This is a genomic window from Microcoleus sp. CAWBG27 (assembly GCF_020883145.1).
GTDB lineage: Bacteria > Cyanobacteriota > Cyanobacteriia > Cyanobacteriales > Microcoleaceae > Microcoleus.
Map to the genome: position 1 here is coordinate 1 of NZ_JAHREU010000029.1, position 57671 is coordinate 57671.

Genomic DNA, 57671 nt, shown 5'->3' on the forward strand with positions numbered 1-57671 from the left:
TATCTATTTTTCGGAGGAGTTTCACGAATAGCAGTATATTAGTCAACTGTATTGCTTTATATCTAAGAAAGAGCGCTTAAGCGCAACTACGTACCTTTATTGCAGTATCTATTTTTCGGAGGAGTTGTTTTTAAATTCGATAGCTGCATCATTATTTTTTTTGTTATTCAAACGCCTTGGTGCTTTTAATTTTGCTTTCATGCGATAGTGTAATTGCTTGTGTAATGTTTGATATTTGACTGATATTTGATAGTTATCTTCTACCCAAGCCGCAATTTCTTTGTAAGTTGTGAATTCACAGGATTCCTCACTTAACTTTTCGGCAATTCCTGCTATTACTGCTGAGGGAATTATTCTGGGTCTACCTGTTGCTTGCCGTATTTTTAACAGTTCTTGCAGACCGCCAGCACTATATTGTTTTAACCATCTATGCACAGTAATTCTATGTACACCTAAACGTTCAGCTACATCTGTAAGGCTTTGGCTATATCCAGCCTTTAACCAATAAAGTGCCTGGATTTTTGAGCGATTAGTCAAGGTTCGTTGCTGCGACAGAAGTTGTTTTAATGCGTCGGCTGTTACATCAATTCTTTCTTGGTAGTTTACTTTCATAGAACATTCCTCAAAGCCTAAGCGTCATTGTAGCATATTTTTGGGTAAATTCTCTAAGCTTTAGCAGTTTTGATTAGCGCACAAATGACCCGATTCCTTTACGAAATCGGGTCATGCGTGTTATGTTTTTTAGCGGTTATGGTTAGCGGCAAGTGCGATATTTGACGTGATAAACTAAACCGCGATGAGCTAAGTCGAAGGAGTCAACGGTGGCTGTGCCGGCACCGCGGGCTGTCATCGAAGCATTTACTCGCATATTTACACTGTCGCCACAGCGAGACCAAACATCTGCTACAGTGGCTAAGCTATCTCGAACGTTGTAGTTGGTTTCGCCGTTGAAAGTGCGAGAAAAAACGGGGCCTTTGGTTCCAGCAAAAAAGTATTCTGCTCTGAGGTTTCCGGTGGTTTTAGGAGCAACGTAACCGCGATAATCGGCATCGTAAATCGAAATTTGGAAGCCTTGGGGTACTTTGATGGGAATGCTCAAATTGCAGCTTTTTCGGGTCTCTGCTGAGACGTTTCCTTGGGCTACAAACTTATCAAATAGGATGCTGAGTTCTTGACCGTCGGGGCTGACGCTGACGCTCGCGGATCTGTCTGGGCAACCGCTACCGCCGTAGCTTGCACCTAATATTTGAACTGATGGGTTAGCAGCCAAGGCTGGACTGATAGCAGCAGTGGTTAATACTGTGGCTAGCAATAGTTTTACAAATTTCATGGATGTTCTCCTTAATGTTTTTTGTTAGGACAAACCTGAATTATTCAAGGAAGATTGAGGCGATGCCCTTCCAATTAGGAGATGGCAAGCCTTTACTGAAAAGGCAGTCAGACTCTGACTGGGAGCTAGATCGCTGTACCTGGCTCGGAGCTTGGTCAAGTAGCATTAGTTGATGGACTAATACTTGTTTTGTCCTGATACTTTCTAAGATTCATGGCATTTATAGATTGTTCCGGAGAATTCGATGATAAAATATCGATTTTTTTTACAGGCGTTTGCGGGAACAAAGCTCTGTTTTTTTTTGTCTGCTGGTGCGCGGAAAAATGTTTTTTCAGTAGCAAATTTTTCCCGGTGGCTATTTGTTGAGAAAAAATGCTTGAATTCTGGAATCATAGGCTTCGTAGATGTAGTAAAATGATCTGTCTGGTAGCGGGTAACGGTAAAAAAGAGGAGAGATGTATTCTCAGGCAGATCTAGGTAGGGAGAGATGATAGTAAGGTAGATTAACTCTTCACAAAAAAATGAGTTAGTGTTATCGACCATCTTTTGATACAGCACAAGTTAACTCTCGTGCTGCAAGCTCAAGCGCACACGGGAAAATTTCGTTAACTGCTGAAAGAAATTGGGATGCTGCTAGCCTGTGAGGTGACGCGAGATTTGCTGCTGAAATACGAAGAAATGGAAATGCCGATCGCTAAAGTGAGATGTTTTGATTGTCGATCGCATTCTGGTTGCTGCTAACTCAGCAGTGGCGGCAGTCGATCGCCCTAAAGAAGTGAATCCGAAGTCTATTAAGTTTTTGTCCTTGCTGGCTGCGTCAGAGTGCGATCGATACTCCAACACTCGGACTTAAGGGTAGAGGTCGCTCTCAAACTGTCAACTGTCAACTGTCAACTGTCAACTGTCAACTGTTTAAGGCCCTCTGTAAATTTAATCAAATACATTTTTGCTGTATATGCGAATACATTCATTTAACAAAACTTTGTTAACATGAATCTTGGTTTGATATTGCCATAATTTATAAATAGTTACATCTTTATGTCATGAAAAACCTATATATAGCAAGGATTACAGGACTCTTAAGATTTTATTCATAGATTGCATTATCAAGATGTATTTACTGCATCTTATCGTTAAATTCTATGTATTTAGTATAACTAATGGCAGCAATTAGTACATAAAATAGAGGTATGATGCTCACTGCTTACGATCGACTAATAACTTTTTTTGAACGAGGAAAAAAACAATGGAGACTACAGCGCAGAAGCAAGCCCCACATCAGACTGCTGAGGAAGTGAAAATTAACGATATCAACAGCTTGGAGTTTGAGCTTTGGGCTAAAGCGGTCAAACGACAGATGATTGCAGCACTCTCTAAAAAGGCCGCGATCTAACATCTCTGGGTTTTTGTGTGCAAGTGGTGTAAATTAACTTAACAAAATTGTTGTCTGCATTGTTGTCCGATCTCTATAGGGGGAGATCGAGAGAAGAGAAGGAGAGGAGAGGAGAGGAGAGGAGAGGAGAGGAGAGGAGAGGAGAGGAAAACTTTTTCCTGGTTTTGGACGCACGGGTGGCGGGAAACCGTTTTTTTGCGGAAATACTTCTGTTGCGACGGGCAGAAATGGTAAAAAAACTGGTTTCTTTGTACCAAGACTGCGTCCGTGACTTTTCCCTCTGCCGAAGGTTTTTTGCCGGATTACGATCGCTTGTCAACCGCCGCTAGCAATCGCAGATTTCCGTCTTGAATCTGCACCGCTTTTACGGTTCCCACAGCGACTCTTTGTTGACCGTTAGCCATCGCTACTTCTATCTTAATCTTGGGGTCAGCCTGCAAGCCCAGGCGCCCCCACAACCATTTGATTTGAGTAGTAGGAAAAGAGCGGACTTGTACATCTGCAAAGGGCGGATTAACCCAGCGGGTTCCGTCGTAAAAACTGGCTACTTGTACCTGATACCAAACTTGTTCTGGGGTCAATTTTAACTCGTTTTTGGCTTCTGGTTCCAGCCACTCAGCGGGATTGATACTACTAATTAAAGTAGCAGAACCCATAATTTGACTTTTGTGGTCTTCTAAACTTTCAGCTTGAGAAATTGCTTCCTCAAGTTTATTGACCAAATTGCGAATTCTAGTTCGAGTTTCGCTGTCAGTATCTGGTTGCTGGTCGAGCCAATTCATCGCCTCGCGAGTTCCGTCTTGAGAGGCTACAATCAGGGTACCCCAAGCTTTGACATCGGCGTCAGCCGCATTGACTCTCAAGGCGGCGTCTACGCGGTTCATGATCCGCCCGCCTTCATTTTTGAGGGTGGTGGCAATTTCGTGGGTGTTGCTGGGATCGGCTTCAAATACTTGCAAAGCTTGACTCCAGCGGCCGTCTATCAATTCTGCGAGAACTTGTTGGCTGGGACTGGCCCAAGATGCGATCGCCTGAGCGCGGGTAATTTTAGCGTGAAATTCGATCGTCTCTAGTTGAGCTTGGGCGACTGCGGGCCAATTCTGACCGGCTTTGGCTTTCGCCGAACGCATGACATTTAATCCGGGAGACCAAAGTCCGCTTTTTGCCAGTCGCAGCCCATTTTTATAAGTCTGGTCATTGAAGGCAAATTCTTCTAAGGAAATCGCGGTTAATTGAACTGGGTTCGGGATAAATTTGCGCGAACCAATTTGATAAATGGTAAATTGCGGTTCTAAACCAATTGTTTGGTCGATCGCCAACTGGGGGTTTTGCCCCTTCACAATTTGCTGCCAATTCGGCGCTTGTCCGGCTACACTCGCCCAATCCAACAGCGAGATTAAATGATTTTGGCTGGGGTTGTAGCGCACGACTTGTCCGTAGGGAATTTTCTTGTCGCCCCGCACGAGTTTACCGCTGACATTAAACCAAATGCCCAATTCGGGGGGCTTGCCGTCAAAGCGGCGCAGTTCTGTCAGCGGTAGCGACTGATTTGAGGCTTGATTGTTGGATCCAGATTCATCCAAAGAAGCAATGACAAAAGATTCCGCCGGGCCTTCTATATTCACAGAACTTGCTAGCTGAAAATACTGTACGGTATCGGAATCGCGATCGGGAAGTTGCACCCGCTTGTACACCCGAAGTTCGACAATTTGACGGCAAGGATTTTTGCAAACTGTAGAAGCATTAACAGTCCTTTCCACCATCACCGGCAACAGCAAATCGGAAATAGAATTATCTGTGGATTTCTCAACAGGAAGTGGCAGGGGTTCGCCGGTGATGAATCCCAATTTGCGGATGCTGGCTTTGATTTGATCGAGAGTTTGGATGGTATCTCTGCTACCTGTAGGCAGGCGCGACCATCCGGGTACAAACTGAGAGATCAATCTGTTGCCGTTGGGATCGACAATTAGCTGGTAACTCAGCCAAGCGCCACCTCCCATCAAAGCTGCACAGCCGCACAAGACGCTGAGGGCTGTCAAATTAGCTACCAGTCTTTTCCAGGGATATCTGGCGGGAGTTGGGGAACCAGGTATGGGAAGTTGGGACTCTTCAAGTTTTTTGGCGCGTCGGTTTTGGCGGCGGCGTCTTGTCGGAGGAGGAGCAACTTTGCTATTTTCTGGGGGTTTGGCTCGATTTTTTGAGGAGTTTATTTTGTGTTCCATCGTCGAAATTTTAGAATTTAGATTTTAGAATTTAGAGTTTAAAATTGGAATAGTCGATCGTACTGCCGACCTATGATATCCCAGGTATATTGGCTTTCAACGAGCGATCGCGCGTTCAGAGAGAGTTCCTGTCTTAGCTGATAATTTTCAAACAAACTGGTAATCGCCTCAACATACTCCTGAACTTCATTTGCCCGCAAGGCCCTTGTCGGTTCTAGCCCGCCACCAACGGTTAAACCCTCCAAACCTCGATCGCTAGCAACTACAGGCGTTCCAGCAGCCATCGCCTCCAAAGTTTTATTTTTAATTCCAAAACCAATCCGCATGGGCACCACACAAACAGCAGCCTGATGCAAATATTCTGCCACCCTTTGCACCCTGCCTACTACTTGAATTCCCGGAAGTTTCCCCAAGGCAAGGACTTCGGGGACTGGCGAGGTGCCGACTAAGGTGAGGGTAGCATCGGCATACCGCTGCTGCAACTTTGGGAGTACCTGCAAACTGAGAAACCTGGCCGCGTCTATATTGGGCAAATTGTTCATGGCACCTGCAAAGATTAAGGTGTGTCCTCCTGGATCGATCGACCGATAGGGAAATTCTGCCAAATCCACGCCGTTAGGAATCACATCAATGGGAGGGACAAAAAAATCTGCTTTCCCTCCGAGGCTAGGAGAGGACAGCAATTCTAGCAGTTGTTGCTTGTCTGTGGATGTGGTGGCGACAATACGGGAGAATTTGGTACAGTAACGTTTTTCGTAGCGGGCGAGTAGCGGTAAATTTAGTCGATCGCGCAGGGGTTTTTGGGAAGTCCCGGTGGCTAACATTTCCCTGCAAGTTCCCCAAACGGAACTGTGAATGTTTGCAACTGTTAGCAGTTTTTGCCGCCATTCTGGACGCACATAAATCTCGTTAACGCTGTGTTCGCAGGTAACAGCATCACATTTGCCTGCTGCGACTAAATTGTCTGCCCAATTTTGCATTGCTTGAGAATAGCTGGAGATTACGTTCGGAGGCGTCCCGGATAGTAAAAATTGACCAAAACGCCGGATTTTTCCATCAATACCAGTTGAAACTGTCCTATAAGTCTCGAAAACTGCCAATTCTTTAACTTGTTGCCGCAATGCGTCGATTTGTGAGTCAGTTACATCTGGCGATCGCAAAGTACCAAGAATTACATCATGCCGGCGGCTCAAGTATTGCAACAAATTGAATGTTCTTACCTGAGTTCCGCCGCGGCTTGGCGGATAGGGAAAAGTTGAGGAAAGCATCAAAATTCGCATGGGATGTTGAATAAATAAAGTTGCCGCTGTCACGATAAAATTGATTGATAAAACCTGTTTAACAATCCTCCGACCTATGGACGAATTATCTATTAAGGCGCTGCTCGAAGACTTGAAAAAGTCTGATGAAAGCGTGCGCGATCGGGCTACTACAGAACTCTGGCGCACTTGGTTTAACCAGAAGGGTGACTACGGGATGCAAGTTCTCAGGCGATCGCAAGTTTCCCTAGATGCAGGAGATGTTCGGCACGCTTTGGATTTGCTGACAAAACTGATTGCGGAAGCGCCGGATTTTGCTGAAGCTTGGAACCGGCGCGCCGTACTTCACTATACCCAAGGAAATTATAAAAGGTCGATCCAAGACTGCGAAACAGTCCTCCAACTAAATCCGGTGCATTTTGGGGCGTTGCACGGTCTGGGTTTGTGCTACGCTGCCCTGGGAGAATACAGAAGTGCTATTCGAGCTTTTCGTCGCGCTTTGGAAATTCAACCTTTTGCATTGGTGAATCAAAAGTTAATTCTGGAATGTACGGCTCGTTTAAACTAAAGTTGACAGTTGACAGTTGACAGTTGACAGTTGACAGAAGGAAGAGTTTAATTTTTAGAAATCTAAAATCTAAAATCTAAAATCTACAATGGTTTCAGTGTGTGCCGAAAATTAGTGTTTGCATTCCTACTTACAATCGAGTGCATTTGCTAGCTAGTGCGATCGCCAGCGTGCTAGATCAAACTTATACAGATTTTGAGTTAATTGTCTGCGATGACGGTTCGACGGACTGTACGGCGCTGTTGATGTCGGAATTTGTCGATAGCCCGATTCGCTACATTCGGCACCCGCACAATATCGGCAAAAGCAATAATATGCGATCGGGCTTTGCGGCGGCTAGGGGCGAATATTTTATCAAGTTTGACGATGACGATCGCCTGAGCGCGCAATTTCTAGAGCGGACATCTGCTATTTTAGATAAAGACCGCAGCATTGATTTTGTCAGTACCGACCACTGGGTCATTGATGTCAACAACAACATTGACGAAAACCAGACACAACTGAATTCACAGCGGTGGGGCCGCACCGAGTTGTCGGCGGGAATAATTGAAGATTTACTCCCTACAGTTTTTCTGAGACAAAGTTTGCAAATAGGCGCAACTTTGTTTCGGCGCCGCGCCCTGGAAACAGTCGGATTTCTGCGGCCCAATTGGCAAAATTGCGAAGATAACGATTTGTTTGTGAGACTTGCAATTGCAGGTAAAAAGTGCTATTACTTGCCCGAGCTGTTGATGGAGTATCGATTTCATTCAGGACAGCAAGGATGCGATCGGGCAATTCCCTATTTGAGCGATAAATTGCGCTATTTGACCAGCTACGAATTTGATGCAGAAAAGTTGGAAACAGTCAGGCTCAAGAGGATTGCAGAAACTCAATTAGCGCTTGGTTTGCGACTGATTGAGGTGGGTGAAACGGCAAAAGGGCGGCGGATGGTGCGAGCTGGAAAGTCGGTTTCTGAGGCTAAAATGTGGGCGGGTTTGGGATTGTCGCTGCTGCCGGTGGAGTTGCGGGGGAGGGCTTTTGCGTTGGTGCGAGAGGTGTTGAAACGCGAGTTGTGAAAGATGATTTCGAGACAATACCGGGCGGTTGAGACGGCGGTTGAAACCGCGTCTATACAGACAAAACCTGACGGGAGCAGGTTGAAGAGTGTACGGTTAAAATCACATTTATGGAGACAAAATCTACCTAAACGGCGGTTTTAATTCTTGATTTTATTGAGTCCGCATTTTCTTGAGTCCGCGGAGGCGGACATTGTTTGTGTAGACGCGGTTTCAACCGCCGAGTCTTCTTGAGGAGTATAAATTATCCCAATGATATAGCGGGTAGCCAGGGAATGTCTGTAACGCCTGGATCGTAGCCAAGTTGTGTTAACAGTGTGGTAAGTTGCCCTCGATGGTGAGTTTGATGGTTGAACATATGTGTCACCAAAACCCAAGTCGGTAGCACGCGACATTTACCGTCTACATTGCTTGTGTATTCAAACGGTTGACTCAGCCAGTCAGAACTAAGGTGGCTAGACCATTGTATAATTTGGCGATCGGTTGTCTCCCGTTCAGCTCTCAAAACATCAAAATCAGCATACAGTTCTTGACCCATAACTGTTACCGAAAATGGCTCAAGAGTGAAACGACCCATCCATGCTTTGTCACCATACAGTAAGTGATTCAAGGTGCCATGAATCGACTTGAAAAAGGCACCCATATCCTGTTTGCGCTGTTCATCAGGAATTGTAGAACACACCGAATATAGATTTTCGTTCATCCAACAATTGTACTCAGCCATTAGCTGATAGTAGCTACCGTCGTACATATTTAAAACTTAACAACCTAGTTTTAACAACTGACATTATAGGAATGCGTCTTTCACAATACTCCTGACTCTAATTGGTCTAAATAGATAAATTCAGGAGCTTTAACTCCCGCTTCCTCTCTAATTTTAACCAGTGCAGGCGATTCAAAGAACGCCCTGGCATCTGCTGTTGATGTCCACGCCGAGAAATGAACAATTTTGTTGGGTTCACTGTCATACTTTAAGACTTGATAGGAACGCTCACCAGCTTCTTTTCGGATATTTGCAGCATTGTCAAATACCTTTTTCCAAGCTGCATAATTTTCGACTTCATGAATAATTAATACATATTGTTGCATAGCAGTCAGATTTTCTGATGATTTCAAAACTTCAAGGGTTCGGCTTACTCCTCTTCTTCCTCAGCACTTTCCTCTTTAAATCCCAACCACAAAAGTATTACCTCTTCTACTTCAAGCATTTTCTCAGATGTCAGACTTCCCAATTTGCGTAGAAGCTTTGCATGAGGGATTGTAATCATATTTTGTACGTCAAATACTCCTTCTCGGAGGAACTTATTTTTGACTTTTACCTCAAATCTTGAACCGCGTAGACTTGTTGTATGTGGCACTAGAGTCGCTAAAGCCCGGTCTTGATTTAAAGCAGGAATACTCACGACCAAACATGGTCTGACTTTCGCAATATAACCTAGATCGACTAACCATATTTCACCACGATCTGGACTATTCATATACGGATTCTTCCTCATCTAACTCTAGGAAAATTCCCTCAGCATTCAGAACTAAATCGTCATCAGACAGGGGCGGAAAGTCTAAATCGACAGTCCGTTTCAAAATTTCCAATACCAAATCTAACCGTTCTGAGTCTGTTAATCGATCAAAGGTATTCAAAAGTTCTTCTACTAAAATAGTCATAGCTTTTTCCCTAGACTTGCTTATAGCATAGCACAGGTTTTAAGTAGACCAACCTAAAAAAACATAACAGCCAGCTACCCGCAGCACTTTAAGACTGCGGGGTTCTAACATCGATCGCGCTTTCCATTAAAGTAGTACACAGTGCCCAATCTAAGTTTTTCCTAAATATCGTGTCTATATTTGCTGAAATCCCGACTGTATGGTTGCAAATTTCCCTCGTGGGAGCCTGGTTGGGCGTAATTTTGCTGGTGGCTGAAGGGTTGAATCGCTTTACTGCTGTCGGTGCGGAGGTATCGCGCAAGGTGGTTCACATCGGTACTGGAAACGTGATTTTGCTGGCTTGGTGGCTGCAAATACCCGACTGGGTGGGGATTTTGGCGGGTTTTTTGGCTGGTGCGATCGCCCTAATTTCCTACCAAGTTCCGATTTTGCCAAGTCTTAACACTATCCACCGCAAGAGTTTCGGGACTTTTTTCTATGCTGTGAGTATCAGCGTTCTCGTCGCTTGGTTTTGGCCGCTACAACATCAAGAATACGCTGCTTTGGGCATTTTAGTGATGACTTGGGGGGACGGATTGGCTGCTGTCATTGGGCAGAAATACGGCAAACATATTTATCGAGTTTGGGGAATGCAGAAGAGTTGGGAAGGTTCTGCAACTATGTATTTGGTGAGTTTTGCGGTTAGCAGTTTGATTTTGCTGGCGGTTCAAGGCAATATTTGGCAAACTTGGGCGGTGTCGGCTGTTGTAGCTTTGGTTGCTGCTACTTTGGAGTCGGTTTCTAAGTTGGGCATTGACAATTTGACTGTGCCAATTGGCAGCGGGGCGATCGCCTTTTTGCTCAATCAATTATGGCTAATTGGTTCGTAGTGAGGACTTCAGTCCTCATAAAACTCAAAACATCAACGTCATCACTATAGCAATCCTACAAATTAGGTACGTAGTTGCGCTTGAGCGCTCTTTATAAGATTAGGAAAAAGCGCTAAGATCGTAACTACTGACCTTAGCAATCCTACAAATTAGGTACGTAGTTGCGCTTGAGCGCTCTTTATAATATTAGGAAAGAGCGCTCAAGCGCAACTACGTACCTTAAAACCCCAGCTCAACAAAGTTTAGCTGGGGAAAATTAAAGATATTTCAAAGTAGTTGAAAAACTTACCGTTATTGGGTGAGGCGAATGTCTTTGCCTGCCTCACTAGAAATACTCCGATCGCCTTCTCACCTATTATCCCATTTAGAGCCTTTGGGTGGTGTACCTTCAAAAGGCTGAACGCCAGTAGCCGGATAATCGTCATCGCTCCGTCTAAAAATCCTCGATGCAGCTTCCGAAACGTAACGCATTGCATCTGCCAAAGATTTAGAAAGATTCATAACTTTTGCCTCTCTTGTCTTGGTTCTGATACTTCTTAGATTACTGTTCCTTTCGGTCTTTGGATTGCTTTAGCAATATTTGTTTGAATTACTTATTAGTCTGCAACATCGAAGCAAACTGAAGGTTTTAGCAATTCAGTGTTTTGGTCGATCGCCCCAGTCTCCTCATATATTTTTCTTTGCTCAACCCTCAAAAACCCGGTTTTTTAACTCGAATCGAGGGCTGCAACCCAATATTGTCCTCAAAAACCCGGAACGCTTCAGTTTTGGCGATCGATTTACTGAGATTGCTAAAGGCGAAATTTTTAGTGATTCTACCATAATTATTTTGTACGCACCTACACAAAAACCCCTAATACAGGGAATAAATCGCAAAATATTCCGACTCAATCTGAAATCTTAATCAAACCTTTACAAAAAGATATGGTATTTGTCACTATAATTAGAGAAACAAAGTTTGTCCGGGGTTTTTTTGATGAAAACTGCGACAGAAAGCCTGCACGTCACAGGTTTTGAGGAAATCTTAGAAGATCGGGAATTGACGGTTTCTCCAGCAGATTACAGCCTGTTGACCGATCTCTACCAGCTAACGATGGCGGCTTGTTACGTCGGGGAAGGCCTCGACGATCGCCCTGCGAGTTTTGAATTGTTCGCGCGGAGGCTGCCAGATGGTTTTGGTTATGCGATCGCCATGGGTTTGGCTCAAGTTATAGACTATCTAGAGAAATTGCGGTTTTCCCAGGCGCAAATTCAGGCTTTGCAGTCCACCGGAATTTTTGCCGGGGCCCCGGAGCGATTTTGGGATCTACTCGCTTCTGCCCGCTTTACTGGGGATGTGTGGGCGGTACCCGAGGGGACGGCGGTATTTGCCAATGAGCCTATCTTGCGGATCGAGGCTCCTCTGTGGCAGGCTCAGTTAGTCGAAACTTATTTGTTGAATGCAATCAATTATCAAACTTTAATTGCGACGCGGGCTGCGCGGCTGCGCGATGTGGCGGGCCCGGAGGCTAAGTTGCTGGAATTCGGCACGCGCAGGGCTTTTGGGCCTCAAGCTGCTGTCTGGGCTGCTAGGGCCGCTTTGGCTGCTGGGATCGATGGTACTTCTAATGTTTTGGCTGCTTTGAAGTTGGGCCGCAAACCTGTGGGTACTATGGCTCATGCTTTGGTAATGGCTGTGTCGGCTCTCGAAGGCAGCGAAGATGAGGCATTTTCAGCTTTTCACCGCTATTTTCCGGGGGCGCCACTATTGATCGATACTTACGATACTGTGGCGGCGGCGCGGACTTTAGCATCGCGAGTCAACAGCGGTGAAATGCCCTTGGAAGGCGTGCGGCTGGATTCGGGGGATTTGGTAAAATTGTCGCGGGAAGTGCGATCGATCCTTCCGGGGGTGCCAATTATTGCTAGCGGTGATTTGGACGAATACGAAATTGCTAGATTAAAAAGTGCCGGTGCTTGCATTGACGGTTACGGTTTGGGAACAAAGTTGGTCAGCGGTTCGCCTGTCAACGGTGTTTATAAGTTAGTTGAAATAGACGGAATGCCCGTGATGAAAGAGGCCAGCGGTAAGGTAACATATCCAGGAAGAAAGCAAATTTTTAGAACCATGAAAGATGGAGAAATTATCGGAGATTGTTTGGGACTGGCAGCGGACAATATTCACAATTCGGAGCATCATCTACCATTAATGCAATTGGTTGTCAAGGAGGGCAAACGATTACAGGAACCGGAAACTTTGGAGGATATTGCCAAACGAACTGCTGCTTCTGTCGCCAGTCTCCCGGCAGAAACTCGCCAATTAAATAACCCGATTTCGCCGCAGGTGGAAATTTCTACCGATTTGCAGACTCTCACTGAAAAAACGAAAAAGAGTCATTAGTCATTGGTGTCAATGCAAGACTAGAACTTATGAAATATCTCGCTCCTAGCATCGATCTGGTACGTTGTTGGGCTTTAGCCCTCTTTGTCTATATCTAGAAAGAGGGCTAAAGCCCAACAACGTACCTAAGTCTTTAGTTCAATCCCCGATTACCCATGTTCGGTTTGACCCACTTTTTTCTAATATTATAAAGAGGGCTAAAGCCCAACAACGTACCTAATTTCCAATTTCTTATGCAGAAAATTGCCTTGTTTGGAACCAGTGCCGATCCACCTACTGCCGGACACAAAACAATCTTGAGTTGGCTTGCTCAACATTTTGATTATGTGGCTGTTTGGGCGTCGGACAATCCTTTCAAGTCGCACCAAACATCCCTCGAACATCGATCGGCAATGCTGCTGTTAATGATTCAAGAAATTAATTCGCCCAGACACAACCTTTGCTTGCATCCAGAGCTCAGCAGTCCGAGGACGCTAGAAACCGTGGAACAAGCAAGATTGCAGTGGCCGGATGCAGAGTTGACGATGGTAATAGGCTCGGACTTGGTGGGACAACTGCCTCGCTGGTACAAATTTGAACAGTTGTTAAAAGAAGTAGAGTTACTGATAGTACCGCGACCTGGTTATCCGTCAGAACAGTTAGATTTGTGGCAGTTGAGGCGCATGGGTGCAGAAGTGGCGATCGCATCTTTGAACGCTCCCGATGTTTCTTCAACTTCCTATCGGGAAACTGGAGACACGGAAGCCCTGACTCCGACTATCGAAGATTACATTAATCGGGAGCATTTGTACGCATGGCACGAGGCGCAAAAAAGAGCGAGGGTTGCTCATTAGCTGACTTTAAAGTAGGAGTAGATAATGTAATTTTTTCCGTCGATACCGTGCAGAACCGCTTGTTGGTGCTGTTGGTAATGCGGCAAGACGAACCATTTATCGATTCTTGGAGTCTTCCCGGTACTTTGGTACGGCACGGAGAGTCTCTGGAAAATGCAGCTTACCGGATTTTGTCGGAAAAAATTCGAGTAGAAAATTTGTATCTGGAGCAACTGTATACTTTTGGAGAACCGGGACGCGATCCGAGAGAATTCACCAGGGGCGATCGCTATCTTTCGGTGAGTTACTTTGCTTTGGTGCGGTTTGAGGAAGCTGAATTGATTGCTGGAAGTGTAGTTGCAGGTGTCGGGCACCGCGTCGGCGGCATTGCTTGGTATCCCGTCCAACAAGTTCCGAAGCTAGCCTTCGATCACAATCAAATTCTCGAATACGGATACCGCCGACTCCGCAACAAACTTGAATACAGTCCCGTAGCTTTTGAAGTTTTGCCGGAGCTTTTTACTTTGAGCGATCTGTATCAATTGTATACTACTATTTTGGGGGAAAATTTTTCGGATTATTCTAATTTTAGAGCTCGATTGTTGAAATTGGGCTTTTTGTGCGATACCCGTGTTAAGGTTTCGCGAGGTGCAGGGCGGCCTGCTAGTTTGTACCGCTTTGATGCTGCTGCTTTTGCTCCTTTCAAAAATAAGCCCCTAGTGTTTATATAGCTGTTCCTTGGATGACCTCGCCTAAAAATAGCCGCCACCGACGCTTGCTGAGGGTCGATCGCCAAATTTGAGACTAAGGTTCAATCTCTCAGATTAATCCGTGGAGTCAATCTAATATCTAAAATCTAAGATCTAAAATCGACTGACATTATGAGTTCAATTGAGTAACATGAGAAAACAATCTATTGAGGAGTGCCGCAGATGAAAAACCCTGATGAATGTGCTAGTATTCACGAGGTTCGCGAGGAAATTGATATCATCGATCGAGAAGTGATCGATGCTTTGAGCAAGAGATTTCAATACGTCATCGCAGCAGCCAGGTTCAAAACGAGTGAAGCGAGCGTTAGAGCGCCCGATCGCTTTCAGGCTATGTTACAACAGCGACGCGAGTGGGCTTTGGAATCGGGTTTGAATCCTGATGTGGTAGAAAAACTCTACCGGGATTTGGTGAATCATTTTATTGAGGAAGAATTGAAGCGTTACAAATCTGAGTAATGTTTCCCTACATTCAAGTCTAAGACTATAGGAAATTGAGTCCGCGCGAGCGGACTGCTAGCAAGATTTATTAGGTGACTTGGTAATATGAAAATTGCGATCGCACAACTCAACCCTACTATTGGTGATATCTGTGGCAACTCCAACCTAATTCTGGAGGCTGCGAAAAAAGCGCAGATTGAGGGCGCAAACTTATTGCTAACACCGGAACTTTCGCTGCTGGGTTATCCGCCTCGCGATTTGTTGATGAACCCGAGTTTCATTGCAATTGCCACCGCACATTTGGAACAACTGGCGCAAGCTTTACCACCGGAGTTAGCAGTCATTGTCGGCACTGCCATACCTAATGCTGATGCTGTGAAACTAGGCGAGAAGTTATTGTTCAACAGTGCTGTTTTGTTGCAAAATGGCGCAGTGCAACAAGTTTTTCATAAACGCTTGTTGCCTACCTATGATGTATTTGATGAAGATAGATATTTTGAACCGGGACAAAACAGTAATTATTTCACTATTGGTGAACTCAAAATTGGTGTAACAATTTGTGAGGATTTGTGGAACAATGAGGAGTTTTGGGGTAAACGCAGTTACGCGGGCGATCCTATTTCCGATTTGACAAAGTTGGGCGTGGATTTAGTGGTGAATTTGTCGGCATCGCCTTATTCTGTCGGGAAGCGGGGAGTGCGATCGGCGATGTTGCACCACAGTGTCATCCGTTCGGGGATACCGATTGTTTATGCTAATCAGGTAGGTGGAAATGATGATATTATTTTTGATGGCAGCAGTTTTGCGGTGAATCGTCAGGGGAATTTGATTCGGGTATTGGCTTCTTTTGAAACTGATTTTGCTGTGCTGGAATATGATGAAAACAAACAAGATTTAATTGGTGGCGGGAACGGAGAAGATTTAAGTTCCACAACAGAGTTAAGTTCCGCAACAGATTTAAGTTCCACAACAGATTTAAGTTTTGAACCGCCTTTCGGGGATGCGGAAATTTGGGCTGCTTTGGTTTTGGGAGTCCGAGATTATGTTCGCAAATGCGGTTTTTCTAAGGTTGTACTTGGTTTGAGTGGCGGGATAGATTCGGCTTTGGTGGCGGCGATCGCCAGTTGTGCGATCGGGCCCGAAAATGTGTTAGGGGTGCTGATGCCTTCTCCTTACAGTTCGGATCATTCGGTTAATGATGCTTTGGAGTTAGCTAACAATCTCGGAATTGCGATCGAAATGTTGCCCATTGGCGATTTGATGAAAACTTACGATCGCACTTTCGCCGATTTGTTTCTCAATACCACTTTCGGAATTGCCGAGGAAAATATCCAATCCCGCATTCGCGGCAATCTGTTGATGGCGATTTCTAATAAATTCGGACATTTGCTGCTTTCGACTGGCAATAAATCGGAAATGTCGGTGGGTTACTGCACTCTATACGGCGATATGAATGGCGGATTGGCCGTGATTTCTGATGTGCCAAAAACTCGGGTTTATTCGCTTTGTCGGTGGCTGAATTCTGCCGAATCTGTAGGGGCGGTGTCCCCGTGCCCGCCCTTGGAAAAAGAAATCATTCCAGTTAATATTATTGATAAAGCGCCGAGTGCTGAACTGAAACCGGGGCAGGTTGACCAAGATTCTTTGCCTGCTTATGATGTTTTGGATGACATCTTGCAGCGATCGATCGAACATCACGAATCTGTCCAACAAATTATCGCGGCGGGACACGATGAAGCCGTGGTTAAGCGTGTAGTAAAATTAGTCAGGCAATCGGAGTTTAAACGGCGACAAGCAGCCCCAGGCTTGAAAATTAGCGATCGAGCTTTTGGTACCGGTTGGCGGATGCCGATCGCCAAATCTTCCTCTTATGAAACGTATCATTAAACGCAAAATGGTTAACATCGGCGGTACTTTTGGCTTCGATTTTCTCCTCGGAACTCCCGGAAACGATACGATGAGAGGACTTGTAGGGAATGACACTATTCAAGGTTTGGCGGGGAATGACCTAATTTTTGGCGATCGCGACAATGACTCGATCGCCGGAAACGAAGGCGCCGATACCCTGTTTGGAGGTCAGGGAAGCGATACAATCTATGGAGGACAAGGTGAAGATGTGATTAATGGCGATCGGGGGAACGATTTACTAATCGGTGGCGAAGGCAAAGATATCTTGACAGGAGGCGCGGGCGATGATTTATTTGTGCTAGAAAACACATCCCCTGCACCTACTGTCACCCAAGCCGATGTTATTACAGATTTTGGCAGCGGCAATGATAAAATTGTCTTGACAGAAGGCATAAAGTTTAGCGATTTGAATATTTCTGTTTCTGAGAACCAAACTGTGATGCAAAATAAAAATTCTGGCAACTATTTAGGAGTAGTTTCAGGAAAATTTAATTTGACTGAATCAAACTTTATCTCAATGTTTGGTGGGATGGATGTGGGTCAACTTTTGCCAGTTTCTGTGAATGCGATTGTGGGCGCTGGGGCGTTAGCGGAGCCCGCCCCTAGGGGGGCTACGCCAACGCAGAGGATCGGACTGGAAGTAGCGAAAACTCCCCAAGAACAAGCAATTGGCTTAATGTTTCGCACAGAATTGCCCGATGACAGGGGAATGCTTTTCCCGATCGCCCCCCCGCGCAACGTGCGCTTCTGGATGAGAAACGTGCAAATCGAGCTGGATATGATTTTTCTGCGCGAAGGGGTAGTGCAGGCGATAATTCCCAACGTACCGCCCTGTTTGAGCGACACCTGCCCCAACTACGGCCCCGATGTTCCCGTTGACGGAGTGATTGAACTCAAAGGCGGCAGGGCGGCCCAGTTGGGACTCAAAGTGGGCGATCGAATTCCAAATTTACCCTAAAAGGTATTTGACATCATGTCTGTTTAATTCCGAATTGTATGATGTTAAATTTTGTAGGGGCGGGTTCACCAACAATAATTGCCCATAATCTACAATCTCATAAACCCGCCCCCGCCCATGCTATCGAACATGATATAATTCTGTAAAAATATTCAACATTTGTGCCTCCAATGAACCCTATTGAATTAACAATAATCCCCAATCAAGCTCAAAACGGTTTAGCCTACCAACATTTACGCTTCCGAATTACAACTCAAGACGGTATTATCACACCCGAAGATTTACAAGGTTTAAAAATCCCTCAAAATGTTCAATTTAGCCAAGGAATTGTCATTGAAGGTAGAGGAGCAATTTGGCTGTACGGGTATTTAGTGCACGAATGCCATCCTGCCGCTTGGGTTGGATGTTACGATCCGCGATTAGAAGGCGCCGTGGTAGTAGCAACTCACAAACACGAAGTATCAGTTGGACAAATAATCAAATTGAACTTACCAAGTTAGTAAATTAGAAAAGGTTTGATCGTTCGGACTTCAGTCCGCATCCATAGAAGGACTAAAGTCCTCACTACAAGCCTTGTGTACAGTGCTATTCGATGTTAGTAAATTAGAAAAGGTTTGATCGTTCGGACTTCAGTCCGCATCCATAGAAGGACTAAAGTCCTCACTACAAGCCTTGTGTACAGTGCTATTCGATGTTAGTAAATTGGAAAAGGTTTGATCGTTCGGACTTCAGTCCGCATCCATAGAAGGACTAAAGTCCTCACTACAAGCCTTGTGTACAGTGCTATTCGATCGCCCAAACAACATTTAATTTTAATTATCAACATTTCGGACAGTTTCAGGGCTTACGCATCAGGGGGCTAGAAACCCGGTTTCTAGGAAATTTTGCGTCTAGTAACGAGAAATATAGCAAGAAATCGAGTTTTTTAGGTCAGTCTGCGTGCAGGAATAAAAAACATTTAACTTTCATTACATAGCAACCGCCAAGACGATTAGGATGTTGTTAATTGCTGAAATCCTTGCTTTTATTGCTTCTTCCTTCTTCCTTCTTCCGACTTCCATCGGACTTCCTTATTACTTATAACGGTGTTCATAAAGATGAGGTACGTTGTTGGGCTTTAGCCCCTATACGCTTAGTGATTATATAAGCTGTCAGAAATACCTCATCTTTTTGAAAAAGGCTATATTACTTATTACTTATTACTTATTACTTATTACTTCGGTCAACAGTCAACAGTCAACAGTCAACAGTCAACAGTCAACAGTCAACAGTCAACAGTCAACAGTCAACAGTCAACAGTCAACAGTCAACTATAATTTATCCTTTCACAGGCAAAACGATCGCAAACTCAGTGCCAACTCCAGACTGGGACTTCGCCTCGATAGTGCCGCCATGTTTTTCTACCACAATCTGATGGGCAATTGCCAACCCCAATCCCGTTCCTTTCCCGACAGCTTTTGTCGTGAACAAATGGTCGAATATGTGTTTTTTTACTTCTTCTGGCATCCCGGTTCCGTTATCAGCAATTTTAATTATAATATAATCTTCCCCGATTACATTAGTGCAAATCGTAATGCGGTTGGGATTGACAGCAATTTCGTGAAAAGTGCGTCCAATATTTAACTCTTCTAAGGCATCGATCGCATTGGCAAGTAAGTTCATAAAAACTTGATTTAATTGACCGGGAAAACATTCAATTTTAGGGATATTACCGTATTTAGCTATCACTTCAATCTGCGGGCGATTTTCGTTAGCTTTTAGACGGTGTTTCAAAATCAAAATAGCGCTATCAATGCCGTCGTGAATATTAAAAGGAACTTTGTAGTCTTTATCGCCTCGGGAGAATGTACGCAAACTGGTGCTGATGCTGGAAATGCGATCGCACCCGACTTCCATGGAATTAATCATCTTCGGTAAATCTTCCAAGAGATAATCGAGATCTATCTCTTCGGCATGGTTCGCAATTTCCGATTTGGGTGCATCAGAGCGATACAATTCTAAGTGTTCTATTACATCCCCGAAACTTCTTTTAGCTTCACTTAAATTGCCCGAAATAAACCCAATAGGATTGTTGATTTCGTGGGCTACTCCGGCAACTAAATTACCTAAAGCCGACATTTTCTCATTTTGTACGAGTTGCAGTTGCGTTTGCTGTAAATCTTTTAAAGTTTGTTCGAGGCGCTGATTTTGCTGTTGCAAAAGTTCCTGTGCTCGCTTACGCTCGGTGGCATCGACACCCAAACCAATAATCCCGATCCTCTCGCCATCGGATTTTTTTAACTGCACTTTTGTGACTTCTAAATAGTGCAGTTTGCCGTCCACAAACATTAGAGTTTCGTTGGAGTAATGGGGTGAATCTTGGGCAAGACAGGCTGCATCTGAAACCAGGCAATTCGCTGCATTTTCTCCGAGTATATCTTTGTAATGTTCGACAGCTAGTAAAGCGGAGAGAGACACACCGATATCTTGACAAAAAGTGTTGTTGAAAAAGTGTACTTTTCCCTGAGGATTAACGCTCCAAATCCAAATCGGAGCGACATCAAGAATCGCTTGCAGCATTTGTTTTTGCTCGGCAAGCTGAACTTCTGTTCGGCTGACTTTTGTTAGCATTCGCTCTAATTTTTGGCTGTAATCCTGAGAACTTTTATATAGCAGGGCATTTGACAAACTGATGGCTGCTTGAGAACACAGGAGATTGAGATATTGCAGCCGATCGCGCGTAAAAACTCTTGCAGTTAACAGATTCTCTAGATACAAAATGCCGACTAACTTGTCTCGATCGAGAATCGGCAAACACGACAGGCTCTGCGGTTGGTATTTGAGGATGTAGGAGTCGGACTCCCAATCACATTGTTGAGGAATGCCCCGCAAAATCACAGGTTTTAACAATTCTTTAACGCAATCAACAATGTTTAGGGGCAGGATATCGCTGTTTTGATCGAGTGTTGCGGATGATAAGTCGATCGCCCGATCGACGCCCAAATTGTCGATCGCTCTTGCAGCAGCAATTTCCCATTGATTGCCGTTTTGCAAAATCAGCACTGCTTTCTCAACGCCTGTATTTCTCATCGCCAGTTGTATCAGTTTGGCAATTAGTTGCTGCAGATCTCTTTCACTAGAAAGCGCTTGACAAGCTTTTAGCAGAGTTGAAAAATTCCCAAAATCTGAGACTGTCGCCGACACAGACGGATTCATCAATGAAGGTACAGATTGATTTTGTTTGGCAGGTATCGCGAAGGTTGCTAATGAATCTGTAGCGAGTTTAGCAGGCTGCAAAATCGCTGACAACAGTTGAGGATAGCATTTTTCTAATTCATCAATTTTGGCTCGATCTCCCGAGCGCAGATAGCAATCATAGGTGTCTATCATGTAGGCTATAGCAATTTTTTCTCTTCCCAATGACAGGTAAAACTTAGCAGCGAGTTCGCAAGCAAGAGCTTCTTCATTCAAAAAATCGTTAGCTTTAGCTCCGGCAATAGCTCGATCGTAAAGTTCCATTGCTTCTGTAGTCTTCCCAAAAACGCGAAGCCATTCTGCTTCAACCAGATCTAATTTGTGCTGGTGACTGTTCGGGTTACGGTGCGCGAATTCTTTGAGGTTTTTTTGAATTACAAAAACACGTTTTAGGATTTGTTTTTGCTTTGTCGGTGCGGCATCTTCATAGACTGCTAAATGTGCCAGCGCATCGTAAAATTCGTGGATCATAGTTACTAGCATTGCAACACAACTTTCCCATAAATCTTGTTGGTATCTCCCTGTCAAACTACTTCGGATTGCGGCTGGAATATATTGCCGATCCGGCGTTTATTTGTGATAAGATTTATCCCATTTTATCTGGCAGGTTACTATAAATAAAACTTCCCAGATAGGAATCTTTCATATATTTTAAAATAACTGACCTCCTTTCGATTTCGTCGAGAATATCTGTTTGCTTGATGACTATTTCGAGCGATGCAATTAACTGTCACGCGATGCAACTCGACGATCGCATTCTGGCACAACCGCCTCGCGGAAGTCCACAACAAATCGGTAACTGCGGGCGTAGGTTTTTATACTGCGGGCAGGAATTGCGCCCGGAATATCTAGATTTTTGGTCGTTTCGCGCCGATCGGGAAACTACAAGAGTTTGCTACAGGCGGGTTAGCGGTTTCAATCGCCCACAGCCCCGAAAGCGGTTCGATAAATCGGTGTAAAATTCGCGATCGGGCGATCTCCAGGCATTACCGCAGTCAAATGTACTGCATCTATTGTTGCATCCATATTGGCTGACCCCAAGCCAGGAATTAAGTTGAAAATAGTTAGTGTATCTATCTTAGGGCATAAACAGCGAATTTTCGAGCTTTCGATCTAAAATTCTACTGATCTGCTACGGAATAATATTTTATACTGGGACGATCGGGACTAGAGTTTGTTACTTACGTATAGCCCAATACCATTTACTTAAGAAGAATCTGACTTGCAAAAAATGTCTGTACTGCCTAGAAAATCGTCAGATAAAATTCCTAAAAAAGGGTTAAGTAAACCGTATTGACGTATAGCCTTTCTCAAAAAGATGAGGTATAACTCAATACGGTTTACTCAAGATGTCCGAAGAGAGGAACGAAGCAATCTCCGTATCTATTTTTCATAGCGGTTTACCCCCAGGGCGGTATACCAGTAAACGGTATTGAGGTATAACTGACAGCTTATATAACCACTTAAACCAAGGAGGCTCAAGCCCAACAACGTCCGCGAATCTTTCTGATAACCGCTATAGCCTTTCTCAAAAAGATGAGGTATGGCTGACAGCTTACATAACCGCTGAAATCAAGAGGGCTCTCTTCCCAACAACGTCCGCGAATCTTTGTGAAAACCGCTATATATAAGTTTCTACGGTTAATATTAAATGTCTTAAATGAACGCAAAACACTGGTATTTTGCGTAGCGATACGCCAATAGAGTGTTCCTGAAAATACTTTTTAATATTCAGTAGATCTAATATATGAGAATTGGGAATTGGGAATTAGGAATTGTAATTGGTAATTGTTAGCTGTTGACTGTTGACTGTTAACTGTTAACTGTTAACTGTTGACTGTTTAAACAATACCGATGCAACCAGAAACGATATCATTAGTCCTGCTGTCATTAGTCCTGCTGTCATTAGTCGCTCAACTGAGAACTGAGAACTGACAACCGTCAACTGACAACAGTCAACAGTCAATTGACTACTTTCGCCCGAGCAACAAATAAGTCATCATTTCTCCTTTACCTTTAATTTCAACAGCACCGCGCATTTTAAAGGAAAAATTATCTTTCAAACGCTCATAAACCGCAGCAGTCACCTGAATTTCTCCCGGAATACCGTTTGATTCCATCCGGTGAGCAACATTCACTGTATCCCCCCACAAATCGTAACTAAATTTAGTTAAACCAATGACTCCCGCCACTACCCCACCAATATTTATCCCAATGCGGAGACTAAAAGTTTGATTGTGTTTGAGATTGAAGCTAGCCAGAGCAGCTTGCATATCGAGTGCCATTTGGGCGATCGCCTCTGCGTGATTTTCTTGCGGTTGGGGCAAACCGCCAACTACCATGTAAGCATCACCAATAGTTTTGATTTTCTCTAAACCGTGCTCTAACGATAACCGATCGAATTGACTAAAAATTTGATTGAGAACTTTCACCGTTTCTGCCGCACTTTTTTGAGATGCAAAATTTGTAAATCCCACCAAATCAGCGAATAAAACGCTGACATCCGAAAAGCTGTCAGCAATTATGCTTTGTCCTTCCTGCAAGCGATCGGCAATCGGTTTAGGCAAAATATTTAAGAGCAATTCTTCAATTTCTTCTTTCTGAAATTTGGTTGTTTCCAAGAGCAACCGCGTTTCAATTTCTGCCTCTTCCCGAAAAGCGATTTCCCGCTGCAACATCTGATTTTTATGCGTAAGTTGCAGTTCTAATTCCCGCAGCCGCAATTGATTTTCAACCCTAGCTAGCACTTCTACTGCTTCAAAAGGTTTAATAATGTAATCCACCCCGCCAACATTAAAGGCTTTCACCTTATGAGAAACTTCTACCAAAGCACTCAGAAAAATAATGGGAATGCCGCGAGTGCGATCGCTAGCTTTCAAGCGGCTGCAAACTTCATAGCCATCGATACCAGGCATCATAATATCTAGCAAAATTAAGTCAGGTTGAGTCAACTCCACAGCTTCGAGTCCCCGTTGGCCGCTAGATGCAAGTCGTACTTCATAGCCTTTTTTCGACAAGATTCGCTCCAGTAAACTTAAATTGTTAAGAGTGTCGTCAATAATTAAAATACTGCCCCTGAATTTTTCAAAAGATAGTTGATTCATCAGCTTGCTAGGAAGTTAGTTAAACTTATAGCCTTTCTCAGAAAGATGAGGTACTCATGGGCATCGGGGATAGGGCATCGGGCATCGGGCATACCTCACTTTTTTGAGAACCGCTATAAGATTGGTTTAAATTCAAAACTTACGCACGGTGCATCGAAATCTTTTTTTTCATGAAACTACTTGTTGAAGCAGGGAGAAAGAGCGATTGGCCCTATTTTTGATGTACGAATGCCTCCTTGACTCAAATGTATACTAATTTGTCAGGCACAACAAAAGCTTTGCCAAAAACTTCATGTTGTGGGTAAATTCGATCGCCCTCCGTGTAGATTGATTGACTGGTAAGTTGATTGACTGCTTGATACCCGTTTTGAAAACAAACATATCGCACTATTCCCACCGCTGTTGCAATTTACACTACACTCATGGACTTACTGGCACAGTTGGCGGGGCTAATTTTCCCGAAATTCTTAGTATACCTGGATTTAAAAGTACGATCGACATGGCGGGCGATCGAGAAATGGGCGCGATCTTTTCGTCATATCATCCCTGAGTCTCTGGTGCGACATTTTATTAAGAAATAATACAATAATTTTACACATGGGGAAACTCGGGAAGGGAGCAAGTCAAACCATGCGATTAGCGATCGGATCGAGTACAATTTTGATAAGATTTAAGATTCAGAAAAAATTTGCTATTGTCCGTCGGGGTAACAACAATGAGCGATCGACCAATCATTCTCGGTATTGTCGGAGACAGCGCAGCAGGCAAAACCACCCTGACGCGGGGAATTGCCCAAGTATTGGGGCCAGAAAATGTCACTGTGATTTGCACAGACGACTATCATAGGTATGACAGACAGCAGCGCGCCGAAATCGGGCTCACAGCACTGCATCCCGACTGCAATTACCTCGACATCATGCAGCAGCACCTCAGCCTGCTGCGTACAGGTCAAGCAATTCTCAAACCCATATACAACCACCACTCAGGTACATTCGATCCCCCGGAATACATCAAGCCAGAAAAATTTGTAATAGTTGAAGGTTTGCTGGGTTACTCAACCCGAACCATCCGCGATTCTTACGATGTCAAAGTGTATCTTGCTCCCCCAGAAGAGTTGCGAACTCAGTGGAAAGTTAAGCGCGATATTATGAAGCGCGGTTATACTGAAGAACAGGTACTTGCAGAAATGGAAAAGCGGGAACCGGATTCAGAAAATTATATTCGCCCCCAGCGCAAATTTGCCGATGTTGTAGTTAGCTTTTACCCGCCAGAAGCCGACAAAGAATCAAATTTGAGCGTGCGTTTAGTCCTGAGACCAACAATTCCTCACCCTGATTTTACTGAGATTTTAGCTCAAGGCAGCGATAGTTTTAAACCTGCCATTCGTTTGGGACTCGATCGCGATATGGGGAAACCAGTAGATGTTTTAGAAGTAGACTCCCATGCTACCAGCGAACAAGTAAGCGAGCTGGAAAAGATTTTGTGCAACGAAATGCCCCACCTGCGGGGATTTTGCAGTGCCCAAGGCAACCCTGAAATTGGCAAACTAATCGGCACCACTGGCGAAGTTTTGCAAAGTTACCCGCTAGCTTTGACGCAGTTGCTAGTTGCATATCACATGATGAAAGCAATTCATGTTTATTAATTGATTTATAGCGGTAATCAGAAAGATGAGGTATGTAGTTGGGATGCGAGCCCTCTATATTTAGTGGTTATATAAGCTGTCAGTCATACCTCATCTTTTTGAGAAAGGCTGTATCAGTCGGAGTGTAGTGCGATCGCCTCCGCCCGTGTTCTTTCTTAGGAGTGAGTGAGGATGCTCGCACTGCTGCCAATTCTCGCGAGCGCCGACAGCACTGTTATGAATACACGCGAGCGCGGACAGCACTAACGTAAAATGTGCCAAAGAACACTCTACAAAGCGCACCTACAAATAGCAATAGTTCGCCAGTAATTTTATCTACATAATTTACTGGCGAAATTGCGGAATTTGATTTATATTATTTTTGCCATCACTGATGGCAAAGTCTGATTGACTGTAACCAATTGCTGAACTTGCGGCGATACTGGCAACTGACTTTGAGGTGCGGGAACCATTTCGCCTCGGAAGTCGAGGAGAGTGACGAGCAGCAGGTAGGCAACTGCTAGAATTACAGAAATGACGCCGGTGATAATAGCAATAATTTTTGAACGTTCCATATTCAGAAAAATTTAAGTGCAGCTAATCTTAGTTTAACATTAAATGGAGCAATTATTAAGGGACTTATGCAATAGAATATAATCAGGTGCTACTTATTTATATGACGAAAATGGAACCTGTTATAGATGCGCCAACTTCCACCCAGATGCCGGGGGCTACCCCAGTGGTGGAAACATTCGATCTGGGGAAGTTCTACCGTACTGGCTTCTGGATGAACGAAAAGATTGAATCGCTCAAAAATTGCACTCTGACTGTCTCTGAGGGGGAAACTTTCGGGCTGTTAGGGCAGAATGGAGCGGGGAAAACTACGCTGCTGAAGACTTTGCTGGGGATAGTGCGGCCGACTTCTGGCAGGGCGCTGTTGTTGGGGAAGCCTTTGGGCGATCGCACTGTGAAGCAACGAGTCGGCTATTTGCCAGAAAATCCCTATTTTTACGATTATCTCACGGGCTGGGAATTTTTGCAATTTGCGGCGGGCTTATTTCAAATCCCCCCCTCGATTCAGCGGCAGCGAATTCCGCATTTACTAGATTTAGTTGGGCTAGCTCAATCGGCGGCAATTAAAAAACAGTTGCGCCAGTATTCTAAGGGAATGCTGCAACGGATCGGCATGGCTCAAGCTTTGATTAACAATCCCGATGTAGTATTTTTGGATGAGCCGATGTCTGGTTTAGATCCGATGGGGCGCTATCAGATGCGGGAGATAATTTTATCGCTGAAAAATCAAGGGAAAACGATTTTTTTTAATTCGCACGTACTCTCGGATGTGGAGAAGATTTGCGATCGGGTGGCAATTTTGGCTCGCGGTGAGTTAATCTGTGTTGGTGCGATCGATGAACTTTTGGGTAATACTAAAACTTACCGAGTTCAAGGTAAGGGTGGCCATTTGAATATTCTGCAAAAATGGATACCGGATATGGAAGTTGATAATGATTTGTGGTACGGTCATTTGCAGGGACATCCGAAGGACTTTATTGCTAATTTGAGCGTGATGGGAGGGCAGCTAATTGGGATGAATTTGGCTAAGCCTTCTTTGGAAGAGTTTTTTATTCAGCAACTGCAAGAAAGAGGGATTTATTCGAGCAGTTGAAATAGGATATAGCGGTTCTTAGAAAGATGAGGTATGTTGTTGGGCTTGGGCCCTCTTAGTGGAACTGGTTATATAAGCTGTCAGTTATACCTCATCTTTTTGATAAAGGCTATATTTGTTGAAAACGGCTACCGCCGAGGCCATATCCGATAGATGGACAGGATGAAAACTCTGCCAAGAATAACTTGTTTGTTTTTCTTGGCATCAACCGCCCGAGTCAGGTGATGTTAGACAGGCCATGCAATCGCAGTTTGACCTTAGAATCCCCGCGCTTTTACGTGCCCGGAGTATGTCCGCGACGGAACCAAGCGAATATATTAAAATCTCCCTGCATTTTCTGCAATTCTTGTTGGTGCTGCTTGGCTGTAGCATAATACCACTGGCAATAAAGCTCAAATTCTTGACGGTATTTAACTTCGTCATAAAACTCACGGACAACTTGATGTCTCTGAAAAATTTCAGCCGTTGGAGTCGGTTCTGGGACAATGTTTTGTAGCTCGTGGGGCAACATAATTGTTTGGGGGCGACTGTGGCAAATATTTGGTGTGATTACTTTAAGTTAACACATTAATTCATCGAATTTTAGATTTGGGATTTTAGAATTTATAAGATTTATAAAAAATCGTGCGTTGAGTTGGTTTATTCAGAGATTGTCGTGAGTCATGCGTCGCTGGGTAGATTTTTAGGGGCCTAAATTAAATAATTTACACTCTTGAAAGTGGGATGGGCGTCCCGCCCGTCTTCTCTGGACGGGCGGGACGCCCATCCCACAATAATCATCAAATGGTAAGTTATTTAACTCTCATTATTTTAGTTTTTTTTTGAGTACAATTGATGAATCCACACTCTACCAATATTGTTGCATTGATTGTTGCTTGATATTATAACAAAAACCGTTCGTAGTGTGGACTTTAGTCCGCAGAAATTGATGCGGACTAAAGTCCACACGTGCGTTCCTTACTTATTGCGGTCAATCGACAGGATACGATATTAGTTGAAATCCAAAATCTAAAATCCAAAATCCATTAAAGCCATCCCCGCAGGCGATATACGATTAAGCCGATGTATTCTTTGAGAGCTTTCGTAGACTGGTGTAGATAATAGGTATCCGGCAATAAGTCGAGGGCGAATGCTAGCCCGTTGCTTTGAGATGTGGCGATATCCTGCTGGGTTATCTGAAAATCTGTTGGTGCTGCAATTACTTTTATTCCCTGGCGCTGAAAAATTAAGAGGGATCGAGTCATGTGCATCGCCGATGTCACTAGCAAAACGGGCTTTTTGATGTTTTTTGTGTCTAAGATTTGCCGCACGTTGACGGCATTTTGATAGGTGTTGTGGGAATCGGGATCTTGCAAAATTGCTGATGCCGGTACGCCCATTGTTTGGGCAATTTCTGCCATATCTGCCGATTCGGGAGAGCCCCCACCTTTCCAATCTACTCTACCGCCGCTGAGCACTAACAGGGGAGCTTTGCCTTGACGGTAAAGTCGGGAAGCGTATATTATACGATCGCCCGCTTCCCCCAATTCTACCGAAGGGCGGGGCGCTAGCGCTGCTTTCACACCGCCACCCAACACGATAATCGCTTCAGCTTGAGGGAGCTCGGCGGTTGGTAAATTTTGCCATTCGAGCGATCGCACTAACGATTTTGACACCCAACCGCTACTTCCAAGCAGTAAAATAATTAGAGCCCCAGCCATTGGTACCGCCACCCATTTGGGACGCTTCCAAAGCACTATCAAAGCCGCCATCATTAACAGGCAACTCAACCCCAAAGGATAAATAAACAGCGGCAAAAGTTTAGACAAAAATACAAACATTCAGGAAGTAATTAAAATTGCTCGTTAGCGGGAATTGGGCATTGGGAATTGGGCATTGGCCAAACAGGGCATTGGGCATTGGGCATTGGGCATTGGTCATTGCTAGAGTTATTGCCAAGATTTTATTATTAATACGAAAACCACAGATTAAAGGCTGATGTATTGATATAAACGCAGAGAATTTTAAAATAAACAAGCTTGGGATTGCCAGGAATATGGTAACTATCTTGACCTATACTCAAAAAAGTGAGGTATACCCACGGAACCCTATGCCCTATGCCCTATGCCCTATGCCCTATGCCCTATGCCCTATGCCCTATGCCCTATGCCCTATGCCCATAAGTACCTCATCTTTCTGAACAAGGCTATAAAAGTTTAATTTTTATGATTGAGTTTTGAATTTTACACTATTAAAATTAAAGCTCAAAACTCAATACTAAAAACAAATCGGTGCTAGCGACGATCCTCAGGCTCTGATAGCCAGTCAAAGAATGAAGTAGGCTCACGCCGGGAGGTTTTGTATTTATGCCCGTCTACTTCCACGACTTCTTTATTGAGGATAGCATCCGAGGTTTTCTCCTTGGAACGTGTATTCGGGTTGAGTAGTAGTTCATTGTGCCACCAAGCGACCATTAAGCCTGCTGCCACGCCGCCGAGGACACCAAGGCCAATACTCACGGGCAGACTACATCCTACTAAGCGAAACCCAACGGTAAACAACACAAACCAGATCAGCGCGGGGTTAAACCCCTTGGAGTCTCCGTTAAATTTTGCCATGAGCTGCAAGTTATTTTTGTAATAATACAGAAAGATATTGACAATATTAGCAGAGAAGTAAGATTCATCGCGGGCGATCGCAATTCAACTACTTCCCACAAATCAAATTTAATTGTACATCTAAGTCTTGTGCGGTATCTACAACGTTTAGAGAAATTTGCTCTAATTCTGTAAAAGGTTCTGCTTCTGCTTGTTGCGAGGTCAATAGTTCTGCTGTGGCATCGGCAATATCGCCTGTGCGCTGTTTCAGTCGTTCTCGCAATACTGCCATTGGTGCGGTGCAGTAAACGATTTGCAGGGGCAAGCCGTGGGATTGAGCCAGATTCATCGCATCGGTTCTCAAGTTTTGGCGATCGAACTTAGCGTCTAAAATCACATTCCAACCTCGGTCAGCCAGCATTATCCCCAACTCTAACAATCTACCATAAGTCCGTGCCGTCATCTCATCCGAGTACAAATCTTGACCACCGCGTTCATTTAAAGGAATTCCCCCTAAATGTTTGCGAACAGCATCGGATCTAATGTGAATCGCCCCAGTGTGGCGGGCCAAATATCGAGCCGCTGTACTTTTTCCAGAACCAGACAAACCAGACATCAAAGTTAACTTTCCCCGGCGCGGCTTTGTGTATTCCCAAGCCAGTTTGTAGTAATGAGCGGCAGTCTGTGAAATCTGTGCTTTTTCATCAGTAGAAACCGCTTCATCGTCCAACATTAACGAAGTTACTTTTGCTCTCACATAAGCTTGACGGCTCAAATACAGCGGCAGCACTTGCACTCCTTCCCAATCGCCTGTTTGTTCGACGTAAGTATTGAGAAAAACATTTCCTAAATCTCTGCGCCCCCGCGATTCCAAATCCATGACTGTAAAAGCAATATCGTACATGACATCCACAAATCGAAAAGGCTCGTTAAATTCAATGCAGTCAAACAGCAATATTTTACCTTGCCACAAAGCGATGTTCCGCAAGTGCAAATCTCCGTGACACTCGCGAATTTTGTTGTTGGCAATCCGTCCCTCGAACAAATCTTGATTTTCCTCAAAAAACGCATCTGTATAATCTTTGGTTTCCTGATATTGACTCGCAGTCTGCGGCCCGCCGATATATTTTTGGGAAATCCGGTAATTGTTATCTATTGCTGTGCGAATCTGACTGACTTCGCCAAATGTGCGAATGTAGCTACTACTAAGTGCCGTGCTGTGAAACTTGGCAACTTCGCGCCCTAAATCTGCCATAATTTGCTCTGTCAACAGTCCGCGATCCAACAAACTGAGCAACAGCGAATCTTGAGGAAACTGCCGCATTTTAAGCGCGTATTCTACAGCAACTTGGGCCGCAGTTATATCTGGTGCATTACTGCCCAATTGAAACGTATCGCCACTTTGAAGAATTGGCAAAACTTCCAGATAAATCTCCGGTGCTGTGCGTCCGTTCATTTCCAATTCTTGGATGCAGAAATACTGCCGTTTCTCCACAGTCGAATAGTCCAAAAAGCCAAAATCGACTGGTTTCTTGATTTTGTAAGTATAATCTCCTGTCAGCAGGACAAAGGAAATGTGAGTCTGAATTAGCTGCACGGGTTCTGTCACCCCGTGCGGGTAAAACCCCGGCTGCAACATCTGCTGAATCAGAGGTGGGAGAGAAGTCATAAGCTGTGTTGTATCTAGATTGCCTATGGTATTAGAGAGGGAGAGGGAGAGAGGGAGAGGGGGAGAGGATTTGACGATTGTTCGATCGCAACTCGAAATATACAATTTAAATGCACAACAGCTTGCGATTTTATATTTTAGATTGACAATAGAGGATTGAGAATTAGGAATTTTTAGATTGAGAATTAGGGATTGGAGATTGAGGGTTTGGATTTGGGGATGCAAGGATGTTGACTTTCATCCGATTTATTATAGAGTTGATAGTTAGTGTAAACCAAAAAGCAGCGATGACTGAAAATAATCAAGAATCCGGTTCCGTAGATGTGTTTGGCGTGGGCAATGCCCTGGTAGACATCCTAGCATTAGTCGAAGATGATTTTGTGGTAAAGCACGGGCTGAATCGCGGCGCGATGACGCTGATGAATTCGGAAACCCAGGGGGGAATTTTGCACGATTTGGAACACAATTCGCTGCAAATGCGATCGGGGGGTTCTGCGGCAAATACGATGATTGGTTTGGCTCAGAGTGGCGGTAAAGGCTATTATTCGGGGAAGGTTGCTAAGGATACTAACGGCGAATTTTACCGCCAAGATTTGCTGGAGGCTGGGATTGATTTTAATGTGCATCCTGCTACTGAGTCGAATGGGCCCACGGGTACTTGTGTCGTGCTGACTACGCCGGATGCGGAACGCACGCTGTGTACTAATTTGGGGGTTTCTACTACTCTGGCGGCGACTGATATTGATGTCGATCGCCTGTCTCACTGCAAGTACAGTTATGTTGAGGGCTATCTTTGGGATGCTCCGGAGCCCAGAAAGGCTAGTATTGAGACGATGGAACAGTCTAAGCGTCTGGGTGTGAAGGTGGCTTTTACTTTTTCGGATGGCTTTTTGGTCGATCGATTTGCGGATGATTTTCACAAGGTAGTTTCGGAATATTGCGATGTCATTTTTTGCAACTCTGATGAAGTTCGGAGCTTTTTTAAGGAGGAATCTTTGGAAGAGTGCGCTCGCAAGATGAGCGAGATTTCGGATTTGGCTTTTATCACGAATGGGGATAAGGGCTGCATGGTGGTGGAAAATAAACAGATTGTGGATGTGGCTGGATATCCCGTAAAGGCGATCGATACTGTGGGTGCTGGCGATGCTTTTGCAGGCGGTGTTTTGTTTGGAATTACTAACGGTTTGAGTGCTGAAAAAGCGGCTCGTTGGGGCAATTTTTTGGCTTCAATGGTGGTGCAGATTCACGGCCCTCGTCTTGAGGGTTCTCAGGCTCATTTGCTGGAACAGGTGATTTCTGGTTAGTAGTTGAAAATGGCGATCGCACTTTTTGTCGTAAAGGGCGATCGCACTTTAGCACTAATCGGGTACAAATACATTAATCTACTACTTCAAAGGACAAGGAAAAGTTGCTTAAAACATTCTGTCAGAGTGAAAACAGTTTTATGGTGGAAAGTAGCGATAAAGATCTTTCCGGTGAAGCACCCTGGCAAAAGTAACTGTTTCGCCATCAAAATAAAAACCTATTCGATGAGTCGCCAATCCGAAGCTGATAGGCATTATCATCGCCTTTCAATTTTTTCAAGTTAATAATTGCCTGTAATATCAAGTCCGGTCGATTAACATAACAAAAATTGTTCGTAGTGTGGACTTTAGTCCGCAACATACTGCGGACTAAAGTCCACACTACGAACCTTCAATGGGAAATGGGAATAAGCTACCTTATCGACACCCATCGCACCCGACACGATCGCCTTTCTGTGTAGTACAATATAGTTATACTTGTATTACACGCGGACTATAACCGCACCATGCCATGTCACAGCCAAAGCATCCAAAACCCAAAATGGCGACAATCTGCGAGATTTACGATCGCATTTTATGGGATAGTCGTTTAGACCATCGTGCCTTTAGCCTTGGTTTTAGCGATCGCATTTCTGGTAATATGCGAGAAAAGCGTTTGTCAGAATGGGCAGTCGATGGCGATATTCCCTGGCATCGGATTCGTTATGTGAAATGTGGGGAAAAAATTGTCTGGAATCGCGATCGGCTGATAGACTTGTTTACTACTGGAGAATTACCAGTCGCGGCATGGGTTGTCGCGACGGAAAACATAGAATCGGCAAACCAGCAACAGCAAATCGATCCTCAACAATCAGATCCCACCTTGGTTAAAGACTTCCCCACTAGATATATTTACCAATACAATCGACAAAATTGGCAAGCCAGCAATTTGCCATTAGACTCGGTAACGATAACCAGATTAAAAATTGTCAGTTTTAACGTATTATCAGATCTCTACGAGTCAGAACTTACCGAGACAGCCCAGCGAATTCCGATAATTATAGAGCATCTGCGTCAGTGTGATGCCGATATTATCGCCCTTCAAGAAGTAACACCGCGTTTATTAGAAAAATTATTAGCCGAGGATTGGGTTCAGGCTTATCATATCTCCGAATCTCCCCAAGGCGAAACGCTGGAATGGCACGGTTTATTACTGCTATCGCGATTGCCATTTACTTTAGTAGAATATCGCTACTCGCCACGGAAGCGGGTTTTAGTAGGAAAGTGGTTGCTGAATGGCAAAACTCTCAATGTCGCCGCCGTCCATTTTACCAGCGATTACAATAAAAATTCTGAAAAAGTCAGGTCTAAGCAACTTACTATCTTGCTAGAATATCTAAATTCACAGCCGGGAGATTGCCTAATTGTTGGCGATTTCAATGCCAAAGACAACGAACCAGCAGAAATATTAACGCAAAACAATTTTATTGATATTTGGCAAACACTGCATCCCGAAAATCCGGGATATACTTTCCATCCCCAGGCTAATCCTTTGGCGGCATTAATGAGTTTAACTGGACTTGCGGGACGGTTAGATAGGATGATGTTACGGAGTCAGGATGGAGATTGGATATCTCGTCAAATAGAATTATTTGCCTGCAATCCCATACCAGATACAGAAGGCAAAATTTATCCCTCCGATCATTTTGGGATTCTTACCCAACTAGAATCCCTCGCCTGTTTGCAAACCATCTCACCTGTCTATAAAAGTGCAGTTGTAATCATTCCACCGGATGACATTTTACCTGCAATTCAAAGTATTCGCCGCCGCTGCGATCGCCAATTTCATCGTTGGATGCCTCATATCAATATAATATATGGTTTTCTGCCAGAATCATATTTTTCAGAAATAACAGCAGCCATTACCCAAGCACTGACAAAACTAGAACCATTTACTATAACTTTATCAAACTTTGAAACTTTCACGCACTCTTCTAGCTGTACGGCATGGTTAAATCCGATTCTTCAACCGGCCGATGCACTGCATCAATTACAAGCAATACTCCAACAGATATTTCCCCAATGTAACGAACAAAGTAGCAAATCAGCTAACGGATTTACACCCCATTTAACTGTAGGTCAATTTCCCACAACTCAAGTCGCCCAAACCGAACTTTCCCAATGGCATCCAGTCAAATTTCAAGTAGACTCGATCGCCCTAATTAGCCGCCGCGATAACGAACCATTCGAGATTAGATATCGGATACCTTTAAAATCAGCAACTCCCTCAGAAATTTCCGGCGCAAAAACAGGAGAAAATGAGTCTAACTTATCGCTAATCCAAATAATCGACCAACTCGATCCCAAACTCACTCAAACACAGATACTGCATCGAGAAGTCATTCAATCAATTGTCGCCCAAGCTTGTCAAGAATGTTTGGGCTACCAACCATTATTACAGCAAATCGGTTCGGCGCGGATTGGCGTACAAAGCAGCCACAGCGATTTAGATTTACTTTGTATAATTCCCGCCCCTTTAACACCAGAAGCATTCCTCAAACAGGTACAAACTAGATTAGCAGGATTGTGCGATTTATCGCAACTGGTGAAATCGGGGAAAGTACCAGTATTGAGAATGGAAATTGAAGGAATCGCCGTCGATTTACTCTCTGCCACAACCCTCGGACAATTAGAGATAATTGAAGCATTATCTGAAGCCGATCGACCATTTTTTGATGCTGTCAGTTGGAGTGCCGTAGTAGGTGCTTTGGAAGCGGATTTGATAATGGATACAGTCAGCAAACATTTGTCCTGGGATTTGTTTATAAACTTGTTAAGGGCGGTGCGAACCTGGGCAAAAGCACGTCAGATTCACGGTAATGCTTGGGGATTTCTCGGTAATTTTTCTTGGGCGTTACTGACAGCTTGGAGTTCTATTCATAGCAAAGACTTAAACCTAGATATCTTGCTTGCCGATTTTTTCCAAATCCTCAGCCAACACGATTGGACTCAACCAATAGCATTAACTGAAGCCGGAACACAGTATCAAGTACAAAAATCGCGGGAATGGTTGCCTGTAATTACATCGATCGCACCTTGTCACAACAGTACCAGAAATGTCACGCGATCGACCGCAGAAATATTGCGCCGTGAATTAGAGAGGGGTGCAGAAATTGCCTCGCAAGTATTGACAGGAAATACCACTTGGACTACTCTATTTGAGTCGGTTGATTTATCTGCACAATCGAATGCGTTTTTAGTATTGACGGTAAGTAGTGAAAAAGTTGGTAATTTAGAAAAATGTGGCGGCTGGATTGAAGGTCACATCATTGGATTAGCGATTAATTTAGAGCAAAAACTGAATATTTATGTCAGGCCTTGGCCGGAAATTCAGAAAAGGCAAAATCTAGTTAGTGTAGTGTTGGGCATCATCTGTAATATAGATCGAGATGCTGGTACGATCGCCCAAATTACCAATGAGTTTGTAGAACAGTTCAATGCTGCTAACGATTGTAGCAGTATCTTGCAGATCGAGTTGTGCGATCGCGACTCATATAGCCTTTCTCAAAAAGATGAGGTATAACTGACAGCTCGATAACCGCTTAAACTAAAAGGGCCCAAGCCCAACAACGTCCGCGAATCTTTGTGAGAACCGCTATATCATGTCCAGTCGGGTTGGTCACATTGTACCTCATCTACCTGAGAAAGGCTACAGAACCCATTTGACATCTTTTCTTGAACAAGAAAGGCAGATCGATCCGTCGTCTGGCGTAACTCAATGGTAAAATTGTAATCCAACTGTAGCGCTCCGATGAATTTGCATCCTACATTCCCAAATGAAAACTCAAATTAGCGCGTCCGCCGATAGAGTCACTAACCTACCAGCGTTATCTGCGCCTAGCAGTTTTTAAAGAAATGGATTTACCAAAATTTTTATGAATATAAAATGGTCGATAAAAAACTTATTTCGATTGCAGAACTTCTGGATAATTGTGCTAGTTGTGGCCATCTCTAGGATTGTCTTAAATTCGCAGCTTGACGAGTGGATTGGTGTAGCGCCACCTTCAGCAGCAATCGAACGTCTCGCCACCGCCGCCACCATGACGCGGGAAGCACAACAAATTTTTTACCGCCAAACTCCAACCATCGAACCCAAGCAAACCTTCTTTAAAGTCTGTCAAACAAAGGACAAGGTGAAGGATACCTTAATTATCTTTGGGTGCTATTTCACCAACGGTAAATCGGGCAAAATTGCGATTCAGTCGGTTACAGACGATCGATTTCAAGGCGTGATGGAAGTGACAGCAGCCCATGAAATGCTCCATGCTGCTTACACTCGCCTCAGTCCATCGGATCGCGACAAGCTAACACCCCAACTAAAACAAGCTGCTTTGCTTATCAAAAACGATCGCTTGTCTAGCATATTGAAACAATACCAGCAAAAGGATATAGCTTTGTATGTTAACGAATTGCACTCGTATCTGGGGACAGAGCTCGGCAATCTCGGCGATGTCGAACTCGAACAATACTATCAGCGTTACTTTCGCGATCGCCAACAAGTGGTAAAATTAGCGGATAGCTCTCAAGAGATCGTGCGAAAATTAGATGAGAAATCCCAGCAACTCAAACCTGAAATTGATACCTTAGAAGCAAGTCTCACACAGACCAAGCAAACAATCAAGGAGCGCAATCTCGAACTCGGATCGAAGAAACGCAATCTAGATGCGTTGCAATTGGACTTACTGCGTTTTAAGGAACAAGCTGAAGAATCTTACCGACAGGGTAACGGCTCTCCAGAAAAGGTGTTTCAGTTTGAACAAAATAAATCTGATTACAATCAAAAAGTGCAAGAATTTAACGATGGAGTGCGCCAACAGCAGGAGCGCGTTGCTGGTTTTCAAAAGCAATTCGATATTTACAAGCAGAAAGTTAACGATTACAATGCAATTGGTCGTGAAGAAAAAGCCCTCTTCGACGATCTCAAAGCTACCCCACCAGTCAAGCTCGAAGCCCCAAAAGAGCGCTGAAGCGCAACTATAGCGGTTATCAGAAAGATGAGGTACGTTGTTGGGCTTTAGCCCTCTTTGCTAATCTTCGGAAAGAGCGCTTTCATCGCAACTACATACCTTAGCCTATTTGTAGTTGTATATATCCTATCCTGACAAGATGGTTTTATTGTAGTCGCGCTCTTTGCAAATATTAGGAAAGAGCGCTGAAGCGCAACTACATACCTTGGCCTAAAACTTTTATTATAATACCAACGGAAGTGTCACCACACAAGTTGTACCAATACCGACTTCACTGGTAATCTCAATACTACCTTGATGCAAATCAACGCACTTTTTAACTACGATCAATCCCAATCCCGTACCAGGAATAGTTCGGACATTCTTACCTCGGTGAAATGGCTCAAATAACTGCTTGATATCTTCAGGAAAAATGCCAATTCCTCGATCGCAAACCTGGAGTAGCACCTGATGCAACTGAAACTCTAAACCAAGATGCACATTTCCTCCTTTGGGCGAATACTTAATTGCATTCGACAACACATTCGACAAAATCGATCGCAACAATTTTTCATCCAAACAAACGGGAATTGGATTTCCTTCACAGGTAAAGGTGATGGTATACTGACTGCCAGCGCTGAGCCGCATTTCTTCCACAAATTGTTCGCAAAATTTGTCCAAAACCAAAAATTTTGGATTAAATTCTAGTTTCCCAGTTTCGGCGCGATTGATGGTTAAAATATCGTCGAGCAATTGCACCATATTCCTCACAGAATCCTGAATTCGGTGCAGGTTTCTCAGTCGCTTTTGGGAGTCATTCCATTCGTCTGGGCTGTTTTCTAGAATTTGAGCTGCTGCTAAAGCCGTACTGAGTGGAGTGCGAAATTCATGGGATGCCATTGAAAAAAAACGGGTTTTCAGAATACTCAGTTCTTTTTCGCGCTCCAGGGCTAACCGAATTTCATCGAGTCGTTTGCGTTCGGTGATGTCACGAGTATTGACGATAATTTGTGTGGTGGCTGCATTGTTTATAAAAGGCTGGCTAATCGCTTCCAAGGTTCGCCAAGAATTATCTTTGTGCCGGTAGCGGAATTCAATGGGACGGTTTAGTTCTGCACTTTGCCAAGTATTGGTGAGACTTTGATAAGTAGTGGTAAAATCATCTGGGTGAATTGGCTCAAATATTTTTTTCCCCACGAGTTCAGATACTAAATAGCCTAAGACTTTTTCCACAGAAGGACTGACATAGCCGATCGTACCATCTGTATCTAGAATCATAATGATGTCTAGAGCATTTTCAATGAGCGATCGAAACCGTTCTTCGCTATGTCGCAGGGCTTGTTCTGCTTGTTTTCGTTCGGTGGTGTCTCGCTGGATGGCGATCCAGTGCGTATACCAACCCGTGCGATCGCCAACAGGAACAATACTAAATTCATTCCAATATTCGGAGCCATTTTTCCGATAATTAATCACTTCAACGGTGACTGATTCCCAACGCGAAAGTGCTGTCCGAATTTTGTCTAATTCTGTGCGATCGGTTTTTTCACCCTGCAAAATCCGGGGTGTTTTACCCAAAACTTCTTCTAGGCTATATCCTGTAATCTGGGTAAATGCTTCATTGACATAGATGATGCGAAGACCAACTTCATCGATCGCTTCCGCTTCGGTAATGACCACTCCATCATTTGTGTTAACAACAACTGATTGGAGAAGTCGCACCTGTTCTTCCTGTTGCTTTTGTTCGGTAATGTCGGCAATCACTGCCACAATGCCCTCAATCTGATTCTCACTATTTTTTAAGGGGGCGGCGGAGAAGATAATGTCGATCGCACTTCCGTCTTTTTTGTGGCGGCGCAGTTCGACACTATATGTGATTCCTTGCAGAAGATTGCTGCGGAGAGTGGAATAATCTTCTAATGGATCGTCTATAAAAATTGGGTTGGGATGGTTGATGACTTCTGCTTCTGTCCAACCAAACATCTGTTCGGCGGCAGGATTCCAAATCTTGACGTATCCTTCTAGATCCAGCGTGAAGATAGCGCGAGGAGAGGCGCTAATCAGGGTTTTTAGGGTGTGATTGGTGTGGCGCAATTCTACTTCGGTGCGCTGTCGTTCGGCAATTTCGTCTCGTAGGGCGACGTTGGCGTGAGCTAATTCTTCGGTGCGTTGTTGGACGCGCTCTTCTAGTTCGGCGTTGAGTTGTTGAAGCTGTTGGTATAATTCAGACTGTTGAATGGCGATCGCCACCTGCGTCGCTAGTTGCTGCATTAACTCCAATTCCCAGGTTTCCCAGATGCGCGGGCGATCGCATTGGTGAGCAATCAATAACCCCCAAAGATAGGGTACAGAAGGATTCCCCTCAACCTGCCGATTTTCTTGGACGATGGGGACAACCAATTTTGCTATGACTCCAAATTGTTGGAGAAAATCAGTCAGACAAGTTTCGAGATCGGCTTCTTCAATATTTTCTATGAGGCGGGTTTTCCCCAGAGAATAAGCCTCATGGTACTCGCTGGGAAACACTTCTGGTGGAAAGGATGTTCCTAAAATGACGGGGTAAGGGGGTAAAACCGCTTCGTTAATGGCACTGCCCGTTCCGTCTGGCCACAGGCGGTAAATGAGAACGCGATCGGCTTCCAGAAAGCGCTGTACATCTGCTACCGTGGTTTCTAGCACGTGGTCTAAATCCAGGGATTGTCGGATGTGTTGAGCAATTTGATTGACTAACCGTTCGCGATCGGTTTGTTGTCGCAGCACCCCTTCCGCTGTTTGTCGTCGGGCTACTTCCTGTTTGAAGCAGGGGCAAATGACTACTACAAGTAAAATACCGATCGCAACTAGAAAAATGTTACTTAGCATAGAAAATGGCTGGATAATTCCTATGAAAATCAGGAGGCCACCAACAAACAACAATGCTGGAACCATGCTAACCAGTATCAGCCAGATCAAGAGCTTGGATCGAACCTAGTCTGGAAACTACCATATTTAAACCAGTATTGCTTGAGGTTGTGACAAGGCGTATGCAAACTGGCTTTGGCACGATATAGAATGACTTGACGGTGATCGCCCATCCAAATTTTGTCGATCGGCTGAACCGAGATTAATGTTCCTCCTAAAGCCGTAATCGACTCGGTAAACCGCTCAATAGCGCTATAGTCTATAGTTTCAAAAATGTAAAAATTGCCAGAACAAATTAAATGACGGCTGCGAATCCAGCATTGCAACTTTTTTTCGGCTTGTGGTGGCAACATTCTAATACTATTGAGTGTGATACTCATGGTCTATCGGCAAAATGTGATTAGGATTTAATAAATGAAATTTTCTCAAGCCAGTGTATCGATAGAGTTGACATCCTTCCGAATCGACTGCGATCAATTCTGGACATACTTTAGTATCTCAAGATGAGGAAATACCAGTTCTCCAAAATCATACAACATTAACAAATGTAGGTTGATAGTAGGATATCTACCCAACGATGTAGATTGTACAATTATTTGTTTGGGGAACTGGTATAAAATCAACTTTCATCCACTTTTTACAGAGGATGTAGGGAGATCTAAATCTAATTGGAGAAACCAGAAAAAATGCCCTACACAGTGATTCAATCCATCTATTATACAGGGGATTTGTGTTGAATTTAGAGAATCTCAGTGATGCTCACAATTTTGCCAGAGGTGCGATTGATCCGCTGAATTTGCGGACTCATATTGTCTCCTGCCACAATGTATGTCGTGTTACTGAGGCGCCGAGGTCGATCGAATTTAGACCCTGTTACCACAATTTTGAACATTTTTTCGGTTGCCACATAAGCGCCTCCTCGACTGGTTGAGGGCTTGATGGCGTTAGCGCTGTTCGTGGCAACGGCGTAGACTAACTGAGATGCTTTGACGGCACTGTCGATTTGGGCGAAACCCCGATCGAGCAGCGACATCCGATTGTAACCTAGTTGCTTGGTATTTGCTTCGCTGCTTCTGCCTCGGTAATAGGGAACAACGTTTTCACCAAAAGCGGTTTGATACTCGTCGCTGTCGAGATAGGAGTCAATTTCGGCACTGTAGCCTTGCTCAACACAGCGGATAATGTGTTCAGAAATTTCTGTTTGATCTTGGGGCGCACGGCCTAGCAGGTGCAGGAAATTGAGTTCGACAAATCGATAGGGAGCGCACTTTTGAAAATAGCGAGTGCTATAAAAATCAGATTTAGCAACCAATCGGACAAATTCACGGACGGAGATGCTGCGATCGCACAATTGAGATTCCGCAGTTACCAAGCGCTCGCTTTCCATCACGTGGGGATTGCCCAAAACCTGCTTGTAAACGGCGCGAATCACAGCTTGCACCTCATCCGCGCCGCTGGTTGGCCACAGTTCACATTTTGTCGAATCTGCCATTACAATTAATCTCCTCTACAAATAGTTGGTATTAGCTGAAATCTTGCATCACGGTCAAGAACAGGGAAGATGCCTGTTCCACAAAAATCAATTTTCTTGTGGGTAGGAATCCTCCGGGCCCGTAAAAGGGTGATTGCAAATGCTGCAAGATCTCAGCAGTACAGTCCTGAACGCACCTGTCGTTAAAAACCTGTTTTTTGAGAACCTTTTGTTACCAGAAAGAATTGGTTGAAAGCCCGCCCGCCCGGGAGAAATTAAAATCAGGCTATTCATTACTCCCCTACTCGGATTTCTAGGTCAACTGTCAACTGTCAACTGTCAACTGTCAACTGTCAACAGCCTGCTTCAAAGGCAAAAAATCAGTTTTATGAACGTTTTTAGGCGTTAGTCTCGATAGTTTCCGGTCAGAATTTGACCAAAATTTGACTAGACAGGGGTGATACTAGCGATCGTCCCACCTTGTTTGTGAATCCGTTGATAGGTTTCGGATAGTTCGTTAAACGACACCAGGTAAACTTGGTTGCTGCGGCGAAACTTGGAAATCCGATTCACCACATTGGCGCGATAGCCGGTAACTTCAATGCGATAGACTTTGCCGTTTTCATCCGATCCAGCGCCATGACGAGTCCGAGCACTACCGGATGGATTGCGGAATGTCGATCCGCTGCTGGCTGGAGAAATTACGGCGGTTGGCGTGCCCTGAATTACTAGGGAATTCAAACGCGGACTCTTACCAGCGAGATTTCCCTTCAAGCTGCTGCTAGAAGCACCTCGCACCAACTCGAAGGTATGGGTAAACTGCACCATGCTTTGACAAGCTTCGGTTTTGTATCCCCGGATGTAGGGAACAATGTCATCTCCAAAAGTATTCTGGTATTCGTCGCTATCGAGATAAGAATCGATCTCAGCCTCAAAGCCTTTGGTATCCAGAATGGTACTTTTGCTCCGCATTTCTTCGAGATCTAGCGGTGGGCGGCCAAGTAGATGTCTAAAGTTGAGTTCGATCGCGCGATAACGAGCACAACTATCGAAAAATCGCGATCGATACAAGTCAGACTTAGCAACCCGACGCACAAACTCCCGTACCGTCAGTTCATCGCGTTTAAACTGCGATTCACAAACGGTGAGGCGTTCGCTCTCCATCACGTAGGCATTTCCCAAAACTTGTCGGTATACTGCCTGAATGATGGTTTCAAGGTCTTCATTGGAGTTACCTGTAACCCGCTCTATTGGTGGGGTTTCATCAAACAGGCTCACTCCCAATCTTGAAGCTGGTCCAAAAGTCATAAAAAAGTTCGGTAAGTGGGAAACTCAGTGGCTTTAGCCCGCTCGTGGGAAACTTCAAGAGCCGTTTCAACCGCCTTGAATCCCCTTGCGGGGTTGGAGGGGTATGGTTGCCCCTCCAGTGAGGTATGGTTGCCTCGATCTCTCTTGCGAGAGTAATGTTCGCCTCGCCAATGTTATAAAAGCTTTTTAGGCTAGCAGCACTGTCGAGCGTGACTTTAAGACTGTTTAACTACTAGCGACAGAGCGGAAAACTGGCGTCGCATTCAAGGAGTGTCGTGACTCAAATAACGTAGTCAGTTAAGACTTAGGCCCGTCAGTACAGCTCGCGAGAGATATCTCTTACAAGCTCAGTCCCTTTAGGGCTGAGTTACTGACTTAACACTAATCTCCCAAATTAACTATCAAGTGGGTGGGAAAGGTTGCCCCATCCAAGTGCCGATCCTACCTACAATTACATAGAACAAGTAAAGAAATGAGTCAGAGAATGGTAAAGAAATCGGAAAGATTCTCAATAAGTAATCAATCGTGATTTTTGGCAATATTTGTTAATAAAACTTTTGCCGATGGTTTGTGAGCTTCACTTGGGTCAAAACTTGTTGACATCTCGATCGCAAATCGGTAAAATTTGGGGCCCAAATGCGAATAAGATGTTGAGGAGCTAGAATGGCGATCGCCCTAGCCCTATTTGCATTAGACCGCTCTGGTTCGTTAACTCAATCTTGTCTAAAAGTCAACTCGAACAGAAGGAGTCCCCCGCTGTACAACGAGCGTACTCGCGATGTTTGTCAGCGGTGGGAGGAATTCGCGCGAGGTGAGGATTCCATCTGCCCATAATCCATCAAGCGACGCTCTTGGCAGATGGGCAGATGGATGACGAGACGAGCAAATTCCTTGCTCTTGCCAAAGTTTCACGTATTGAGATACAATGAACTCATGAAGCAAGTCCTGACAGTATCCTGCAAACTCCAAGTAACACCCGAACAGTCCGCCAAAATTGACGGAACTCTTCGGGCGTTTGCTGCTGCTTGCGGATACGTGAACGAAACTGTACAACCAACTCTGATGAATGAGTTGGCGATCCAGTCCTTGGTTTATCACGATGTCAGGGCTAAATTTGGGCTTTCGGCTCAGTTGGCTATCCACGCGATTAGACGGGTTTCTGGCAACAGGAAGACGGCTAAAAAGGACGGTAAACCAGTTGGGAGTTTTGCCCCTACCAGCGCGACTTACGATGCCCGTACCTTTTCCTTCAGGGAGAAAGACTGGACGGTAAGTTTGACAACTATCGATGGTAGAGAGCGATTTAACCTGGCTATCGGCAACTACCAGATCGGATTGTTGAAGGGACACAAGCCTAAAACAGCGACTTTGTGTAAGCGCAAAGATGGTACTTACTATCTGAATATCCAGCTTGAATCTACGCCACCAGAACCGGAGAAAACCTCTAAGGTTTTGGGCTGCGATTTGGGTAGAACCGACATTGTTGTTACATCTGAAGGGGATAAGTTTAGCGGTAAAGAAATTACCAAAGTTAGAAATCATTACGCTTCCTTGAGAGCGAATATCCAACAAAAAGCCACGAGAGGCTCGCGTTGCACTCGACGCAGATGTCGAGAATTGTTGAAACGGTTGTCGGGCAAGGAGAAACGCTTTCAGGAATTGGTAAATCACACCATCAGCCACAGGCTGATAGCTAGGGCAAAATCGAGCAAACAAGCCATTGCTTTGGAAGATTTGACCGGAATTAGAGATCGTACCAACCAACTCCCTCGCACCAAGAAAGAGCGAAGGTTGAGTAATAGTTGGGCGTTTTTCCAGTTGCGACAATTATTGATATATAAAGCGATTAAGCATGGCGTACATCTTATATTTATCGACCCTAGATATACCAGCCAAACTTGCCACAATTGCAACCATATTCATCCCGTTCGTGGTGAATCCTATCGGAGTGGTAAAAAGTTTTCTTGTGGACATTGTGGCTGGATTGGTGATGCGGATTTGAATGGCAGCCGGAATATTGCTGCTCTTGGGGCTGTCGTAAATCAGCCTAAAGGTTCGGGATTGTCTTGCTCTTTGCACGACCATCTCAGGGCTATTGAAAGCCCCCGCCATATTGTGAGTGCGTAAGCACGAAACAATTGGCGGTGGGTAATTTACTAAGTGGTTTTGTACTTTCCCCCAGCCTCTTTATTATGAGGATTCTCTTGGTTGAAGACGATCTGCGCCTTGCAGAAACCTTGGCAGAAGCCTTGACAGACCAGCGCTATGTTGTTGATATAGTTACCGATGGGGAATCTGGATGGCATCAAGCAAAGATGCTCAACTATGATTTGCTGCTACTAGATTTGATGTTACCAGAACTCGATGGAATTAGCCTTTGCCATCGATTGCGATCGCACGGCTATACTATGCCTGTCCTCATGATCACAGCCCGTGACACCCTCAGTGATGAAATTAATGGGCTGGATGCTGGGGCTGATGATTATGTAGTCAAACCCGTGGACTTGCAAAAACTATTTGCTCGGATTCGAGCCTTATTGCGTCGAGGTAGTAGCACTTCTGGGCCGATTTTAGAATGGGAAGAAATTCGGCTCAACCCCAGCACCTATGAAGTCACCTACAGGAAAACTCCACTGCATCTCACGCCCAAAGAATACGCGCTTCTGGAACTGCTTTTGCGAAATGGTCGCCGCGTTCTCAGTCGAAGTGTCATGATCGAACACGTCTGGTCGTTGGAATCTCCTCCAGAAGAAAATACTGTCAAGGTTCACATTAGAGGTTTGCGTCAAAAACTCAAAGCTGCGGGATCTGCTGAAGATTTAATTGAGACAGTTCACAGTATGGGCTATCGTCTCAAGCAATCAGATTCCAGTACAAATACGATCAAAACTCCTCTAGAGGAATTGAAAACTACACGTTGAAAACATTCACTTCACCAACAATACCCGCCAATAATTGACAATCTCAAATGACCATCTCAAAAACCCGTCCCTGCCGACATATTATTATAATCAATCGATCGTCCAGAATATAATAACCAGCTCCCCGACTTCTTATTAAATAAGTCGGGGATCTAACAGAACAAAACAATACTAAAGCTAGGCTTCAGCAGAAACCAATTCTACTTCATCTTCTTTGAAGTGAGCTCGAAATTTTTTGTCAAACTGAACTAGCACCGGCCAATTAGCACTGACTGGTCTGCCTTGCCATTCGTGAACGATCGCCACGACTTCTCCTTCCATACCCTTAATCTCAACTGGTTGACTGCGATTTTCCGGGTGGTGGTAGACAACAACAGAGTTTTTAACGCAAACGCGATCGCCAATTTTCATAGGTAAAAATTTAGTTTTCTTTCTTCAAAACTCTACAAAGCCTGCAAGTGCAGAACACCTTTAGGCTTTGGGGACAGTCTTTTCATCTTCCCACAGAAGTAGAGCGAATACTCAAAGAAAATTGGCGGTTGTTTGTCGGTACTTCGATTCCGGGAAGCCTGAATGCCGATCGACTCTGATTCGATCCCCACCGCCCGATCGGCATTTAAACCGATCGGGCGGATTCTGCTGTGCCGGAATTGATGCAGGCTAATCGACGAGCGATCGGCTTAATTGATCCAACCAACACTCAACATCAACGGCAAGAGTTTGACCCAACTCCAACAACTGCCGGATCGAAGGCAACTCCCAGCCGCCCTCTGAGCTGGCGGTATCCAAGGTAACAGGGTCAACCTTATTATCGCCCGTCGAAGCAGCTTGCCGTTGCAGCCAGCCCAAACACAGAGGCACAATTTGACTGTACAGAGAATCGAAATAGAGTTCCTGGGATTTGTCCAAACACAAACCCAGACTCAGCCGATCGCCCACAGCTATCAAACGCTCGATGTAGCGGATATCAGCTTCTAACTTGACAGACGATCGTTCGTCCGCGCCGGATCCTGCTTGCAGTAGCGTGTCTAGAGAACGCCAAACCAGCCGTTCCAAAATTTGCTTGACTTCAGGAACATTCAACCGGCTGCGGAGGTTGCCAGCTTCAGTGGCGATCGCCTCAATTTCCGCCAGCAGCGACTCCGCGTCCTCCGTTTCCAGTTCCAGCGCCTTCGCCGCCGTCAAACAGCGGTGTCCCAAAGCCACCTCAGCAGCCACCTGCAACTCTAGCGGCACCGGCAACTCGTCGCGGTGGAAAGCCATCATCACCCCGTAATTTTCCCGATAAACCTGAGTGTAAAGTTGATCCAAGCGAGTCAAATTTTCCTGACTCAGCAACTGCACGATGCGGTGGCGTTCCTCAGCAAATAAATCCCGCAAGCTAAAGGACTGATCCCCAAACAACCGCACCATTTCCAGAATCGCGTGGGCCGCCGAAGCTTCTTCCAGAACTCCAAACAACCGCTCTTTGAGCATAGTGTAAGACCGGCGGCTGCCGAAAGGTTGAATGCAGCAGTGGAAGTCCCAGCCCCCGAGGTGGAATGCAGCAAACACAAAAACCTCTGTTTCCCGGGTAATTTCCGAGGTTAACTGCAATTGACCCACGGCCAGAGTCATCGAACCCATGCGCTGAATTTGGAAATCTTCCTGTTCGGCCTGATAGCAGTAAACTCGCTGTTCGCGGGGATATTTGGCAAACAGAGAACTAATCGCGTAGTGGGCGGCTACTTGTTTGAGACTGACTTGGGCCGTCGTCACCAGTTGGCGGTAAACTTCTGCACCCGTTTTGAAAGAGTCAACGTTGCTGGGTATTAGGGCTAGTCGATCGATAAAATCCTTTTCGAGGTGCACACCAGCAACTTCCCCGGCTAATTCCAGCGCCCTGGCTGCGTAGCGCAAAATTTGCACGCCTTCGGGGCGAGAGACTTCTTCAAAAAACCAGCCGCAGCTAGTGAACATTAACAAAGTGTGGCGCTGCATTTCCAGGAGGCGCAGGGCGTCTACCTGTTCGGCGGCATCGAGTTCGCGAATTTGATGGCGTTGGAGGAAACTGTCAACGTTAGCGGGCGATCGATCGCGGATGACATCAATATATTCATCTCTAGCTTTCCAGGGATCGCGAAACAGCTTGCGCCCCGCTTCCTCATAAATCGGAATCAGTCGATCGCGCAGCCAATTTAGAGTATCGCGCAAAGGCTTGCGCCACAGGAGGTGCCACCCGCCACCGCCACCGCACCCACAATCATCTTGCCAGCGATCGACCCCGTGAGAACAACTCCAAGCCGTCACCGGTTTGAGTTCCACTTCCCAAGTGCTGGGATTTTGACCTAAATAATGAGCATAATTTGTCACAGTCCAGCCGCGGCGGGGAAACTCTTCTGTGAAAGCGTAGGCGAGACATTTTTCCGTACTGTTTTTGTGGTGGCCGAAAGTTTCGCCATCTGTCGCCACGGAGATTAATTGAGCCGGTCTGTGGTCTCCCCGCACTGCTTGACCCAAGCGCCCCGCCAAGTGGTTGCTGCTGCTGAGAACGTCGTTGAAACCCATATCTCGCGAGATCGGCCCGTCGTAGAAAAAGATATCGATGTAGGGAGTGTTAGGATTTGGGGCTGAGGACTGCTGGCCGTGTCCGCGAGTAAAGTGGTAAGTGCTCAGGGGCGAAAGTTGGTGGTCAGCCATCAAGCGCATTTCCGGCTTCAAATAGCAGCGGTAGGGGCGAGTCGGATCGATTTGGCCGCCGCCGACTTCGTGCCATTCGCCATCTGTTTCTTGTTGTCCTTCTTGGTTTTGCCCGATTAGCGGGCGGCAGCGTTCGGCTTGGGAGGGGGCTAAGACAATAAAACGAATGCCTTCAGCCACCAAAACTTCCAGGGTGGCGTAGTCTACTGCGGTTTCGGCGAGCCACATTCCTTCGGGATGGCGATCGAATCTAGAGCGAAAATCTGCGATCCCCCAGCGAATTTGGGTGTATTTGTCTCGCTCGTTCGCCAGCGGCATGATGATGTGATTGTACACTTGGGCGATCGCGTTGCCGTGACCGTTGAGGCGTTGAGAGCTTTTGCGATCGGCTTCCAGAATCCGCTGGTAGACTGAACTGTCGTAGCGTTCCAGCCAGCTCATCAGGGTCGGGCCGATGTTGAAGCTGAGATATTCGTAGTTGTTGACGATCCCCGCGACTTCACCGCGATCGTTGAGTATGCGCGCAAAGGCGTTCGGGCGGTAGCACTCGTTGTCAATGCGTTCGTTCCAGTCATGGAAGGGAGACGCACTGGCTTGGCGTTCGATCGCGTCCAGATAAGGGTTTTCCCGAGGTGGCTGATAAAAGTGACCGTGAACCGTGATACACACTCCAGTTGCTGTAGCGGCGGTGCTTTGGGTGGCAGCCGTCACCGTTGGCGCAGACACAGAGAGCAAGTCGGACTGAGTTTTAGAAATCGAAACCATGCGATCGAATCCTCAAGTAGTTAAAGACATGAAAACCAGCCTAATCAGTAAGTTAAACCTTACGCAGCAGGCGTTTGGGCTAGGCATCTGTAGGTGCTAAATTTTGCCAGATAATTTTTGATTCATTTGTAGTATTTCGAGCAAAGCATTCGTTGCAATATATCAACCGTCGATCCCTGAGTTTTTCTGCCAATGCTTTGCTGTTGAAAGAGTTATAAAAGTTAGCTGTTGCTGCTTTGTGGCACTTTCGACCCATTTCAGGTTAGTGCGTGCAGGGCTGCTCGTTGAGAGTTTATATTTACATTGCTGCATTTTAAAGTCTTATTCATTAAATGGCAAGTTTTCCCCGGAAAAATTTAATCTTTGGCGATCGATGGTAGTTGTGCTGCTGAAAGTTAACAACAGGGTGAAACCCCTCAACAGCCAAAATTTTGGCTGCTGAGGGGTCTGTTGCACCGCTTTACTGTACTGTTGCTGTGCTTCTCCTCCCGAAAGTTCATTTGGATGGTATCGGGGGCGATCGTAGACATTGCGGAGGACTGTACCGGACTAATCCAGAAAATGATTATACTGCAACTGTCCGAAGTATTGGTTACATAGACAATGCAAGAGTCGTTTTCCAACTCAGCAGGCAGGCATTTACAGGATGCCCAAATTCTCCTGCAAACCCAACGCTGGGACAACGCTGTTTACCTTGCTGCCTATGTCGTGGAATGTTCATTTAAACTACTTGTGGAGCTATACTTTAAAGATGATAAAGGTGCCGTAAAAAAGTATGGACACGACCTCCAGGAACTTGATGGAAGAGCAATGGAACGCTTGCGGGTTCTTTATCCCATTTTGGATCGGCAACTTCCTGCTTCAAGAATAGCTGGCACTGTTCTAGCCCAAGATCACCCAGAGAGGAGATACGCCAAGTCTCAGCTTTGGACTGAGGAAGAAGCAAAGTTAGCTGTTCAACGTGCCGAAGAAATTTACCGAGAAATCATCCCCAAATTAGTGCTAAATGGCTCAATTTCCAGCAAGGATATTTAACACATGACGATCGCTTTTGGTGAAACATTTGAGCGAGTAAAGGAATGTTTTAATGAACCAAGCATTGTATCTGAACTTGTGCCTAAGCTTCAGTCTGTCACCATTATTCGTGATGTCAATGGAAAAATTAGACTTTTTCTTAATTTATCGGAAGGTCAAAAACCACAAGAAGTTAATACTACTGGCCTCGCTCAGCTTCTTTCTCAAAAACTTGGCCCTTATTACGGCACTGATATCTGGTTGCCAGCGGGAGAAAATGATGCTTACAAAGCCTTAATTGATACTATCGAGAAAGAAAGAGTTTTTGCCCCTTGGGATGATGAATCAGATTCGCTTCGATGGTATGTTCTTGAGCGTCACATTGCTAAACAGGCCTGGACAGATAACAACGTAGGTGAACCACCTTGGAAAGAGGAATTAGTCTATGAAAAGCGTAAGCCTGCGATCGTATCTTTTTTCTCATTCAAAGGAGGTGTCGGACGAACCAGTACCCTCGTTGCTACTGCATTAACTTTAGCCCGTAACGGTCATCGAGTTGCCATTGTTGACCTCGATTTAGAAGCACCCGGTCTTGCTACAATTTTTTCACCAGACAACTCCAATAATCCTGGTGTAATTGATTATTTATTAGAAAAGAAGATTCAAGGAAACGATTGGAAACTTAGCACTCACATCAAAAATCTTACTGAACCAACTTTGCTAGGAGATAATGGCGAAGACCTGAAATTACTTCCGGCGGGTACAGTAGATCGAGATTACTTAGAAAAATTAGCACGATTGGATTTTCAGAATCTCGTCGGTGGTGAACTGCGAAGTACAATGGGAGATATGTTAAAAGAATTACAAAGTGCAGCAAAACCTTTAGATTTTATTCTAATGGATGCGCGGGCTGGTTTTCACGATATTGGTGGCTTGGCGATTGCCAATCTTTCCCATGCAGCAGTTATCTTTGGAACTCAATCACGCCAAAGTTGGGCGGGACTAACTCATGTAATACGCCATTTAGCAAGCCCTGGAGTCGATCAGCGTTTACCATTAATTCTCGTACATTCGATGGCTCCAGCATTAGGAATACCGGGCAGGGAGCAAGAGTTAGCAGGATTTCGAGAACAAGCCTATACGATTTTTCAAGATAACTATTATTCTGAAGATGAAACTGTTCCTAATTCAACTAATATAGGGGAGCCATTTACCCCTTTTGTTATACCATATCAGGAAAATCTACGAGGAGACATAGCCCTATTTATCCGTAATTTAACCCCTGAAGAAGCAAGTCGGCTGTCAGACATTGTAAGGATAATGACTAATTCCCCTTATCAGGATATTGCTAGAAAATTATGCGAAATATTTAATTTTAACCTTGAAAAAAGTAGATAAACAAGCATCAAAAAATGAGTGAATTTAACCAACAAAAACTACTAGAATTGATCGGTGAAATTGCTCCCGGAATGGGTACGGCTGAGCACGAAAGTGATAATGAGGAGAAGTTCTTAAAAAATTTCTTACCGATTCCAAATTATCGCTATGCTTTAGAACCCAATATCTTGTTAATACTAGGAGGACGCGGGGTAGGAAAAACAGAATTATTCCGTTTACTAGCCATCCCTTCTGGACGGGAAGCCTTGGTTGAAAGTTTGAGAATTAGAGGATTACCTCCTTTGAGCCAAACGACGTGGATAGCTGGCTTTGGGCGGACTCGCACAGCAGAAAAGCGATTTCCCATACCAGACATTGTTGAGCGTCAAATGCAAGAAGCTACAAATATTGAATGGCGTAGCTTCTGGATCGGTTTAATGTTAGGTGTCATCCTAGAGCAAGAAGAATTTAAGCTAAAAGATTTTCTTCTTGAAGCAATAGAACCGGAAATCGTTAATGTCCTCAAAGGGAAATTATCTCTATTGTCAGAGTGGCTGCCCCTAGTCAATAAAAATATTGAACATTTAAATTATGTCTTAGATAAATTAGACGAAAAACTCCTTGAGACTGATGATTGGTTATTTGTCACTTATGATGAATTAGATCGATTAGTTACTTCCTACATGGCCTTAGCAAATCCCATTCGTCAACTTTTAGCTTTGTGGCTAGATAGATGGCGACGTTGGGAGAGAATACGCCCCAAAATATTTTTGCGTACCGATTTATTTCGAGAGGAATTTTTGAGTTTTCCCGATGCTTCCAAACTGCGAGGTCATCAGGTTGAATTGGAATGGAAACCTTCATGGCTTTATCAACTTTTTGTCAAACGACTGGCGAACTCTGGCCCTGAAATGACAGAATATTTACAAAAAATCCCAGAGTTGATTATTGAAAACAGAACTAGCTTGGGATGGACTGCAACATCAAACGAGAAATTGTTTGAAGAACTTATCGAAAAGATGATTGGTAAGTATATGGGGGCTAATCCTAAAAAAGGAATTACCTATCGTTGGATTCCTAATCACCTTCAGGATGCTGGCGGTAGAATTGCGCCACGTTCTTTTCTGAAGTTATTTGCATTATCAGCAAAAGATAGAAGGGAATCGAACTCTATTGTGGAAGACACTAAAGAACTTTTGCAACCTTCTGACTTGCAGGCGGCTTTAACACGTACCTCAGAAGATCGAATCAGGGAATTGCAAGATGAGTATCCCTGGTTAGAATCTCTCAAAACGAGTTTAGTTGGTCTAGAAGCTCCCATACCAAGGGAGAAGTTTTTAGATGCAGTTAAATCAACCAAATGGAGTGAACAACTGGAAAAACAACCACCCACCACTAACCCTGAAGAATTTTTGCAATATTTACTTCTACTTGGGGTTGTAGAAACTCGTTCTGATGGACGTATTAATATGCCTGAAATCTATTTGTATGGCTTTCAAGTTAAACGGAGAGGAGGGGTTAAACGTCCAAAGTAATATTAACGATATTTGGCAAGCTATCTCTTACCTTACTGTTGAGGCTCAGTCTTTGAACGCTGAAATTATTACCAAAATGACGATCCAATTAAAAAGAAGTAAAATTGCCTCAAGAACTAAAAAAATCGTCAAACTTGTTTGCCTTAGCGCCAATCATCCAATACAAAAACCTCCGGTCGATTGTAACCGGGATCGTTGGGTCTGTGCATTACTAAACCTGTACTTTCAGTGCGAAAATTGCGATCGACCATTCTGCTATAAGCGCCATCATGGCTCGTATTCACTCCAGCCCTGAGACGCAACATTTTTTGACTCGCCCCAAAGGCTTCACAGACATCGAGCAACTGTTCAAACAGTTCGCCTGCTTGCACTCCCGATCGCACAGCTCCAAATTTGACGTAACATACATCAGAACCAGCTTCGCTACCCGCACCGCAATGACAAACAGCAAATCCTGCCAAACCTTTGTCATCCCACAGTAAAACCGTATCGCCCAAGTTTTGAGCGTCAACAGCCAAAATCTCCCGCGATAAGTCCAGCCCTGGATAAATAGCATCTGTCAGTTGATAACATTCTTTCAGAAAGTGCGATCGCTCCTGTAGACTTAGCTCAGAGTATTTTGTGACTGGTAAGTCCAACTCAACCGACTCAATGGGTTTTACCATTATAAATGTCAGAAAACGCGGGTAGAACCCGAATTTATGATACAGCGCATGGTGTTTTGGGCTGTTGGGAAAAGTAAATAAACCCGCCTGTACCGTCCCCCATTTTGAGAATTTGTCGATCGCACATTCAATCAAACGTTGAGCAACACCTCGACCCCAGAAGTCAGGATGAACGCTCAGCGGCCCAAAAAAACCGACACTCCCCCAACAAATAGCTATATTTGAGCCAACTAGCTGCCCATCAACCTCGGCGGCAAAAGCCGCTGTCGGATCGATTTGCGATCGCGTGCGAACATAGTTCATATCAGCACAAAAATCTGGGTTCAGGCAATCCAATAAAAGTACCAAACGCTAGTCTAAAAATATGTTCAGCCGTCGATAACTCATTTTTTTGAAGCAGTCGAATAGAGATGTTCATTGGGAGAGATACCCGTTAAAAATATAAAAATTACCAACAATTAATATCTCCGAATTATTTAAGAATTCGGAGATACTTGCCGCACGAGTCGCGTAATTAATTTTAGTTGTCTGCTTGCGCCTCTCGTAATTTACGCGATCGCCTCAGTGGGTGCAGCTACAAAGTTCTTCAGCACATCCGGCTGTTGAGTGAATGCCAAATATTTGGCGGTCATCTCTGGCGTTAGGAGTTCTATCAGCAAATGGTTTTCTACCCAGAACTCAATCACATCAAAGAAAGATTCGCGATCGCAGCGGACAACCCGCCAACCTTCTCGCTTCCCAATCTGTTCAATTTCAGTTTGACTGCTAGGGACGGACACGGCGGCATGAGTTGCTGTCAATTGAGACGCTTGAGGATTGTGCATAAAACTGCACCCATCCGGCCCGGAACCCGGACTGATTTCCACTCCCGAAGGCAAGACTTCAATGGCTGTACCGTGTTCATCCATCGCGATGACCATGTAGCTGTTTGGATGAACTTGAAAGGGCACCGCTTGACCTTTGAGGATTTCTGCCAGGACTTGGGCGACGTGCTGGGGGTTTTGAGCGGAAACGGAAATGTGATGGATCATAAAACCTCTCTTGAGATCTGTAGTTGTGGACTAAATGGGAGTGTAATGACGCTGCCCTGAGAGCGACTTTGGGGATACAAGAATCTGTGTAGAGTTGTCAGGTACACATCCTGATGGACTACTACCAACATAGTAAGGCTCGCCCCTCTCCATCTTTTAGATTCTTGCGATTTTTTATAGATTCTTGCGGTGTTCGAGAATCATTTTTGGGGTGACACCCAACAATCGCTTGATGTGAACGTTCAAATGCGCTTGATTGGCAAATCCAACTTGTTGGGCAATTTCCGCGATCGACTCTTTTCCAGCTAGCAGTAAAGTTTTTGCCCGTTCCACCCGACACCGAATCACAAATTGATGTGGCGTCAATCCAGTGGATTTCTTAAACAAGCGCGTAAAGTAGTGCGGGCTCAGATTGGCAATTGCCGCCAAGTCTGCCAATCCTAACTCGCCACCGAGATTTGCTTCAATATACTCAATAACTTGACGCAGTATAGACCGAGGCAATCCATCCGTGTAGTCTTTAAATTCCAGTTTCCGTTTACCGTACTTTTGCAGTAGATGTACCGACAGCATTGCCGCTGCGGTTTCTGCATACAAGCGACTGCCAGCAGGATCTTGTTCGAGAACAGATTTAAGCGACAAACCAAGTTGATACACCAAAGGATCGGGCGTAGAAAAATGGGGCAATAGTTCGGTTTGAGTGAAATAGGCTGCATCATCGATCGCACGGGCAACCAAAGAAGTATCTAGCCCAATGACAATCATCTCTCCTTCAGTGAACCAGCGAACGCTATGACCAATATTCGCAGGAACAACTACAATATCTCCAACATTAGTTGACTCGCTCTTAGAAATGCCATCGATCGATCGTTCTGAGACATTGCAACTTGTAAAGATACCAACGCCATCCAGTGGAATGCAAACTTCGGGAAGTTCGTAGGGTGACTGTCGCATGGTAATCACTGAGATTCCTTGCCACTGCGTTGCAAAACTGGTCAAGTGCGGTGGACGGGGAAACAGACTCACATACTCGCGGGGCGATCGAGCAATTGACGGTTGATGATGCTGCATGGCACATTTACCGTTCAGGACTATTCCAATTATATGCGACTGCTGTCCCGCCCCCTTTCGTCCGCCCTCACCGTGCTGTGCAAGTGCAGTGAAGCCCCTGCACAGCCTATTTTCAGCCAACCTTCTCCACCGTAAATCCAATTTCTTGCCCGTAGGATAGTTCCAGAGTATGGCCGTCCGGGTCTCGCAAAAAAGCCCAATAGCCGATCGGATATCCAGAATCTTTTGGTTCATCAACCAGTACGCCTTCTTGACGTGCGTTATCGCATAGAGAATCCATATATTCCCTGCTCTTGCAACCAACCCCAAGGTGTGCCAGCGGAGACAAAACTGGATGTACAGAGTTTGTCTGAATGAGCACAATTACAAAAGGACGAGTGCCGTCAGAAAGCCATACGACAGCAACACCTGCTGCTGCATCAATCCGGCGGTGAACGACCTGCATCCCAGCATACTTCGAGTAGAATTCAATACTTTTCTCAACATCGGAAACTGGGAGTGCGATGTGAGTTAAACCTATATCAATCATTTGAAATTTCCTCCATGCTTTAGACTTAAAACTTTGCAAATACTCCTGGATGCAGCGGAGGTTAGAAACCGGGCTTTTTGACAAAAACTTTTCGCTGTAGCCTTCATGTTAGGTGAAAAATCCGGTTTCTTTAGTCTTAATACGTAAGTCATGACAAAATGACTTCATAATGTTCGACTGTCGGAAATGGATCGTAAAAATGGTGCAATAAGGAACGCCACTTTTGATAATCTGGCGATTCTCGGAATCCCACAGTATGGTCTTCCAAACTCTGCCACCGCACCAACAAAATATAACGATTTGTGTTTTCTATGCAGCGTTGCAGCTCGTGCGAGATATACCCCGGCATAGAAGATATAATAGCTGAAGCTGTTTTGAAAGCTATTTCAAACTCAGCAGCCATATTAGGTTTAACATCAAGAATTGCAACTTCTAATATCATAGGTTTAAACAGCTATTTTGCTAATTCTAGCACCTCAACGAGGGTAACGTATTCACCGATAAAGTTGTTCGGCGTGCAGCATCTCTATCTAAGGGCACTTCTGCATAAATTTTTTCTCAATAGCAGCATTTTCTATTTGGTTCCGAAATATATCCAGCATTCCTATAACTTCTCTG

The 57671-nt window shown here is 44.7% G+C and carries 55 protein-coding genes (1 of these 55 running past the window's edge); 24 read left to right on the forward strand and 31 right to left on the reverse strand.

The features are described from left to right. Positions 1-108: 108 nt before the first annotated feature. From QZ938_RS17130 to QZ938_RS17140, 3 genes are all read right to left on the reverse strand, one after another. Positions 109-612: a helix-turn-helix domain-containing protein gene (locus QZ938_RS17130; RefSeq protein WP_293156171.1), complete on the reverse strand. Its 504-nt coding sequence runs from the start codon at positions 610-612 to the stop codon at positions 109-111. A gap of 142 nt (positions 613-754) precedes the next feature. Continuing rightward, positions 755-1330, reverse strand: a complete 576-nt coding sequence (locus tag QZ938_RS17135) for a DUF4360 domain-containing protein (protein ID WP_293156173.1) — start codon at positions 1328-1330, stop codon at positions 755-757. A 633-nt stretch (positions 1331-1963) separates the two neighbouring features. Beyond that, complete coding sequence (locus QZ938_RS17140) at positions 1964-2173, reverse strand: hypothetical protein (RefSeq protein WP_293156175.1); 210 nt, start codon at positions 2171-2173, stop codon at positions 1964-1966. Positions 2174-2576: 403 nt separating this feature from the next. On the opposite strand from QZ938_RS17140, the gene QZ938_RS17145 reads away from it, so the two are divergent. Then, positions 2577-2723, forward strand: coding sequence for a hypothetical protein (locus QZ938_RS17145; RefSeq protein ID WP_293156176.1), 147 nt, complete (start codon positions 2577-2579; stop codon positions 2721-2723). 302 nt (positions 2724-3025) lie between these two features. Here QZ938_RS17145 and QZ938_RS17150 read toward each other — a convergent pair whose 3' ends face one another. Further along, a complete protein-coding gene (locus QZ938_RS17150; RefSeq protein ID WP_293352485.1) occupies positions 3026-4945 on the reverse strand; it encodes a hypothetical protein in 1920 nt (639 codons plus the stop codon). Between the two features lie 38 nt (positions 4946-4983). After that, a complete protein-coding gene (locus QZ938_RS17155) occupies positions 4984-6225 on the reverse strand; it encodes a glycosyltransferase family 4 protein (protein WP_293352505.1) in 1242 nt (413 codons plus the stop codon). Between the two features lie 76 nt (positions 6226-6301). Here QZ938_RS17155 and QZ938_RS17160 point away from each other — a divergent pair, with 76 nt between their 5' ends. Further along, positions 6302-6772 (forward strand): tetratricopeptide repeat protein, encoded by a 471-nt coding sequence (locus tag QZ938_RS17160; protein ID WP_293329721.1) that lies wholly within the window; start codon positions 6302-6304, stop codon positions 6770-6772. A gap of 101 nt (positions 6773-6873) precedes the next feature. After that, the gene (locus tag QZ938_RS17165) at positions 6874-7830 is read left to right on the forward strand and encodes a glycosyltransferase (protein WP_293352483.1); all 957 of its coding nucleotides are present in this window, start codon (positions 6874-6876) and stop codon (positions 7828-7830) included. 244 nt (positions 7831-8074) lie between these two features. On the opposite strand, the gene QZ938_RS17170 is transcribed toward QZ938_RS17165, so the two are convergent. The 4 genes from QZ938_RS17170 to QZ938_RS17185 are packed head-to-tail and all read right to left on the reverse strand — an operon-like array spanning position 8075 to position 9492. Beyond that, the gene (locus tag QZ938_RS17170; protein ID WP_293156188.1) at positions 8075-8581 is read right to left on the reverse strand and encodes a DinB family protein; all 507 of its coding nucleotides are present in this window, start codon (positions 8579-8581) and stop codon (positions 8075-8077) included. A 53-nt stretch (positions 8582-8634) separates the two neighbouring features. Beyond that, positions 8635-8946 (reverse strand): antibiotic biosynthesis monooxygenase, encoded by a 312-nt coding sequence (locus tag QZ938_RS17175; protein ID WP_293156191.1) that lies wholly within the window; start codon positions 8944-8946, stop codon positions 8635-8637. Positions 8947-8963: 17 nt separating this feature from the next. Continuing rightward, positions 8964-9308 (reverse strand): type II toxin-antitoxin system PemK/MazF family toxin, encoded by a 345-nt coding sequence (locus QZ938_RS17180; protein ID WP_293156194.1) that lies wholly within the window; start codon positions 9306-9308, stop codon positions 8964-8966. Then, positions 9301-9492, reverse strand: coding sequence for a hypothetical protein (locus tag QZ938_RS17185; RefSeq protein WP_293352481.1), 192 nt, complete (start codon positions 9490-9492; stop codon positions 9301-9303). The genes QZ938_RS17180 and QZ938_RS17185 overlap by 8 nt, the downstream gene beginning before the upstream one ends. A 170-nt stretch (positions 9493-9662) precedes the next feature. On the opposite strand from QZ938_RS17185, the gene QZ938_RS17190 reads away from it, so the two are divergent. After that, complete coding sequence (locus QZ938_RS17190; protein ID WP_293352479.1) at positions 9663-10361, forward strand: diacylglycerol/polyprenol kinase family protein; 699 nt, start codon at positions 9663-9665, stop codon at positions 10359-10361. Between the two features lie 348 nt (positions 10362-10709). Here QZ938_RS17190 and QZ938_RS17195 read toward each other — a convergent pair whose 3' ends face one another. Continuing rightward, positions 10710-10862, reverse strand: a complete 153-nt coding sequence (locus QZ938_RS17195; protein ID WP_293156204.1) for an isochorismate synthase — start codon at positions 10860-10862, stop codon at positions 10710-10712. A gap of 475 nt (positions 10863-11337) precedes the next feature. On the opposite strand from QZ938_RS17195, the gene QZ938_RS17200 reads away from it, so the two are divergent. The 7 genes from QZ938_RS17200 (at position 11338) to crn3 (ending at position 18127) form a co-directional block, all read left to right on the forward strand. Beyond that, entirely contained in the window at positions 11338-12741 is a 1404-nt protein-coding gene (locus QZ938_RS17200) for a nicotinate phosphoribosyltransferase (protein WP_293352477.1), read from the forward strand. Between the two features lie 233 nt (positions 12742-12974). Beyond that, a complete protein-coding gene (locus QZ938_RS17205) occupies positions 12975-13574 on the forward strand; it encodes a nicotinate-nucleotide adenylyltransferase (RefSeq protein WP_293352475.1) in 600 nt (199 codons plus the stop codon). Then, positions 13535-14284, forward strand: coding sequence for an NUDIX domain-containing protein (locus QZ938_RS17210; RefSeq protein ID WP_293156216.1), 750 nt, complete (start codon positions 13535-13537; stop codon positions 14282-14284). Before QZ938_RS17205 ends, QZ938_RS17210 begins: the two co-directional genes overlap by 40 nt. A 201-nt stretch (positions 14285-14485) precedes the next feature. Beyond that, entirely contained in the window at positions 14486-14779 is a 294-nt protein-coding gene (locus QZ938_RS17215) for an isochorismate lyase (RefSeq protein ID WP_293156219.1), read from the forward strand. A gap of 87 nt (positions 14780-14866) precedes the next feature. Next, complete coding sequence (locus QZ938_RS17220) at positions 14867-16648, forward strand: NAD+ synthase (protein WP_293352473.1); 1782 nt, start codon at positions 14867-14869, stop codon at positions 16646-16648. Next, a complete protein-coding gene (locus QZ938_RS17225) occupies positions 16632-17627 on the forward strand; it encodes a DUF192 domain-containing protein (RefSeq protein WP_293352471.1) in 996 nt (331 codons plus the stop codon). Before QZ938_RS17220 ends, QZ938_RS17225 begins: the two co-directional genes overlap by 17 nt. A gap of 170 nt (positions 17628-17797) precedes the next feature. Continuing rightward, the gene (gene crn3, locus QZ938_RS17230) at positions 17798-18127 is read left to right on the forward strand and encodes a CRISPR-associated ring nuclease Crn3/Csx3 (RefSeq protein WP_293352469.1); all 330 of its coding nucleotides are present in this window, start codon (positions 17798-17800) and stop codon (positions 18125-18127) included. An 817-nt stretch (positions 18128-18944) separates the two neighbouring features. Here crn3 and QZ938_RS17235 read toward each other — a convergent pair. Beyond that, a complete protein-coding gene (locus tag QZ938_RS17235) occupies positions 18945-21344 on the reverse strand; it encodes an ATP-binding protein (RefSeq protein ID WP_293352467.1) in 2400 nt (799 codons plus the stop codon). 218 nt (positions 21345-21562) lie between these two features. On the opposite strand from QZ938_RS17235, the gene QZ938_RS17240 reads away from it, so the two are divergent. Beyond that, positions 21563-21820: a hypothetical protein gene (locus tag QZ938_RS17240; RefSeq protein ID WP_293329750.1), complete on the forward strand. Its 258-nt coding sequence runs from the start codon at positions 21563-21565 to the stop codon at positions 21818-21820. Positions 21821-22831: 1011 nt separating this feature from the next. Here the strand turns inward: QZ938_RS17240 and QZ938_RS17245 are convergent. Next, a complete protein-coding gene (locus tag QZ938_RS17245) occupies positions 22832-23965 on the reverse strand; it encodes an adenylate/guanylate cyclase domain-containing protein (protein ID WP_293329753.1) in 1134 nt (377 codons plus the stop codon). Between the two features lie 252 nt (positions 23966-24217). Further along, complete coding sequence (locus tag QZ938_RS17250) at positions 24218-24346, reverse strand: hypothetical protein (RefSeq protein WP_293365600.1); 129 nt, start codon at positions 24344-24346, stop codon at positions 24218-24220. 41 nt (positions 24347-24387) lie between these two features. On the opposite strand from QZ938_RS17250, the gene QZ938_RS17255 reads away from it, so the two are divergent. Continuing rightward, positions 24388-24546 (forward strand): hypothetical protein, encoded by a 159-nt coding sequence (locus QZ938_RS17255; RefSeq protein ID WP_293360492.1) that lies wholly within the window; start codon positions 24388-24390, stop codon positions 24544-24546. Between the two features lie 134 nt (positions 24547-24680). Continuing rightward, complete coding sequence (locus tag QZ938_RS17260; RefSeq protein ID WP_293329759.1) at positions 24681-25610, forward strand: phosphoribulokinase; 930 nt, start codon at positions 24681-24683, stop codon at positions 25608-25610. Between the two features lie 350 nt (positions 25611-25960). Here QZ938_RS17260 and QZ938_RS17265 read toward each other — a convergent pair whose 3' ends face one another. Continuing rightward, entirely contained in the window at positions 25961-26164 is a 204-nt protein-coding gene (locus tag QZ938_RS17265; protein WP_293156246.1) for a hypothetical protein, read from the reverse strand. 110 nt (positions 26165-26274) lie between these two features. Here QZ938_RS17265 and QZ938_RS17270 point away from each other — a divergent pair, with 110 nt between their 5' ends. Continuing rightward, positions 26275-27255: an ABC transporter ATP-binding protein gene (locus QZ938_RS17270; RefSeq protein WP_293156249.1), complete on the forward strand. Its 981-nt coding sequence runs from the start codon at positions 26275-26277 to the stop codon at positions 27253-27255. A 274-nt stretch (positions 27256-27529) separates the two neighbouring features. On the opposite strand, the gene QZ938_RS17275 is transcribed toward QZ938_RS17270, so the two are convergent. The 4 genes from QZ938_RS17275 to QZ938_RS17290 all read right to left on the reverse strand — a co-directional run bounded on the left by QZ938_RS17275 (position 27530) and on the right by QZ938_RS17290 (position 31500). Further along, positions 27530-27766, reverse strand: a complete 237-nt coding sequence (locus QZ938_RS17275) for a hypothetical protein (RefSeq protein WP_293156254.1) — start codon at positions 27764-27766, stop codon at positions 27530-27532. 514 nt (positions 27767-28280) lie between these two features. After that, positions 28281-29075: a YdcF family protein gene (locus QZ938_RS17280; RefSeq protein ID WP_293352463.1), complete on the reverse strand. Its 795-nt coding sequence runs from the start codon at positions 29073-29075 to the stop codon at positions 28281-28283. 453 nt (positions 29076-29528) lie between these two features. Beyond that, entirely contained in the window at positions 29529-29852 is a 324-nt protein-coding gene (locus QZ938_RS17285; RefSeq protein WP_293156260.1) for a hypothetical protein, read from the reverse strand. 88 nt (positions 29853-29940) lie between these two features. Continuing rightward, complete coding sequence (locus QZ938_RS17290; RefSeq protein WP_293352461.1) at positions 29941-31500, reverse strand: bifunctional aminoglycoside phosphotransferase/ATP-binding protein; 1560 nt, start codon at positions 31498-31500, stop codon at positions 29941-29943. A gap of 287 nt (positions 31501-31787) precedes the next feature. Here QZ938_RS17290 and QZ938_RS17295 point away from each other — a divergent pair, with 287 nt between their 5' ends. The 3 genes from QZ938_RS17295 (at position 31788) to QZ938_RS17305 (ending at position 37810) form a co-directional block, all read left to right on the forward strand. Then, positions 31788-32804, forward strand: a complete 1017-nt coding sequence (locus QZ938_RS17295) for an adenosine kinase (protein ID WP_293352459.1) — start codon at positions 31788-31790, stop codon at positions 32802-32804. 541 nt (positions 32805-33345) lie between these two features. Next, the gene (locus tag QZ938_RS17300; protein ID WP_293363382.1) at positions 33346-36366 is read left to right on the forward strand and encodes a poly(A) polymerase; all 3021 of its coding nucleotides are present in this window, start codon (positions 33346-33348) and stop codon (positions 36364-36366) included. Positions 36367-36718: 352 nt separating this feature from the next. Beyond that, positions 36719-37810: a hypothetical protein gene (locus QZ938_RS17305; protein ID WP_293352455.1), complete on the forward strand. Its 1092-nt coding sequence runs from the start codon at positions 36719-36721 to the stop codon at positions 37808-37810. Positions 37811-38032: 222 nt separating this feature from the next. Here QZ938_RS17305 and QZ938_RS17310 read toward each other — a convergent pair whose 3' ends face one another. The 4 genes from QZ938_RS17310 to QZ938_RS17325 all read right to left on the reverse strand — a co-directional run bounded on the left by QZ938_RS17310 (position 38033) and on the right by QZ938_RS17325 (position 43466). Then, complete coding sequence (locus QZ938_RS17310) at positions 38033-40648, reverse strand: PAS domain S-box protein (RefSeq protein ID WP_293352453.1); 2616 nt, start codon at positions 40646-40648, stop codon at positions 38033-38035. A gap of 86 nt (positions 40649-40734) precedes the next feature. Beyond that, the gene (locus QZ938_RS17315; protein WP_293352451.1) at positions 40735-41067 is read right to left on the reverse strand and encodes a CpeR family transcriptional regulator; all 333 of its coding nucleotides are present in this window, start codon (positions 41065-41067) and stop codon (positions 40735-40737) included. A 359-nt stretch (positions 41068-41426) separates the two neighbouring features. After that, the gene (locus QZ938_RS17320; protein WP_293352449.1) at positions 41427-42179 is read right to left on the reverse strand and encodes a phycobilisome rod-core linker polypeptide; all 753 of its coding nucleotides are present in this window, start codon (positions 42177-42179) and stop codon (positions 41427-41429) included. 426 nt (positions 42180-42605) lie between these two features. Further along, entirely contained in the window at positions 42606-43466 is an 861-nt protein-coding gene (locus QZ938_RS17325; RefSeq protein ID WP_293144049.1) for a phycobilisome linker polypeptide, read from the reverse strand. Positions 43467-44336: 870 nt separating this feature from the next. Between QZ938_RS17325 and QZ938_RS17330 the strand changes: the two genes are divergently transcribed. Both QZ938_RS17330 and QZ938_RS17335 read left to right on the forward strand, forming a co-directional pair. Beyond that, complete coding sequence (locus tag QZ938_RS17330) at positions 44337-45593, forward strand: transposase (RefSeq protein WP_293329797.1); 1257 nt, start codon at positions 44337-44339, stop codon at positions 45591-45593. A gap of 65 nt (positions 45594-45658) precedes the next feature. After that, positions 45659-46387 (forward strand): response regulator transcription factor, encoded by a 729-nt coding sequence (locus QZ938_RS17335; RefSeq protein WP_293352447.1) that lies wholly within the window; start codon positions 45659-45661, stop codon positions 46385-46387. A gap of 177 nt (positions 46388-46564) precedes the next feature. On the opposite strand, the gene QZ938_RS17340 is transcribed toward QZ938_RS17335, so the two are convergent. Continuing rightward, complete coding sequence (locus tag QZ938_RS17340) at positions 46565-46798, reverse strand: ferredoxin-thioredoxin reductase variable chain (RefSeq protein WP_293352445.1); 234 nt, start codon at positions 46796-46798, stop codon at positions 46565-46567. A 47-nt stretch (positions 46799-46845) separates the two neighbouring features. Here QZ938_RS17340 and QZ938_RS17345 point away from each other — a divergent pair, with 47 nt between their 5' ends. Further along, on the forward strand, positions 46846-46977 hold the full coding sequence (locus QZ938_RS17345) for a hypothetical protein (protein ID WP_293144060.1): 132 nt from the start codon (positions 46846-46848) through the stop codon (positions 46975-46977). A gap of 70 nt (positions 46978-47047) precedes the next feature. On the opposite strand, the gene QZ938_RS17350 is transcribed toward QZ938_RS17345, so the two are convergent. Together QZ938_RS17350 and QZ938_RS17355 are read right to left on the reverse strand one after the other, a co-directional pair. Further along, the gene (locus QZ938_RS17350) at positions 47048-49831 is read right to left on the reverse strand and encodes a DUF3536 domain-containing protein (protein ID WP_293352443.1); all 2784 of its coding nucleotides are present in this window, start codon (positions 49829-49831) and stop codon (positions 47048-47050) included. A gap of 321 nt (positions 49832-50152) precedes the next feature. Beyond that, a complete protein-coding gene (locus QZ938_RS17355; RefSeq protein WP_293144066.1) occupies positions 50153-50287 on the reverse strand; it encodes a hypothetical protein in 135 nt (44 codons plus the stop codon). Positions 50288-50434: 147 nt separating this feature from the next. Here QZ938_RS17355 and QZ938_RS17360 point away from each other — a divergent pair, with 147 nt between their 5' ends. Genes QZ938_RS17360 through QZ938_RS17370 form a run of 3 tightly spaced genes read left to right on the forward strand, consistent with a single transcriptional unit; the run spans position 50435 to position 53757 of the window. Next, positions 50435-50866 (forward strand): HEPN domain-containing protein, encoded by a 432-nt coding sequence (locus QZ938_RS17360; protein ID WP_293232095.1) that lies wholly within the window; start codon positions 50435-50437, stop codon positions 50864-50866. 3 nt (positions 50867-50869) lie between these two features. Further along, positions 50870-52243, forward strand: coding sequence for an AAA family ATPase (locus QZ938_RS17365; RefSeq protein WP_293352441.1), 1374 nt, complete (start codon positions 50870-50872; stop codon positions 52241-52243). Between the two features lie 14 nt (positions 52244-52257). Continuing rightward, complete coding sequence (locus tag QZ938_RS17370; protein ID WP_293352439.1) at positions 52258-53757, forward strand: hypothetical protein; 1500 nt, start codon at positions 52258-52260, stop codon at positions 53755-53757. Between the two features lie 143 nt (positions 53758-53900). Here the strand turns inward: QZ938_RS17370 and QZ938_RS17375 are convergent, their stop codons facing one another. The 6 genes from QZ938_RS17375 to QZ938_RS17400 all read right to left on the reverse strand — a co-directional run. Further along, positions 53901-54725: a GNAT family N-acetyltransferase gene (locus tag QZ938_RS17375; RefSeq protein WP_293352437.1), complete on the reverse strand. Its 825-nt coding sequence runs from the start codon at positions 54723-54725 to the stop codon at positions 53901-53903. 245 nt (positions 54726-54970) lie between these two features. Further along, a complete protein-coding gene (locus QZ938_RS17380) occupies positions 54971-55453 on the reverse strand; it encodes a hypothetical protein (RefSeq protein WP_293352435.1) in 483 nt (160 codons plus the stop codon). 174 nt (positions 55454-55627) lie between these two features. Then, the gene (locus QZ938_RS17385) at positions 55628-56524 is read right to left on the reverse strand and encodes a helix-turn-helix domain-containing protein (RefSeq protein ID WP_293144087.1); all 897 of its coding nucleotides are present in this window, start codon (positions 56522-56524) and stop codon (positions 55628-55630) included. Positions 56525-56636: 112 nt separating this feature from the next. Beyond that, the gene (locus tag QZ938_RS17390; RefSeq protein ID WP_293329830.1) at positions 56637-57053 is read right to left on the reverse strand and encodes a VOC family protein; all 417 of its coding nucleotides are present in this window, start codon (positions 57051-57053) and stop codon (positions 56637-56639) included. Between the two features lie 148 nt (positions 57054-57201). Next, positions 57202-57495: an antibiotic biosynthesis monooxygenase gene (locus tag QZ938_RS17395; protein ID WP_293352433.1), complete on the reverse strand. Its 294-nt coding sequence runs from the start codon at positions 57493-57495 to the stop codon at positions 57202-57204. Positions 57496-57583: 88 nt separating this feature from the next. Continuing rightward, positions 57584-57671: the final stretch of an MAE_28990/MAE_18760 family HEPN-like nuclease gene (locus tag QZ938_RS17400; RefSeq protein WP_293352431.1), read on the reverse strand. 563 nt of this gene lie beyond the right edge of the window; 88 of the gene's 651 nt are visible here — the last part of the coding sequence; the start codon falls outside the window, past its right edge — the gene reads right to left on this strand; its stop codon occupies positions 57584-57586.

Excerpts from the sequence above, each read along its gene's own strand:
- QZ938_RS17130 (WP_293156171.1), bottom strand. The coding sequence starts at position 612 with ATGAAAGTAAACTACCAAGAAAGAATTGATGTAACAGCCGACGCATTA.
- QZ938_RS17135 (WP_293156173.1), bottom strand. The coding sequence starts at position 1,330 with ATGAAATTTGTAAAACTATTGCTAGCCACAGTATTAACCACTGCTGCT.
- QZ938_RS17145 (WP_293156176.1), top strand. The coding sequence starts at position 2,577 with ATGGAGACTACAGCGCAGAAGCAAGCCCCACATCAGACTGCTGAGGAA.
- QZ938_RS17150 (WP_293352485.1), bottom strand. The coding sequence starts at position 4,945 with ATGGAACACAAAATAAACTCCTCAAAAAATCGAGCCAAACCCCCAGAA.
- QZ938_RS17155 (WP_293352505.1), bottom strand. The coding sequence starts at position 6,225 with ATGCGAATTTTGATGCTTTCCTCAACTTTTCCCTATCCGCCAAGCCGC.
- QZ938_RS17160 (WP_293329721.1), top strand. The coding sequence starts at position 6,302 with ATGGACGAATTATCTATTAAGGCGCTGCTCGAAGACTTGAAAAAGTCT.
- QZ938_RS17170 (WP_293156188.1), bottom strand. The coding sequence starts at position 8,581 with ATGTACGACGGTAGCTACTATCAGCTAATGGCTGAGTACAATTGTTGG.
- QZ938_RS17180 (WP_293156194.1), bottom strand. The coding sequence starts at position 9,308 with ATGAATAGTCCAGATCGTGGTGAAATATGGTTAGTCGATCTAGGTTAT.
- QZ938_RS17185 (WP_293352481.1), bottom strand. The coding sequence starts at position 9,492 with ATGACTATTTTAGTAGAAGAACTTTTGAATACCTTTGATCGATTAACA.
- QZ938_RS17195 (WP_293156204.1), bottom strand. The coding sequence starts at position 10,862 with ATGAATCTTTCTAAATCTTTGGCAGATGCAATGCGTTACGTTTCGGAA.
- QZ938_RS17200 (WP_293352477.1), top strand. The coding sequence starts at position 11,338 with ATGAAAACTGCGACAGAAAGCCTGCACGTCACAGGTTTTGAGGAAATC.
- QZ938_RS17205 (WP_293352475.1), top strand. The coding sequence starts at position 12,975 with ATGCAGAAAATTGCCTTGTTTGGAACCAGTGCCGATCCACCTACTGCC.
- QZ938_RS17210 (WP_293156216.1), top strand. The coding sequence starts at position 13,535 with ATGGCACGAGGCGCAAAAAAGAGCGAGGGTTGCTCATTAGCTGACTTT.
- QZ938_RS17215 (WP_293156219.1), top strand. The coding sequence starts at position 14,486 with ATGAAAAACCCTGATGAATGTGCTAGTATTCACGAGGTTCGCGAGGAA.
- QZ938_RS17220 (WP_293352473.1), top strand. The coding sequence starts at position 14,867 with ATGAAAATTGCGATCGCACAACTCAACCCTACTATTGGTGATATCTGT.
- QZ938_RS17225 (WP_293352471.1), top strand. The coding sequence starts at position 16,632 with ATGAAACGTATCATTAAACGCAAAATGGTTAACATCGGCGGTACTTTT.
- crn3 (WP_293352469.1), top strand. The coding sequence starts at position 17,798 with ATGAACCCTATTGAATTAACAATAATCCCCAATCAAGCTCAAAACGGT.
- QZ938_RS17235 (WP_293352467.1), bottom strand. The coding sequence starts at position 21,344 with ATGCTAGTAACTATGATCCACGAATTTTACGATGCGCTGGCACATTTA.
- QZ938_RS17240 (WP_293329750.1), top strand. The coding sequence starts at position 21,563 with ATGACTATTTCGAGCGATGCAATTAACTGTCACGCGATGCAACTCGAC.
- QZ938_RS17245 (WP_293329753.1), bottom strand. The coding sequence starts at position 23,965 with ATGAATCAACTATCTTTTGAAAAATTCAGGGGCAGTATTTTAATTATT.
- QZ938_RS17250 (WP_293365600.1), bottom strand. The coding sequence starts at position 24,346 with ATGTTTGTTTTCAAAACGGGTATCAAGCAGTCAATCAACTTACCAGTC.
- QZ938_RS17255 (WP_293360492.1), top strand. The coding sequence starts at position 24,388 with ATGGACTTACTGGCACAGTTGGCGGGGCTAATTTTCCCGAAATTCTTA.
- QZ938_RS17260 (WP_293329759.1), top strand. The coding sequence starts at position 24,681 with ATGAGCGATCGACCAATCATTCTCGGTATTGTCGGAGACAGCGCAGCA.
- QZ938_RS17265 (WP_293156246.1), bottom strand. The coding sequence starts at position 26,164 with ATGGAACGTTCAAAAATTATTGCTATTATCACCGGCGTCATTTCTGTA.
- QZ938_RS17270 (WP_293156249.1), top strand. The coding sequence starts at position 26,275 with ATGGAACCTGTTATAGATGCGCCAACTTCCACCCAGATGCCGGGGGCT.
- QZ938_RS17275 (WP_293156254.1), bottom strand. The coding sequence starts at position 27,766 with ATGTTGCCCCACGAGCTACAAAACATTGTCCCAGAACCGACTCCAACG.
- QZ938_RS17280 (WP_293352463.1), bottom strand. The coding sequence starts at position 29,075 with ATGTTTGTATTTTTGTCTAAACTTTTGCCGCTGTTTATTTATCCTTTG.
- QZ938_RS17285 (WP_293156260.1), bottom strand. The coding sequence starts at position 29,852 with ATGGCAAAATTTAACGGAGACTCCAAGGGGTTTAACCCCGCGCTGATC.
- QZ938_RS17290 (WP_293352461.1), bottom strand. The coding sequence starts at position 31,500 with ATGACTTCTCTCCCACCTCTGATTCAGCAGATGTTGCAGCCGGGGTTT.
- QZ938_RS17295 (WP_293352459.1), top strand. The coding sequence starts at position 31,788 with ATGACTGAAAATAATCAAGAATCCGGTTCCGTAGATGTGTTTGGCGTG.
- QZ938_RS17300 (WP_293363382.1), top strand. The coding sequence starts at position 33,346 with ATGGCGACAATCTGCGAGATTTACGATCGCATTTTATGGGATAGTCGT.
- QZ938_RS17305 (WP_293352455.1), top strand. The coding sequence starts at position 36,719 with ATGAATATAAAATGGTCGATAAAAAACTTATTTCGATTGCAGAACTTC.
- QZ938_RS17310 (WP_293352453.1), bottom strand. The coding sequence starts at position 40,648 with ATGCTAAGTAACATTTTTCTAGTTGCGATCGGTATTTTACTTGTAGTA.
- QZ938_RS17315 (WP_293352451.1), bottom strand. The coding sequence starts at position 41,067 with ATGAGTATCACACTCAATAGTATTAGAATGTTGCCACCACAAGCCGAA.
- QZ938_RS17320 (WP_293352449.1), bottom strand. The coding sequence starts at position 42,179 with ATGGCAGATTCGACAAAATGTGAACTGTGGCCAACCAGCGGCGCGGAT.
- QZ938_RS17325 (WP_293144049.1), bottom strand. The coding sequence starts at position 43,466 with ATGACTTTTGGACCAGCTTCAAGATTGGGAGTGAGCCTGTTTGATGAA.
- QZ938_RS17330 (WP_293329797.1), top strand. The coding sequence starts at position 44,337 with ATGACGAGACGAGCAAATTCCTTGCTCTTGCCAAAGTTTCACGTATTG.
- QZ938_RS17335 (WP_293352447.1), top strand. The coding sequence starts at position 45,659 with ATGAGGATTCTCTTGGTTGAAGACGATCTGCGCCTTGCAGAAACCTTG.
- QZ938_RS17340 (WP_293352445.1), bottom strand. The coding sequence starts at position 46,798 with ATGAAAATTGGCGATCGCGTTTGCGTTAAAAACTCTGTTGTTGTCTAC.
- QZ938_RS17350 (WP_293352443.1), bottom strand. The coding sequence starts at position 49,831 with ATGGTTTCGATTTCTAAAACTCAGTCCGACTTGCTCTCTGTGTCTGCG.
- QZ938_RS17360 (WP_293232095.1), top strand. The coding sequence starts at position 50,435 with ATGCAAGAGTCGTTTTCCAACTCAGCAGGCAGGCATTTACAGGATGCC.
- QZ938_RS17365 (WP_293352441.1), top strand. The coding sequence starts at position 50,870 with ATGACGATCGCTTTTGGTGAAACATTTGAGCGAGTAAAGGAATGTTTT.
- QZ938_RS17370 (WP_293352439.1), top strand. The coding sequence starts at position 52,258 with ATGAGTGAATTTAACCAACAAAAACTACTAGAATTGATCGGTGAAATT.
- QZ938_RS17375 (WP_293352437.1), bottom strand. The coding sequence starts at position 54,725 with ATGAACTATGTTCGCACGCGATCGCAAATCGATCCGACAGCGGCTTTT.
- QZ938_RS17380 (WP_293352435.1), bottom strand. The coding sequence starts at position 55,453 with ATGATCCATCACATTTCCGTTTCCGCTCAAAACCCCCAGCACGTCGCC.
- QZ938_RS17385 (WP_293144087.1), bottom strand. The coding sequence starts at position 56,524 with ATGCAGCATCATCAACCGTCAATTGCTCGATCGCCCCGCGAGTATGTG.
- QZ938_RS17390 (WP_293329830.1), bottom strand. The coding sequence starts at position 57,053 with ATGATTGATATAGGTTTAACTCACATCGCACTCCCAGTTTCCGATGTT.
- QZ938_RS17395 (WP_293352433.1), bottom strand. The coding sequence starts at position 57,495 with ATGATATTAGAAGTTGCAATTCTTGATGTTAAACCTAATATGGCTGCT.